This window comes from Methylomonas sp. 2BW1-5-20 (assembly GCF_052474515.1).
Genome location: NZ_CP184127.1, coordinates 3,275,732 through 3,331,077, shown reverse-complemented (window position 1 = coordinate 3,331,077; position 55,346 = coordinate 3,275,732). Strand labels below are relative to the sequence as shown.

General features: G+C 52.3%; 60 protein-coding genes, 1 other RNA gene and 2 pseudogenes (1 of these 63 cut by a window edge). 41 read left to right on the top strand and 22 right to left on the bottom strand.

The annotated features are described in order from the left end of the window. Window positions 1-40: 40 nt before the first annotated feature. Window positions 41-442, bottom strand: coding sequence for a hypothetical protein (locus tag ACH50O_RS15405; RefSeq protein WP_446808650.1), 402 nt, complete (start codon window positions 440-442; stop codon window positions 41-43). A gap of 99 nt (window positions 443-541) precedes the next feature. Next, window positions 542-934, bottom strand: a complete 393-nt coding sequence (locus tag ACH50O_RS15400; RefSeq protein WP_446808649.1) for a glycine zipper family protein — start codon at window positions 932-934, stop codon at window positions 542-544. 160 nt (window positions 935-1,094) lie between these two features. Here ACH50O_RS15400 and rpmH point away from each other — a divergent pair, with 160 nt between their 5' ends. From rpmH to ACH50O_RS15335, 13 genes are all read left to right on the top strand, one after another. Continuing rightward, a complete protein-coding gene (gene rpmH / locus ACH50O_RS15395) occupies window positions 1,095-1,229 on the top strand; it encodes a 50S ribosomal protein L34 (protein ID WP_020483365.1) in 135 nt (44 codons plus the stop codon). Further along, on the top strand, window positions 1,230-1,598 hold the full coding sequence (gene rnpA / locus ACH50O_RS15390) for a ribonuclease P protein component (RefSeq protein WP_446808648.1): 369 nt from the start codon (window positions 1,230-1,232) through the stop codon (window positions 1,596-1,598). Beyond that, entirely contained in the window at window positions 1,580-1,804 is a 225-nt protein-coding gene (yidD, locus tag ACH50O_RS15385; RefSeq protein WP_082410012.1) for a membrane protein insertion efficiency factor YidD, read from the top strand. Before rnpA ends, yidD begins: the two co-directional genes overlap by 19 nt. 2 nt (window positions 1,805-1,806) lie before the next feature. Next, window positions 1,807-3,513: a membrane protein insertase YidC gene (yidC, locus tag ACH50O_RS15380; RefSeq protein ID WP_446808647.1), complete on the top strand. Its 1,707-nt coding sequence runs from the start codon at window positions 1,807-1,809 to the stop codon at window positions 3,511-3,513. 5 nt (window positions 3,514-3,518) lie between these two features. Next, on the top strand, window positions 3,519-4,859 hold the full coding sequence (mnmE, locus tag ACH50O_RS15375; RefSeq protein ID WP_446808646.1) for a tRNA uridine-5-carboxymethylaminomethyl(34) synthesis GTPase MnmE: 1,341 nt from the start codon (window positions 3,519-3,521) through the stop codon (window positions 4,857-4,859). Between the two features lie 162 nt (window positions 4,860-5,021). Next, on the top strand, window positions 5,022-6,158 hold the full coding sequence (locus ACH50O_RS15370; protein ID WP_446808645.1) for a site-specific integrase: 1,137 nt from the start codon (window positions 5,022-5,024) through the stop codon (window positions 6,156-6,158). A gap of 101 nt (window positions 6,159-6,259) precedes the next feature. Then, window positions 6,260-6,904: a hypothetical protein gene (locus ACH50O_RS15365; RefSeq protein ID WP_446808644.1), complete on the top strand. Its 645-nt coding sequence runs from the start codon at window positions 6,260-6,262 to the stop codon at window positions 6,902-6,904. Between the two features lie 94 nt (window positions 6,905-6,998). Beyond that, on the top strand, window positions 6,999-7,304 hold the full coding sequence (locus tag ACH50O_RS15360; protein WP_446808643.1) for a helix-turn-helix domain-containing protein: 306 nt from the start codon (window positions 6,999-7,001) through the stop codon (window positions 7,302-7,304). After that, window positions 7,304-7,567: a hypothetical protein gene (locus tag ACH50O_RS15355; protein WP_446808642.1), complete on the top strand. Its 264-nt coding sequence runs from the start codon at window positions 7,304-7,306 to the stop codon at window positions 7,565-7,567. The genes ACH50O_RS15360 and ACH50O_RS15355 overlap by 1 nt, the downstream gene beginning before the upstream one ends. A gap of 209 nt (window positions 7,568-7,776) precedes the next feature. Next, window positions 7,777-8,508, top strand: a complete 732-nt coding sequence (locus ACH50O_RS15350; protein WP_446808641.1) for a toprim domain-containing protein — start codon at window positions 7,777-7,779, stop codon at window positions 8,506-8,508. Beyond that, entirely contained in the window at window positions 8,495-9,301 is an 807-nt protein-coding gene (locus ACH50O_RS15345; RefSeq protein WP_446808640.1) for a hypothetical protein, read from the top strand. Before ACH50O_RS15350 ends, ACH50O_RS15345 begins: the two co-directional genes overlap by 14 nt. Then, entirely contained in the window at window positions 9,259-10,482 is a 1,224-nt protein-coding gene (locus ACH50O_RS15340) for a hypothetical protein (RefSeq protein WP_446808639.1), read from the top strand. The genes ACH50O_RS15345 and ACH50O_RS15340 overlap by 43 nt, the downstream gene beginning before the upstream one ends. A gap of 116 nt (window positions 10,483-10,598) precedes the next feature. Next, a complete protein-coding gene (locus tag ACH50O_RS15335) occupies window positions 10,599-11,150 on the top strand; it encodes a hypothetical protein (RefSeq protein WP_446808638.1) in 552 nt (183 codons plus the stop codon). 788 nt (window positions 11,151-11,938) lie between these two features. Here ACH50O_RS15335 and ACH50O_RS15330 read toward each other — a convergent pair. Then, window positions 11,939-12,496 (bottom strand): hypothetical protein, encoded by a 558-nt coding sequence (locus ACH50O_RS15330; protein WP_446808637.1) that lies wholly within the window; start codon window positions 12,494-12,496, stop codon window positions 11,939-11,941. 442 nt (window positions 12,497-12,938) lie between these two features. Between ACH50O_RS15330 and ACH50O_RS15325 the strand changes: the two genes are divergently transcribed. The 4 genes from ACH50O_RS15325 (at window position 12,939) to ACH50O_RS15310 (ending at window position 14,486) form a co-directional block, all read left to right on the top strand. After that, window positions 12,939-13,163 (top strand): hypothetical protein, encoded by a 225-nt coding sequence (locus ACH50O_RS15325; RefSeq protein WP_446808636.1) that lies wholly within the window; start codon window positions 12,939-12,941, stop codon window positions 13,161-13,163. Next, window positions 13,160-13,684: a RadC family protein gene (gene radC / locus ACH50O_RS15320; protein WP_446808635.1), complete on the top strand. Its 525-nt coding sequence runs from the start codon at window positions 13,160-13,162 to the stop codon at window positions 13,682-13,684. Before ACH50O_RS15325 ends, radC begins: the two co-directional genes overlap by 4 nt. Before the next feature lie 115 nt (window positions 13,685-13,799). Beyond that, entirely contained in the window at window positions 13,800-14,054 is a 255-nt protein-coding gene (locus ACH50O_RS15315) for a hypothetical protein (RefSeq protein ID WP_446808634.1), read from the top strand. Between the two features lie 108 nt (window positions 14,055-14,162). Then, complete coding sequence (locus ACH50O_RS15310) at window positions 14,163-14,486, top strand: helix-turn-helix domain-containing protein (RefSeq protein WP_446808633.1); 324 nt, start codon at window positions 14,163-14,165, stop codon at window positions 14,484-14,486. A 61-nt stretch (window positions 14,487-14,547) separates the two neighbouring features. Here ACH50O_RS15310 and ACH50O_RS15305 read toward each other — a convergent pair whose 3' ends face one another. After that, window positions 14,548-14,952 carry a recombinase family protein gene (locus ACH50O_RS15305; RefSeq protein ID WP_446808632.1) on the bottom strand — a complete coding sequence of 135 codons (405 nt, stop codon included), beginning with the start codon at window positions 14,950-14,952 and terminating at the stop codon, window positions 14,548-14,550. A gap of 44 nt (window positions 14,953-14,996) precedes the next feature. Here ACH50O_RS15305 and ACH50O_RS15300 point away from each other — a divergent pair, with 44 nt between their 5' ends. Continuing rightward, on the top strand, window positions 14,997-15,053 hold the full coding sequence (locus ACH50O_RS15300) for a hypothetical protein (protein WP_446812158.1): 57 nt from the start codon (window positions 14,997-14,999) through the stop codon (window positions 15,051-15,053). 245 nt (window positions 15,054-15,298) lie between these two features. After that, entirely contained in the window at window positions 15,299-16,657 is a 1,359-nt protein-coding gene (locus ACH50O_RS15295) for a Fic family protein (protein WP_446808631.1), read from the top strand. A 275-nt stretch (window positions 16,658-16,932) separates the two neighbouring features. Here ACH50O_RS15295 and ACH50O_RS15290 read toward each other — a convergent pair whose 3' ends face one another. The 3 genes from ACH50O_RS15290 to ACH50O_RS15280 all read right to left on the bottom strand — a co-directional run bounded on the left by ACH50O_RS15290 (window position 16,933) and on the right by ACH50O_RS15280 (window position 19,570). After that, the gene (locus tag ACH50O_RS15290; protein WP_446808630.1) at window positions 16,933-17,328 is read right to left on the bottom strand and encodes a hypothetical protein; all 396 of its coding nucleotides are present in this window, start codon (window positions 17,326-17,328) and stop codon (window positions 16,933-16,935) included. A gap of 129 nt (window positions 17,329-17,457) precedes the next feature. Beyond that, window positions 17,458-19,047, bottom strand: a complete 1,590-nt coding sequence (locus tag ACH50O_RS15285) for a SagB/ThcOx family dehydrogenase (RefSeq protein WP_446808629.1) — start codon at window positions 19,045-19,047, stop codon at window positions 17,458-17,460. 253 nt (window positions 19,048-19,300) lie between these two features. Next, entirely contained in the window at window positions 19,301-19,570 is a 270-nt protein-coding gene (locus ACH50O_RS15280; RefSeq protein ID WP_446808628.1) for a nitrogen fixation protein NifZ, read from the bottom strand. Between the two features lie 195 nt (window positions 19,571-19,765). Here ACH50O_RS15280 and ACH50O_RS15275 point away from each other — a divergent pair, with 195 nt between their 5' ends. From ACH50O_RS15275 to nifS, 3 genes are read left to right on the top strand one after another with little or no spacing between them, the layout of a single operon-like run. After that, the gene (locus tag ACH50O_RS15275; RefSeq protein WP_446808627.1) at window positions 19,766-20,122 is read left to right on the top strand and encodes a HesB/IscA family protein; all 357 of its coding nucleotides are present in this window, start codon (window positions 19,766-19,768) and stop codon (window positions 20,120-20,122) included. 18 nt (window positions 20,123-20,140) lie between these two features. Beyond that, complete coding sequence (gene nifU / locus ACH50O_RS15270) at window positions 20,141-21,055, top strand: Fe-S cluster assembly protein NifU (RefSeq protein ID WP_446808626.1); 915 nt, start codon at window positions 20,141-20,143, stop codon at window positions 21,053-21,055. Further along, the gene (gene nifS, locus ACH50O_RS15265; protein WP_446808625.1) at window positions 21,048-22,262 is read left to right on the top strand and encodes a cysteine desulfurase NifS; all 1,215 of its coding nucleotides are present in this window, start codon (window positions 21,048-21,050) and stop codon (window positions 22,260-22,262) included. Before nifU ends, nifS begins: the two co-directional genes overlap by 8 nt. 93 nt (window positions 22,263-22,355) lie before the next feature. On the opposite strand, the gene ACH50O_RS15260 is transcribed toward nifS, so the two are convergent. Together ACH50O_RS15260 and ACH50O_RS15255 are read right to left on the bottom strand one after the other, a co-directional pair. Continuing rightward, window positions 22,356-22,706: a hypothetical protein gene (locus ACH50O_RS15260; protein ID WP_446808624.1), complete on the bottom strand. Its 351-nt coding sequence runs from the start codon at window positions 22,704-22,706 to the stop codon at window positions 22,356-22,358. A 228-nt stretch (window positions 22,707-22,934) separates the two neighbouring features. Then, window positions 22,935-23,366, bottom strand: coding sequence for a hypothetical protein (locus ACH50O_RS15255; protein WP_446808623.1), 432 nt, complete (start codon window positions 23,364-23,366; stop codon window positions 22,935-22,937). 151 nt (window positions 23,367-23,517) lie between these two features. Here ACH50O_RS15255 and ACH50O_RS15250 point away from each other — a divergent pair. The 3 genes and pseudogenes from ACH50O_RS15250 to ACH50O_RS15240 form a co-directional block, all read left to right on the top strand. Continuing rightward, window positions 23,518-23,741, top strand: a pseudogene (locus ACH50O_RS15250) (IS1595 family transposase); the annotation flags it as partial. 525 nt (window positions 23,742-24,266) lie between these two features. Continuing rightward, window positions 24,267-25,298 carry an agmatine deiminase family protein gene (locus ACH50O_RS15245; protein ID WP_446808622.1) on the top strand — a complete coding sequence of 344 codons (1,032 nt, stop codon included), beginning with the start codon at window positions 24,267-24,269 and terminating at the stop codon, window positions 25,296-25,298. Window positions 25,299-25,373: 75 nt separating this feature from the next. Then, window positions 25,374-26,258: a carbon-nitrogen hydrolase gene (locus ACH50O_RS15240; RefSeq protein ID WP_446808621.1), complete on the top strand. Its 885-nt coding sequence runs from the start codon at window positions 25,374-25,376 to the stop codon at window positions 26,256-26,258. Between the two features lie 63 nt (window positions 26,259-26,321). Here ACH50O_RS15240 and ACH50O_RS15235 read toward each other — a convergent pair whose 3' ends face one another. Continuing rightward, window positions 26,322-28,547 (bottom strand): Rne/Rng family ribonuclease, encoded by a 2,226-nt coding sequence (locus tag ACH50O_RS15235; protein WP_446808620.1) that lies wholly within the window; start codon window positions 28,545-28,547, stop codon window positions 26,322-26,324. Window positions 28,548-28,966: 419 nt separating this feature from the next. Between ACH50O_RS15235 and rluC the strand changes: the two are divergent. From rluC to ACH50O_RS15195, 8 genes and pseudogenes are all read left to right on the top strand, one after another. Continuing rightward, a pseudogene (rluC, locus tag ACH50O_RS15230) lies at window positions 28,967-29,925 on the top strand (23S rRNA pseudouridine(955/2504/2580) synthase RluC). Then, window positions 29,909-30,556 (top strand): HAD family hydrolase, encoded by a 648-nt coding sequence (locus ACH50O_RS15225; RefSeq protein ID WP_446808619.1) that lies wholly within the window; start codon window positions 29,909-29,911, stop codon window positions 30,554-30,556. The pseudogene rluC and the gene ACH50O_RS15225 overlap by 17 nt, the downstream one beginning before the upstream one ends. A 7-nt stretch (window positions 30,557-30,563) precedes the next feature. After that, complete coding sequence (gene sppA, locus ACH50O_RS15220) at window positions 30,564-31,547, top strand: signal peptide peptidase SppA (protein WP_446808618.1); 984 nt, start codon at window positions 30,564-30,566, stop codon at window positions 31,545-31,547. A 117-nt stretch (window positions 31,548-31,664) separates the two neighbouring features. Beyond that, window positions 31,665-31,761, top strand: an RNA gene (gene ffs, locus ACH50O_RS15215) — signal recognition particle sRNA small type. A gap of 33 nt (window positions 31,762-31,794) precedes the next feature. Then, window positions 31,795-33,393, top strand: coding sequence for a DNA polymerase III subunit gamma/tau (gene dnaX, locus ACH50O_RS15210; RefSeq protein WP_446808617.1), 1,599 nt, complete (start codon window positions 31,795-31,797; stop codon window positions 33,391-33,393). A 17-nt stretch (window positions 33,394-33,410) separates the two neighbouring features. Beyond that, a complete protein-coding gene (locus tag ACH50O_RS15205) occupies window positions 33,411-33,734 on the top strand; it encodes a YbaB/EbfC family nucleoid-associated protein (protein WP_446812157.1) in 324 nt (107 codons plus the stop codon). Between the two features lie 2 nt (window positions 33,735-33,736). Next, window positions 33,737-34,333: a recombination mediator RecR gene (gene recR / locus ACH50O_RS15200; protein WP_446808616.1), complete on the top strand. Its 597-nt coding sequence runs from the start codon at window positions 33,737-33,739 to the stop codon at window positions 34,331-34,333. An 8-nt stretch (window positions 34,334-34,341) separates the two neighbouring features. After that, on the top strand, window positions 34,342-34,680 hold the full coding sequence (locus tag ACH50O_RS15195; protein WP_446808615.1) for a histidine triad nucleotide-binding protein: 339 nt from the start codon (window positions 34,342-34,344) through the stop codon (window positions 34,678-34,680). Between the two features lie 56 nt (window positions 34,681-34,736). Here ACH50O_RS15195 and ACH50O_RS15190 read toward each other — a convergent pair whose 3' ends face one another. The 7 genes from ACH50O_RS15190 to ACH50O_RS15160 all read right to left on the bottom strand — a co-directional run bounded on the left by ACH50O_RS15190 (window position 34,737) and on the right by ACH50O_RS15160 (window position 42,361). Then, window positions 34,737-35,729, bottom strand: a complete 993-nt coding sequence (locus ACH50O_RS15190) for a polysaccharide deacetylase family protein (protein ID WP_446808614.1) — start codon at window positions 35,727-35,729, stop codon at window positions 34,737-34,739. After that, window positions 35,726-36,583, bottom strand: coding sequence for a hypothetical protein (locus ACH50O_RS15185; RefSeq protein ID WP_446808613.1), 858 nt, complete (start codon window positions 36,581-36,583; stop codon window positions 35,726-35,728). The genes ACH50O_RS15190 and ACH50O_RS15185 overlap by 4 nt, the downstream gene beginning before the upstream one ends. Before the next feature lie 54 nt (window positions 36,584-36,637). Then, window positions 36,638-36,904, bottom strand: coding sequence for an acyl carrier protein (locus tag ACH50O_RS15180; protein ID WP_446808612.1), 267 nt, complete (start codon window positions 36,902-36,904; stop codon window positions 36,638-36,640). A 31-nt stretch (window positions 36,905-36,935) separates the two neighbouring features. Then, window positions 36,936-38,039: a 2-oxo acid dehydrogenase subunit E2 gene (locus ACH50O_RS15175; RefSeq protein WP_446808611.1), complete on the bottom strand. Its 1,104-nt coding sequence runs from the start codon at window positions 38,037-38,039 to the stop codon at window positions 36,936-36,938. 9 nt (window positions 38,040-38,048) lie between these two features. Next, a complete protein-coding gene (locus ACH50O_RS15170; protein ID WP_446808610.1) occupies window positions 38,049-40,076 on the bottom strand; it encodes an alpha-ketoacid dehydrogenase subunit alpha/beta in 2,028 nt (675 codons plus the stop codon). A gap of 123 nt (window positions 40,077-40,199) precedes the next feature. Beyond that, window positions 40,200-41,111 carry a ribosome small subunit-dependent GTPase A gene (gene rsgA, locus ACH50O_RS15165; RefSeq protein ID WP_446808609.1) on the bottom strand — a complete coding sequence of 304 codons (912 nt, stop codon included), beginning with the start codon at window positions 41,109-41,111 and terminating at the stop codon, window positions 40,200-40,202. Continuing rightward, on the bottom strand, window positions 41,111-42,361 hold the full coding sequence (locus ACH50O_RS15160; protein ID WP_446808608.1) for a M48 family metallopeptidase: 1,251 nt from the start codon (window positions 42,359-42,361) through the stop codon (window positions 41,111-41,113). The genes rsgA and ACH50O_RS15160 overlap by 1 nt, the downstream gene beginning before the upstream one ends. Before the next feature lie 89 nt (window positions 42,362-42,450). Here ACH50O_RS15160 and orn point away from each other — a divergent pair, with 89 nt between their 5' ends. The 4 genes from orn (at window position 42,451) to ACH50O_RS15140 (ending at window position 45,565) form a co-directional block, all read left to right on the top strand. Continuing rightward, a complete protein-coding gene (gene orn, locus ACH50O_RS15155; protein WP_446808607.1) occupies window positions 42,451-42,996 on the top strand; it encodes an oligoribonuclease in 546 nt (181 codons plus the stop codon). Beyond that, the gene (gene crcB, locus ACH50O_RS15150; RefSeq protein WP_446808606.1) at window positions 42,996-43,703 is read left to right on the top strand and encodes a fluoride efflux transporter CrcB; all 708 of its coding nucleotides are present in this window, start codon (window positions 42,996-42,998) and stop codon (window positions 43,701-43,703) included. Before orn ends, crcB begins: the two co-directional genes overlap by 1 nt. 42 nt (window positions 43,704-43,745) lie before the next feature. Further along, window positions 43,746-45,017 carry a serine--tRNA ligase gene (gene serS, locus ACH50O_RS15145; protein WP_446808605.1) on the top strand — a complete coding sequence of 424 codons (1,272 nt, stop codon included), beginning with the start codon at window positions 43,746-43,748 and terminating at the stop codon, window positions 45,015-45,017. 158 nt (window positions 45,018-45,175) lie between these two features. Beyond that, window positions 45,176-45,565: a group I truncated hemoglobin gene (locus ACH50O_RS15140; protein ID WP_036279150.1), complete on the top strand. Its 390-nt coding sequence runs from the start codon at window positions 45,176-45,178 to the stop codon at window positions 45,563-45,565. A 60-nt stretch (window positions 45,566-45,625) separates the two neighbouring features. Here the strand turns inward: ACH50O_RS15140 and ACH50O_RS15135 are convergent, their stop codons facing one another. Both ACH50O_RS15135 and ACH50O_RS15130 read right to left on the bottom strand, forming a co-directional pair. Continuing rightward, window positions 45,626-47,656: a methyl-accepting chemotaxis protein gene (locus ACH50O_RS15135; protein ID WP_446808604.1), complete on the bottom strand. Its 2,031-nt coding sequence runs from the start codon at window positions 47,654-47,656 to the stop codon at window positions 45,626-45,628. A 126-nt stretch (window positions 47,657-47,782) separates the two neighbouring features. Then, a complete protein-coding gene (locus tag ACH50O_RS15130) occupies window positions 47,783-48,052 on the bottom strand; it encodes a hypothetical protein (RefSeq protein ID WP_446808603.1) in 270 nt (89 codons plus the stop codon). 206 nt (window positions 48,053-48,258) lie between these two features. On the opposite strand from ACH50O_RS15130, the gene ACH50O_RS15125 reads away from it, so the two are divergent. Further along, complete coding sequence (locus ACH50O_RS15125) at window positions 48,259-48,984, top strand: pentapeptide repeat-containing protein (protein WP_446808602.1); 726 nt, start codon at window positions 48,259-48,261, stop codon at window positions 48,982-48,984. A 23-nt stretch (window positions 48,985-49,007) separates the two neighbouring features. Here ACH50O_RS15125 and ACH50O_RS15120 read toward each other — a convergent pair whose 3' ends face one another. Together ACH50O_RS15120 and ACH50O_RS15115 are read right to left on the bottom strand one after the other, a co-directional pair. Then, window positions 49,008-49,799, bottom strand: a complete 792-nt coding sequence (locus tag ACH50O_RS15120) for a symmetrical bis(5'-nucleosyl)-tetraphosphatase (RefSeq protein ID WP_446808601.1) — start codon at window positions 49,797-49,799, stop codon at window positions 49,008-49,010. Window positions 49,800-50,152: 353 nt separating this feature from the next. Continuing rightward, a complete protein-coding gene (locus ACH50O_RS15115) occupies window positions 50,153-50,560 on the bottom strand; it encodes a DUF805 domain-containing protein (protein ID WP_446808600.1) in 408 nt (135 codons plus the stop codon). A 267-nt stretch (window positions 50,561-50,827) separates the two neighbouring features. Between ACH50O_RS15115 and ACH50O_RS15110 the strand changes: the two genes are divergently transcribed. The 3 genes from ACH50O_RS15110 (at window position 50,828) to ACH50O_RS15100 (ending at window position 53,700) form a co-directional block, all read left to right on the top strand. Then, window positions 50,828-52,036, top strand: coding sequence for an HD-GYP domain-containing protein (locus ACH50O_RS15110; protein WP_446808599.1), 1,209 nt, complete (start codon window positions 50,828-50,830; stop codon window positions 52,034-52,036). A 267-nt stretch (window positions 52,037-52,303) separates the two neighbouring features. After that, complete coding sequence (locus ACH50O_RS15105; RefSeq protein WP_446808598.1) at window positions 52,304-52,579, top strand: hypothetical protein; 276 nt, start codon at window positions 52,304-52,306, stop codon at window positions 52,577-52,579. A 275-nt stretch (window positions 52,580-52,854) separates the two neighbouring features. After that, window positions 52,855-53,700 carry an acid phosphatase gene (locus ACH50O_RS15100; RefSeq protein WP_446808597.1) on the top strand — a complete coding sequence of 282 codons (846 nt, stop codon included), beginning with the start codon at window positions 52,855-52,857 and terminating at the stop codon, window positions 53,698-53,700. 178 nt (window positions 53,701-53,878) lie between these two features. On the opposite strand, the gene ACH50O_RS15095 is transcribed toward ACH50O_RS15100, so the two are convergent. After that, window positions 53,879-55,346, bottom strand: partial view of a DUF945 family protein gene (locus ACH50O_RS15095; protein ID WP_446808596.1) — the 3' portion only. The gene runs 170 nt beyond the window's last position; the window shows 1,468 of its 1,638 coding nt (coding positions 171-1,638); the start codon falls outside the window, past its right edge; it ends in the stop codon at window positions 53,879-53,881.

Sequence of the window (55,346 nt, the reverse complement as noted above, 5' to 3'; positions counted from 1 at the left end):
TGCATTCGCCCGTTGAAAATAACGGCCTGAACCGGGCTTTTTAAGCGGCTTGCCGCCGGATTTTACCGAGTTTGACGATGATGTCTTCCAGTGCGTTGGCGGTGGCGCGAACCCTGTCGGCGGCATTGGATAAATCCCGGTAAAGTTCGCGTTGTTTGAACGTATTCAGATTGCCGTCTCCCTGAAACAGCTCGGCAATGGCTTTAAGATGCCGCTTTTCGATGCTTCGCTTGGAATGTTTGGCGGCAAATACGTGTTTTTGCCATAGGTAGCTCATCTGCTTCGGGGCGGTCGAGAAGTCGATTAAAGTGTCGATTGTGTTGGCGACGGCATTGCCGCCCGCAGTAACGGCCCCAAAAATTCGAAGCTCGTCACGACCAAGGCGGCTTGAATAGGCGTCATTGCCCGTGGGGCTATGGTGCAGGCGATGTGTTGGAGGCATCGTTAAAGCCATTGGTGTAATCGAATACAAGTACAATGGCGATTGCAATGCCGATAAACGACGGAAATGCCTCCAAAAGCGCGGTGTTGCTAACGCGGTTTAATTGACAACATTGTGACCGCGTTGCCTCAGGCAATTGCGGTAGGCGTTTTTGTAGCTGTCGTTGGAATGAATGCCTTGTTGCGCGCCGCCGCCGATGCCGCCCGCTGCGGCGCCGATAGCCGCGCCCTTGCCGGCGTTGCCAGTTACTGCGCCGATAGCTGCGCCGCCGGCCGCGCCGATCAGGCCGCCTACAGCAGCGCCGGTTGCCGTGTCTTTATAAGTGCTGGCCGATTGAGACGCCAGTTGTTGGCATTCCTGCATGTCTTGGTTTAAGCGGTAGGCATTGCGGTCGTTATAAGTGTCTACTGTAGGCGTCCAGCCGGTGGTAGTGGCGCAGCCCGCTGCCAGTAGGCAGGTTAACAAAATCGTTTTAAGTGGTAATTTATGCATGACAAATCTCCTTCAGTGATGCTCAATGCAACAAAAGTGTTCAAGAGATTAGCCGATTTCGCGGGATTAGGGAAATAGTCAAGTCAAATTGACAGTGGCAAGGCTGTCACGTATGATTCGCAGCCTTTTTTATCCGTTTTATCACCATAGGTAGTAGCAAATGAAAAGAACATATCAACCCAGCAAAATCAAACGTGCCAGAACTCACGGTTTTCGTGCCAGAATGGCTACTGTTGGTGGTCGTAAAGTGATCAATGCGCGCAGAGCGAAAGGCCGCGCATCGCTGACGGTTTAATTGTCGGCGGAAGATTTCGGCTTTCCCGATCAGTATCGGCTAGGGACGCCCGCTGAGTATAAAAAGGTATTTACCAATCCCGTAAAATCGACAGATAAATATTTTACGGTGTTGGCGACGAGCAATGTCCTGCCGCATCCCCGGTTGGGACTGGCTATCGCAAAAAAAACTATAAAAAAAGCAGTCGCAAGGAATCGCATAAAGAGGGCTGTCAGGGAAAGTTTTAGATTACAGCGTCAACATATCGTCGGCATTGATATTGTTGTTTTGGCAAGAGGCGATGCAGCAAATGCAGCCTCGCCGATATTGAGGAAGTCATTGGAAAGGCATTGGCTTAAACTGGTAGATCGATGCGATTCCTGCTCATAACCCTGATCAAGGTTTACAAATACTTCATAAGTCCTTTGCTGGGACCCAGATGTCGTTTTTATCCCAGCTGTTCAAGTTATGGCTTAGAGGCAATCCAGCTTCATGGTGCTTTCAAAGGCTCTTACCTCACGCTTCGACGATTATTGAAATGCCACCCGTTCCACGAGGGTGGCATCGATCCCGTTCCGGAAAAATTGAGTAAATAACAATGGATAACATAAGATTTGTACTTGTCATGGCGATGTTGATGATCTCCTACATGTTGTGGGAATCATGGCAGATTGATTACGGTCCCAAGCCGCAGGCCATCATCTCCGACAAGCCCATTGTAGCTGGCGACGCCGGTGTCGTGGCTAACGCGGATCCGGCACAGCCAGGCGCGCAACAAACCGCTAGTCAGGCCGTTGCCGCGCAAGTAGGCGCCGACAAAGTCATCAAAGTTCAAACCGACGTGTTTGCGTTGGAAATCGATACCGAGGGCGGCACGCTGCGCAATCTTGATCTGTTGCAGTATCCGCACGAAAAAGAAAACTCCGCCGTGACCAAAGCTTATGCGCTGATTGGTCTGGAAGCGCCCGCGAAAGATTTGTCACCGATTCGTTTGTTCGATAGCCGTCCGGAAAACCTGTTTTTGGCGCAAACCGGCTTGGTAGCCAGCCAAAATTCAGCGTCTGCGCCGGATCACCATGCCGAATTTACCGCCGAACAAACCTCCTACGTTCTGCAAGATGGTCAAGAACAAATCAGCATTCCGTTGAGTTGGACCGATCAGCAAGGCTTGAAAGTCACCAAGACCTTTACCTTCAAACGCGGCAGTTATGTCGTGCAAGTCGAACAAAAAGTCGCCAACCAATCCGCCAACCCTTGGGTGGGCAAACAGTACGACCAGTTACTACGGGTTCAGCATAGCGACAAGAGCAATAACAATTTCATCAGAACTTATTCCGGCGGTGTGGTTTACACCGAGAAAGACAAATACAAAAAAATCAAATACGACGATATGGCCGACGACACGTTAAACGTGGTCAGCCAAGGTGGTTGGAGTGCGTTTATCCAGCATTATTTCGCCGCCGCCTGGATTCCGCCGGCCGACCAGGAAAACCATTTTTACACCAAAGCGCTGAACGACGCCCGTTATGTCATCGGGTCTTACTCGCCTGACGTCAGCGTTCCGGCCAATAGCGAAGCGGTACTTAAGTCGCAATTGTTTGTCGGTCCAAAAATTCAACCGGTGATGGAAGCAGTTGCGCCAGGTTTGGAATTGACGGTCGACTACAGTTGGCTGACCGTGGTTGCCAAACCGATTTATTGGCTGTTGAACCAAATTTACGGCTACGTGAATAATTGGGGTATCGCGATTTTGGGTGTCACCCTGTGCATCAAATTGCTGTTTTTTAAATTATCTAAAACCAGCTTCCAGTCCATGGCGAAAATGCGCAAAATTCAGCCGCGCCTGAAAGAGTTGCAAGAACGTTATGCCGACGACCGCCAGAAGTTCAACACCGAAATGATGGCAATGTACAAAAAGGAAAAAGTGAATCCGCTCGGCGGCTGTTTACCGATCATGGTGCAGATTCCTGTGTTCATTTCCCTATACTGGGTGCTGATCGAAACCGTGGAATTGCGTCAGGCCGAGTTTGCGCTTTGGATACACGATTTGTCCGCGCAGGATCCTTTCTATCTGCTGCCTATCCTGTACGGTATCACGATGAAGATTCAGCAAAGCCTGAATCCGGCGCCGATTGATCCACTGCAAGCGCAGGTGATGAAAATGTTCCCTATCGTTTTCACCGTGTTCTTCCTGTTCTTCCCATCCGGTTTGGTACTGTACTGGATTTGCAACAACAGCTTGTCGATCATTCAGCAGTGGTACATCACTAAGCACGTGCTTGCCGAAGACAATCACGCGCACTAAAACGCATGCTTGACGGCGACACCATAGCCGCCATTGCCACGCCGCCCGGTAACGGCGGCGTTGGCGTCATTCGCATCTCCGGGCCATCCGCGCCCGGAATCGCGCAAAGCCTCACCGGCAAAACGCTTCCCAAGCCTCGTTACGCACAATTTACCAACTTCCTTGATGTCGATGGCCGGGTGATAGACAGCGGCTTGCTGTTGTATTTTGTCGCGCCGGCTTCGTTTACCGGTGAACATATAGTGGAACTGCAAGGCCACGGCGGCAGCGTGGTGTTGGATATGCTACTGCGGCGGGTGTTGGAACTAGGTGCGCGTCTGGCCAACCCCGGCGAATTTAGTCAAAGAGCTTTTCTAAACAACAAAATCGATTTGGCTCAAGCCGAAGCGATTGCCGATCTGATCAGCAGCGGCACCGAACAAGCCGTGCGCTCCGCCCAGCAATCCATGCAGGGTGTGTTTTCCGAACAAATCAACGAACTGATCGACGAATTGATCGAACTGCGGGTATTTATCGAAGCGGCCATTGATTTTGTCGACGAAGAAATTGATTTTCTTGGTGATGGTGTAGTGGCCGGACGGATCCAGCGCTTGCAAAGCAAACTTGCCGAAATCTGTAAAACCGCTCAGCAGGGCAGGCTTTTGCACGACGGCATGACCGTGGTGCTGGCCGGTAAACCTAATGCCGGTAAATCCAGTTTATTAAACGCCTTGGCCGGACACGATGCCGCCATCGTCACCGACATTGCAGGTACCACCCGCGACGTATTGCGCGAACGCATTCAACTGGATGGTATGCCCTTGCATATCATCGACACTGCCGGCTTGCACGACAGCGACAACCCGGTCGAGCAAGAAGGCATCCGCCGCGCCCGCCAGGAAATCGCCAAGGCTGACCGGATTTTATTGCTGATAGACAGCACCGACCCGGACAGCGCCAGCCTAGATGCCAGTCTGCCGGCCAATATAGCGGTTACCAAAGTCTTCAATAAAATCGATTTGGTCGGCGGCCAGCCCCACGTCTTGGAAACCGCGCAAGGCACCGAAATCCATTTGTCCATCAAACACCGGCTGGGTCTGGACTCGCTGCGCCAACACTTGAAGCAAAGCATGGGCTTTACGGAAAGTGCCGATAACGTATATGTCGCCAGAACTCGTCATATCCAGGCCTTACAACTGGCGGCGCAAGCCGTGGATCGCGCCGTCGAACAATTGCTGCATCAAGCCCACGAACTGGTCGCGGAAGAGTTGCGTCAGGCGCAAACCAGTCTGTCCACCATTACTGGGGAATTTACCTCCGACGACCTGCTGGGCGAGATTTTTTCCAGTTTTTGTATAGGAAAGTGAAGCGGTAAAGCAACGTAAAATAACCGGCAATCAAAGTCAAATATAACAAAGGTTTATCGAAAAATTTAGCCTTTTTGCTTTCCGATTTCTTCCTTTACTTTGCTTATCTTTACCCCTATATTACACCTCAGGCTTTCTAGGGTGTAAAAAGGTGTAAAAAAATTGAAGATAACAATCGAGAAACGCGCCAACAAAGATGGCGACAAGCAGAGCCTCAGGCTTGTCTATTGGTACGGCAGTCACACCGACGAAAACGGCAAGATCAAGCACAAGCGAAAGCTGGAGCAGCTAGACCAATTTTTTTACATCGATCCCAAAACCAAGCCGGAAAAGCAGCACAACAAAGAAACCATGCAATTGGTGGAGGCGATAAAGGCCAAACGATTGGCCGAAGCCGCTGCCGGCAAACATGGCTTTGTGGATTCCACCAAAGCCGCCGCTTCGTTCTGGCGTTTCTTCGATGACGTCATGGAAACCAAAAACACGGCCACCGGCAAAAGCAATTATTCCGTTTGGCAAGGTTGCCGCATTCATCTGAAACGCTACCATCCGGACGAAAATTTAACTTTCGAACAACTGACGCCGGAATGGTTGGATGGTGCTAGGCATTTCTTCGAGAACAAAGCCAAAACCAAAAGCGCCAATGCCATCAGCAAGGCCACAGCATCCAGCTACTTCAACAAATTGCGCGCCGTGGTCAATGCCGCCTATGCGAAAGGGATCATCAACCGCAACCCATTGGCGCAAGTCAAAAGCATTAAATCGGAATCGACCGAACGGACATACTTAACCATTGAAGAGGTGCGGGAACTGGTTAAAGCAGACTGCCGCTATGATGTCTTGAAGCGGACTTTCCTGTTCTCTTGTTTGACCGGGCTACGCTGGAGCGACATTAACAAACTGGATTGGTCGGACGTGAGCCAATTGGATGGGGTGCAGCGGATCACATTCAACCAGCAAAAAACCAAAACTTTGCAATACCTGGATATTACCGAACAGGCATTCAAATTGATGGGCGAACCGGAAAATCAGGGGCGGGTGTTCCAAGGGCTGAAATACTCCAGTTGGATGAATGTCGAGCTGTTGCGCTGGTGCATGGCTGCCGGGATTAGCAAACACGTTACCTTTCATTCTGGCCGGCATACCTTCGCCGTTTCCCTGCTATCCCGTGGCGTTGATATTTACACCGTTTCCAAGTTGCTGGGGCATAGCGAGGTGAAAACTACCCAGATTTACGCCGACATCATCGACGCGGTTCGCAAAGAGGCTATGCATAAAATACCGGACATCGGGCTGTAGTTATTCGATTTAGCCGTGCCTAGCTTTAGCGGGCGAACGCCGGAAACCTTCACCGGCTGGCGCGGCTACCATTTGGAAGGATGCGCTTTGAAGGAGGCGTTTTGATAAAGCCAGATTATTACCCTTTGAAAAAGGCTGCCGAGCTGCTTGATTGCACCGAAGACGATCTTATTCACTTCGCGGCAAAGGGCATTATCGGTATAGCGGTTCCAGTAGGTAATGCGGTCTTCATAAAAGAAGTAATTGATGCCAAATCCGGTTGCACAATATCAACAGAGTTTGGGGGCGGTATCCAAGGAGGTGCAATAAAGTTATCTGCGTGGTGCGTTAGAGATTATGAAGCCGGAACGGAAGGAATGGAGGCGATTCTTGCAATCTATTTTGAGGGTCGGGAAGACGGAAACACAGAGGTTTTGAAGCTGGTGAATAAAGATACTGGCAAGCCGCTGCTTATTAAGGAGGCAAAGCTTGTTGTATTTAACGAAGATATAGATTTTCTAAAGGCGTCTGAATCTCAGCTGACCATAAATGAACGCTCTAAGCTGTTAAAGCAAATTGCCGCACTTGCGTTATTGCTTGCGGAAAAATTGCCAAAGTATAAAAAAGGCGAAAAACCAAACGCTTTACAAATTGCTGAGGATGTCCAATCTATTGTTTCTATCAATGACTTTTTGGGTAAAAAAGGAACCGGAAATACTGCAATCAGAGATAGTACCGCCGAAGGCTTGAAGCTTTTGAACAAGTAGCTTTTGCCGCCGGCAATTGGTTTTGCCGGGCGGCAAAGTCAATTGTTTTTGGTCATTATTCTTTGACTTCGTTTTTTTAACCGGAGTCAAAGAAATGGAAACACCAGTATTAACCCTCCATGACATCAACGCAAAGTTAGAGCTGTTGCTTGCGTCGATGCTCGTATCCAAAAGCGTGTTGTCTTTTGAAGAGGCGGCGCTTTATTTGGGATTCGCCGAATCCTATCTTTATAAGCTGACATCTTCGCAGCAAATCCCCTTCTATAAGCCGCTAGGTAAAAAGCTGTTTTTCAAACGCGAAGAGCTGGACACCTGGCGTCTGCAAAACCGTACCAAAACAATCGAAGAAATAAACACCGCCGCATCTGATCACGTTGTTAGTGTGAAGGGTGGTGTGTAATGCCTGTCAAAAAAGCCCCTCAAACCGAACTTACCAAGATACGGAGTGCTATTGCGGCGGTTGAGGCTGAAACCGCCACGGAATGCCGGATTAAGACAGCCATCGCAGCCGAAGCGGCGAAGATTCCCGGTTCATCACGCAACCAGTGCCGCAAGTTAATTGCTGCTTTGGGTGGTCTGTTTCTGGAATTGGAAATAGAAATGCTGGAACCGGTAGAGTGCCCGTGTTGCGGCCACCAGATCGAAGAAAAAGGCGGTGCTTAATGTCCTGGCAAAATATCGAAGATGCATGTCGCGCCGCATGTGCTCAAGTTGGCGTTGATTATCAAACGGTTCCCCATGATGGGCGCTTTCATACCGCAAACATTACCGACGATCCACGCGGTAAAAACGACGGTCGGATTCAGATTACCCCGGACGGCCAACGGGTGCAGGTGTTTAACAATAAATCCGGAGCCCGCGCCCGGCTGTTTTTGAATAGCGATAAATCGCGGACCATGTCGGCAGCCGATAAGGCGCGCATTACCAAAGAACAGCAACGTCGCGACGCCAAACGGCGGCGAATGCAAGACATTAAAGCCGCTGAGGCTGTTACGGAATATGAGCGTGCGCAGCGTTGGCCGTTTACTCCGTCTGCATACATGGTGCGAAAAGAATTATCGGTGCCGGTTGGCGCTAGATTGGGCCGATTTGATCGTTCGGCAAGGTGTGTTGATGGCGAGGTTCGCCGGATCGTGGTCGATGATGTTCTGTTGATTCCGATTCGAAACCGCGCTGGATACATCCGCAATCTTCAATACATTTTCCCGGAAGTCATTGCTGATCTTGGCCGCGATAAAACATTTATTGCGGGTGCTGAACTGGCCGGCTGCTTTTCATGTATCGGTAAATGTAGCGCCCCGATGTTCCTGGCAGAAGGGTGGGCAACGGCTGTTAGTCTGTTTGAAGATACGGGTTGCCGTGTTTTTATCTGCTTCTCGGCAACAAATCTCATGGCCGTTGGGAAAACCGTTAGAGAGTTGCACCAAGACGCCGAGTTGATTTTTTGCGCCGATAACGATGAGAAAACAGCCGGCAATCCTGGCGTCACCAAGGCCAACGAAGCCGCTGCCGCCATTGATGCCACGGTATATGTCCCGCCCATTGCCGGCGATTACAACGACTTCAAAATTCGGCAACGGAGGCTAGAAAGTGAGCGAGGATAAGAAATCCAAAGTCGTTGATATTACTAACGCAGCGAAGAAGCCAGCCACCAAAAAGCCGGCAGGTAACGGTGGCGGTAGTGGTGGCGGACGCGGATCGGATCGTCCGGAACGGTTTGGCGAATACGGAGTTGTCGGCGGAGCATTTGTTCAGTACCGCATGATGCGCGTCGAGGGATCGAGTGACCGTGCCGAGAGTTCGTTCCAGTTGTGCGATTTTACGTGTTCGATCAAGGAGGAAGTCACCGCCGAAGACGGTTTAAACGATGCATCATTCTTGCGGATTGAAGGCCGGCGCGCCGATGGTTTGCCGCTGCCGGCGGTCGATGTGCCTGCAAAATCTTTCTTTTCGTCGCAAGCCTGTTGGCCCAACGAGGCGTGGGGTTCGCGGGTGTTTGTTTATCCTGGCACCGCTAAGCGTGACAACCTCCGCGCCGCAACGCATCAATACAGCCGCTTGTCTGGCGACATACCGCGCCGCGTGATCTATCGCTTCACCGGATGGAAGAAAATCGACGGCGCTTGGCATTATTTGACCGGATCGGGGGCTGTCACTGCCGCCGGTTTGATCGATGGCGTTCAAGTCGATTTAGGGCCTGGCAATATGGGCCGCTATGCACTGCCGGCACCGTTGGCGGGCGATGAATTAAAACAGGCGGTAGCTGATTCCCTGCTGTTGCTGGACGTGGCACCCAGTAGGCCGCATATCGGCGCGGCCTTGTTGGCTGCGGTGGCGCGGGCGCCGCTGGGTGAATGCCAGCAAACCGACTTTGCTATCTGGTTGCATGGTCTCTGACGGGTTCTCGTAAGTCCGCCCTGGCCGCCATCGCTCAAGCCTATTATGGCGATTTCACCGCCCGCAGCTTTCCGGCGAACTGGTCTGATTCCGCCAATGACGCGGAAGCCAAAGCCCACCAGGCCAAAGATAGCGTGTATTCAGTCGATGATTTTAAGCCTAGTGTTAACCGGGTCGAGGCTGAGAAACAGCATGCAATGGCTGAGCGGATTATTCGCGGTACTGGCAACGGGGCCGGACGTGGCCGCCGCACCGCCAATATGCAGGCACAAGCCGCGCCGTTCAATCGCTCCATGCTACTGGTCACCGCCGAAGATTTGCCACGGGGTGTGTCGTTGCTGGGCCGTCTGCTGGTGCTGGAATTAGGCCGCGCCGACGTTGATAACGCCACGCTCAGCAAACTACAGCATGCCGCACAGGCGCGACGGTTTGCCGGCCTTATGTCTGCCTATCTACAGTGGTTAGCGCCGCGCATGGATCGGTTAAAGGCGGAATTTCCCAAGGCGGTTGAACAGCTTCGCAATGCCGCCATCCGTGACGGCTTCGCCAGCAGTCACCCGCGAGCACCGGAGATATACAGCAACCTGCTGGCCGGTGCTGAAACCTGGCTGGAGTTTCTCGAAGAAGCCGGCACCCTGACCAGCGAACAGACCAACATCGTGTTGGCGGAGTTCGAGAGCTGTTTAAAGCAGGCGTTCATCGAGCAAGGCGTGTATCAAACCGAGCAAGACGAAGTCGAACGCTTCCTGCAACTGTTGCGGGCCGCGTTCAGCTCGGGCAATGGTCACATTTCCACCGTTATCAAGCAAGGGCCACCCATCACCCGGCCATTCAGTTGGGGCTGGCGCAGCTCCGGTAAAGATTTGAACGGCGAGGATATGTATAAACCGATGGGCGATTGTTGCGGCTGGTATGCCGAGCCTAGAGACGGACAGCCCGCCGAGGTATGGCTAGAGCCCAACACCGCCTTCAAGATCACCCAAGAATTTGCCCGCCATCAAGGTGATAGTTTTCTGATTTCTGCCGGCTCTCTATGGCGCCGAATGGCTGAGCGGGGCTTGTTGTTGAAGGTAGAGCAGGATGGCAAAAACGGCAAGCCGCGTACAACGGTTAAGCGCATAGTTGCGGGCCGGTCGGTGCGGGTGCTGGTTCTGGATGCTGGCCTTGTTGAATCCGGTTAAGCCCCTTCCCGCAAACGATGAAGGTTTAGCCAAATTTTAAAATTGATATTCGCCGATGATTTCGGCATTAACCGTGAAGGAGTATTCACATGAAGACAGTAAGACTTTTTGGAGATTTGGAAAAATATAAACCCGTATGGGCTTTGGACGTTACGACGCCAGCGGAAGCATTGCGGGCCATTGCCGTGCAGCGCAAGGGATTTCTAGCGGCTTGTGATGCCGGGGAATATGTCGCGATTTTATACGATGCTAATAAGCAGGACTTAACTCGCCAAGTCACTGTCGGCAATGCGTTAGACCCTTGGGCCGCCGAAGAGCTGTGGATTTTGCCTAGAATGAGCGGTGAAACCGGCATAGAAGAAGGAGTGTGGGCGGCGGTGGCGATAGCAGCGACGGAAGCTGGTGCTTCTGCTGGCGTTGCTGTGGCGCTCATTAATATTGGTACGGCTATGGCATTATCGGCGATTGCCAACATCATCACGAGCCACAAAAAAAACACCTCACCAGGCGCTCAAGAACGGCCGGAAAGTAAGCCGTCATTTATTTCAAACGGCGCGGTAAATGTTACCGCAGCCGGCCATCCTCACCCAATTGTCGTTGGTCATGTCCGGGATTGCGGCTCGGTCGTGCTGTCTTCCAATTACTGGGTAGAGGATATACCCGTATAAGAAAACTACTCTTTGATCTATTCCCCGCTCCCCTCAACTGGTACGCCAATGGGTAGCGGGTCTGTGGGCGGCTAATGATTTAGTCGGTGCCGTTGCTGAAAAAATATAAGGGTATGTATAAAAAATCCGGGGAATCTGGGGAGATAAGCCTGTAAGCCTTGATACATAAGGCTTTCAAGCTCCCCAAGTGCTTTTTGCTGAGTGAGGAGTTCCGCAGTTTATCTGGGGAAGGAATTAGCCGCGATCAAAGTGAGGCAACAATCTAAATCGGTCTATTAGCGGATTGTTTCCCCGGATTTTGCTTGTTCTACGTGGGGAGATCCCCGTTTTATTAAATGGCGTGGGGAGCCTGAAAGCCTAGCGGCACATGGTCTTGAGGGTTATCTACCCAGATTCCCCAGATTTTTTGCATAGGGTATAGAAGGAATATTTTTTAGTGCCCACTGTCGTTGGATGCATGGCCGGGCGGAAGCCGCCCAATTTATGCGCAGTCATGCCCCCCAGGGGCGGGTCAAAAGTCTAGGGGTTGCCCCGTCCTTTGCGTCGCCCTAGCTAAATTTTCGCTGGGGGACTTTTTATAAATAGAAAAAACCCATGGGGATAAAGTAGGCCAAGACATTGGACTTACTCACACCCCCTACTAAACACCCGGCAAAGACCGCCGCCGCCCCTATGGCGTATTGAACCGGGGCTGGGGGAGAGAAAGCCTTAGTAGTTGCCTGATTTAGCCACGGCCACCCGCATGGCGACACCAGTACGGGCGCGGGGTGTGGTTGAAAGGGTGCTATCTACCCCGGAATTGCATTAACTTCTATGGCTAATTTGCTTAATGCAACCAGCAAAACGATAACCTCTGATGTTGCAAGCAAGCCCTGAAACAATGTGAGGCGAATGAATAATTTCCCGACGGCGGCAAAATCACCATTTTCTACAGCATTCAGCAGGCCAGAGGCGATTAGCCGTAACAGATACGGTATTCCCGCTTTCATCTGTGCAATCAATTCAACTGGGTCGATACGAGCTAACTTCTCAATTAGTTCTCTACTTTCCTTCGCCGAAGCGGCGCCGCAACCAATTACCGTTGCGACATAACGTTGTGCGAAACAAAGAACACTCGCCCAGAAAAATAGGGTAGATACGCACGCTATAACGGGGATAGGAATGAACTCCGAAATATCTTTTAGGTTCGACAATATGAGAGCGATTCCAGCCCCAAACGCTACTAAAAACCAAGTAGCAAGCTTGTCGAGAGAGCTTGAAGCCACTCCGGCCGATATTGTTAGCAAGTTACTGGCCGCGAACTTAGCGAGCAGTTTGCCGTCTACAATTCCTGGAACTTCTGACATTCCTCCCCCTTCTCTTTAGATCAACAGTAAATTTCGCAGCAATATTAGCGCTTGTATTCATTTTTGATAGCGATGGTGCAAGGAACGGCGGCGGCCGTGGTTTGGAAAAGCGCCGATTCGAAGGCCTGGCCGCGCCATAACATCAACAAACCATTGACACAGCTAACCGTTGTCGCACAGAATCATCTCCGTCAGTCCGAAGACTGGCCGGGCGTAGGAACCCGTGTAACAAAGGCGAAAAAATCGCCGCAGCTCTTCGCGGCTTTTTTATGTCTGTCATTCGGCACAGCGCTTTGCTGTGCCTGTTTATTATGGCGGGCTTGTTTGGGCAGCCGTAAGGCTGGCCGGTCCCTTTGTCCGGTATTCCTACCCCACTCAAGTCCGTCGCCTATGCTGTAGGAAGCAAGGTGGCGGTTATCCATACAGCAAAGGAGAAACCACCATGCCTAGCGCATCCAATCCCGCTCGAATAGAGCAACAGCAAACCCTTACCAATCCACTGCACCCGATATTTGCCGGCCTGGCTCTAAGCTATGGCATGGTCATGCAAGACGCCAAGTATGGCGAGCTGAGTCTCAACGTGTTGGAATGTCTTGTAACGGACTGCGAAGAACTCCTGGCGTTGTCCTTGTCGCTACGTGCCCAATTCAGGGAGGTGCAGCCATGAGCACCCGCGCCAACACCACCCAATCGATCAAGCTACCTTACTTTGTCGCCGATTCTTCCGGCAAATACCGCGCCCGCCGGGCACTGACCGAAGAGCAAATCATCAAGGCGGCTACTCTGCTGCTGAATCAAAGGGTAGAGCGCGGTGAGCTTATGAACGATCTTTATGTGGTTGGCCCTTATCTAAAAACCCGATTGCAAGGCCTGGAGCATGAAGTATTTGTCTGCTTGTTTCTGGATAATCAACACCGCCTGATTGAATACGAAGAACTGTTTAGGGGGACGATAGACGGTGCTTCGGTCTTTCCGCGCGAAGTGGTCAAGCGTTGTCTGCAACTGAATGCAGCGGCGGTCATATTCGCCCATAATCACCCGAGCGGTATAAACGAACCTAGCCCAGCGGATCGGAAAATAACCGATAAGTTGAAAGCGGCGCTAGGGATGATAGATGTTCGGGTGCTGGATCATTTTATCGTGGGTGATGGCGAGCCGTATTCGTTTGCCGAGCATCGCTTGATTTGATCGGAATTGCTGCGCTGCATAGGTCGGGCCATCCGTTTGGAGCTGGAAGACGCCATCGATTAACTGAATTGTTATGTCGAAAGAGAAACTAAAACGAACAAGGGAGTAAACAGCCATGAGTAACCAAGAAACCAACAGCACGAATAACACTATCGATTTTAACCACCGTATCAACAGCGATTTCTATGAAAGCATGCTGGATATTATGAACCGCGTCGCGGGCATTGCTGATGTAATGGGGGTTGCCAGTCAGTTGGATGACGGCGGCCTGTCGTCAGACAGTATCCCGGCTGTGGCTCAGGCCATCCGCATGGAAATGGGCGACGCCAAAAGCATCTTGGATGCTTGGTTTAGAGGGGATTTTAAATAGTTCAATCGATGAAATCGAAGGCGAGCCGCGTTTATAGCTAAGCGCGGCTTGATTTGGTCCGAATCGCTCGACCTGTGCAGTTGTATCTACATTTATGAAGGTGAAAGCATGCAAACCCTAAATCTTGAAGAGGCTGCACGGTTACTTAAATTGCATCCCAGCACAGTGCTGGCCAAGGCACGTGCCGGGGATATTCCCGCAGCCAAGCCCGGTAAGTGCTGGGTGTTTATTGATGAAGATTTGATAGCCTGGCTGCGTGGCATGTACGCCAAACCACCGCAAGGCACAATCGAAGGTAGCGCAGAAACCCAAGCAAGGCCAAAATCTTTAAAAAAACTGGACATGGCAATTGGCGTTACAAATTTACCATCCATGGAAAAACTGTATACAGATCTACTGGCACCTAGGACAAAAGCAAGGCGGAACAAATAGCTGAACGCGCCGGCTGTCATGATTGGCTTGCCGGCTTTTTGTGTCCTGATCGGTCAAAAACTCAGGCAGCAATCAATTTGTAGAGCGTTGGCCGGCTGATACCGTATTCCTTCGCCAGTTTGCTTTTATCGTCACCCTGTTCAACCCGTGCTTTGATTTCGGCGGCTTGTTCTGCTGTCAGTTTGGCCGGTGCGCCTAGCTTTTTGCCTTGGGCCTTGGCCGCTTCGATACCTTCCCTTTGGCGTTTCTTAATCAATGTCCGCTCGAACTCGGCGAACGCGCCAAGCATTTGCAGCATTAGGGTTTGCATGGGCGACGTATTGGCCGCTTCGAAGGTCAAATGCTCTTTGTAGAATTTAACCGTGACGCCTTTCCGAGTTAGGTTCTCGATAATGGTTTGCAGGTCTTTCAAATTGCGCGCCAGACGATCTATAGAATGGACGTGTAAAACGTCGCCTTCCCGCAAATGCTCCAGACAGTTAGGTAGTTAAGCGTTGCTTGCAACTCAATGTGGCGGCGGTCATTTTTGCCCATAACCACCCTAGAGAGGGTGTCGTCGTAAGTTAGGCCGATATCACGATAACCAAACGACTAAAAGAGTTAAGTGTCAATGTATTGGACCACTTTAATATCGGCGACGGTAAGCCGCACTCGATTGTCAGCTGCAAGTTGATTGACTTTAAACGGCCAACAAAAAGCCGGCGGCCTTGATTGATTGGTTGGCCGGCTTTCTTTTTTCATACTTGTTTTTAAAAACCAAGTATGAAAAACTAGTTCATCTTATAACTTGATGACTCTTAAAGAAAAACACCATGAAAATACCAGCAATACCGCCAAATATTCAGGATATTTTGGAGGCTTCATTTGAGCAAGACCATGGCAAAGCTTTTCAAATTATGAGTACTTTTCAGCCAGTTGACGAAAAAGGCCGCTATTTGCACTGGGATAAGTTGCGTCATTTACCAAATCCTGATGGGTTCAGTAGTGAGCAATGGTGGTGTGGCATCAAATTCGCTCGTAGTAAATTGTATCAAGCATTGCCATTAGTTGATAAATATCAACGGCCATTTCAATACTGTATAACCGATAGCGTACAGAGGGAGCTACATTGGCTGGATCGTTATGCATCAGGAAGTATTCAGACTGAGAATGCCATTACCAATCCTCAAACGCGCACCACGTATTTAGTTAGATCGCTTATTGAAGAGGCAATTAATTCTAGTCAATTGGAAGGCGCCTCGACGACGCGAAATGTTGCTAAGGAAATGATCAGACAACAACGTAAGCCGTCTGATAAAAGCGAGCAGATGATCTTTAATAACTACCGGGCTATGCAGTTTATTCGTGAAATTAAAGATGAACAGCTTACTCCCTCAATAGTGTTCGAGTTACAGCGCATCGTGACAGAGAATACCCTTGACGACCAGACTATGGCTGGAAGACTAAGAACTAATCGTGATGATATTCATGTCGTTGATAATGCCTCGCAGCAGATTTTGCACACACCGCCCGATGCCGGCGAATTGGAAGCAAGAATTAAAAGGTTATGTGATTTTGCCAATAGCATTGATGACGGAGGAGACAATCCGTTTCTACATCCGGTAATAAAAGCCATTACTCTGCATTTTATGCTGGGGTATGACCATCCTTTTTGCGATGGAAATGGTCGTACTGCACGTGCCTTGTTTTATTGGGCGATGGCTAGGCATGGTTACTGGTTGATCGAATTTGTATCGATTTCGCGCATTATTAAGGAAGCGCCCGTTCAATACGGTAAGGCTTTTTTGCACACTGAAACCGATGACAACGATGTAACTTACTTCTTGCTTCATCAGCTCACTGTATTACATCGATCAATAGAAGCTTTACACTCGTATTTGGATACGAAATCGAAAGAGCTAAGTGTTACGGAAAAGCTATTCCAGAATAATAAACGCTTGCGGGGTAAATTGAATTTCCGCCAGATTGCTCTTATAAGGCATGCACTAAAACACCCCAGGTTTGCTTATATCGTACAAGAGCATCAAAACTCACACGGGATTTCCTACGATGTCGCTAGGAAAGATTTATTGGAACTTTCGGATGACCTTAAATTGTTGATTAAGACCAAAGAAGGTAAGCGTTATCTTTTTGTGGTGCCGCCTGATTTTGAGCAACGAATTAGCAAATGATCATGAGCACTCGCAAAATAAATTCAGATCCATCCCGTAGAGTCGCTCCAAGTAAAAGATGCCGCGTAAATCGCGGCTTTAAAGCCAGCAGACTTGGGAGGTTTGCCAGCTTTTTGTGTCGAAATTCACCGGCAAAATCTTGGTGTTAAAATTCTCGGATACCGGGAAAAATTCAATTTTTACCCCTATATTACACCTTTGTGTTTGTAACTTATTGTTTTACATATTGTCTTCACTTAATGTATAGGCAAATAATCCGCTTGGCGCGGCCCGGATCAATGGATTTTTTCCAATACCGCCGGTTTGGCGCTAAATACTTCGGCAACCAGTTCCAGTTGCGCGGCAAACAACGGCAGCGTCGGAATTTTCCAAGCTTTACCGGTAAATTTGGCCAGGATGTTGTTAAGCCAAAGCCGGTCCGAATTAGCGTGGTGAATGATAAATCGGTAGGACTCGCCGTCGTTGAACACCGCAAAATCTTCCAAAGTGACTTCTATGGTGTGTTCCTCGCCGTATAACCGGGTCTGCACGTATACTTTGCGGGCATCGAGATCGAAATTAAATTGGGTCAACTCCGCGATACCTTTCATGATGATGTTGGCGCCCCATATGATCAGGGCATTGGGGGTCAATTTGATGACGAAGCGGATCAAGCTGGATTTAAAACTCATGGTGGGCCTTTAAGTGTTGGCAGGGATAAAGTCATGATTTTAAACATTATTGGTGGGATTGTTTCGTAAATATTTCAAGGCGTTTTACTCGCCCGCCAAACCCCTGGTCTGGCGGGCGCTCGCGGCCGACTAGCCTAAATGCGCATAAGCCGGGAAGGTTTGCAGGCGGCTGTCGTCCAGCGGTTCTCCAATAGTAAAGTGATACAGGCTTTGCCAGCCGTTGTCCTTTAAGCCCAACACGCCATGTACCGCATCGTCGAAGAAGCAGCCGATACCGGTGCCGCGCACGCCGGCGGTTTCCGCTTCCAGGTACAAAATCTGGCCTAGCAGGCCGCATTCCCAAAATAGCCGGCGATAACGCCAGGCTTCGGCTTCGACGTTGTCGGCAAAACGCGCCAACATCCCCAGGCTAAAGGCGCTGTCGCTGGCGATGGGTTGATGGCAGGACAGGGTTTTCGCGGCTTGTCTGACGTTGCCGGCGGTAAGCCGATAAAATTCGAACGGCGCCTCGACTGCTTGCCATTCGTAATCGGCGGAGCAGACTGGTTTTAGTTCCGCCGCCGCTGCCGCAGTGCGCGGCAGCAAATACAAGCCCGGTTCCAGACCGTCTACCCGATGCACGAATAGCACGATATTAACTTGCGCCGGCCAATTCCAGGCGGTGAACGGCGGTTTGGCATTGGGCAGCAGTGCTGCCAGCATTCGGTGAAAATCCGCCAATGGCAGATCCGGCGATTTGCCGTTGAAATGCTGGGCGCTACGGCGCTGGCGAATCAGGCTGCCGGCGGGGAGATCCCGGCTGGGCAGCGGCAAATCCAGACTCGGCAGCGTTACACGTTCGACAGTCGTGGTTGGCTTTATGGCCTGAGCGGAGACTTCGTCGATAATCGGCCAGCGGTAAAAATGCCGGCCACATAAGCGTTCGGCTTTCCCAAACCATTCTGCGGTTTGCGCAATAGCTAACAAATGTGCGGTGGAAAATTCGCCGTCGGCGGTTTGGCTTGCGTGCAGCCGACAGAACAAATCCGGCGCTTCGTGTTCGGTCGCGACAAAATCGTCGTGACGGTCCAATCCCAGCCAGGCGGCGATGTCTGTATCCGCGGTTTCGCCGAGCAGTTCGATCGACCAACCCAGGCAGGCGGCGGCGTAACTCAAGGCCGCCAGCGCATGACCGATGTCGTGCTGGCAATAACGGAATGCCCGTTCGCCGTATTTCCAGGCTTCCCGCCAGTGTACGGATGACAGACCTATATAGACTTCTTTAGTATCGGTATCGGCGGTAAACCGGCTGCGCCGTTCCAGATGATGATCGTGACTGACGTAATGATATACGCCGGGTTGTAACAGATCGGGGTCGGTGCACAGCAAATAGGCCTCGGTCGGATGCAGGTTGCCGCTGGACGGGTTGCAGCGCAAGGCCCAGCGGTCCGGGCCGAATTGCTTCCAGGCCGACAAACCGAAAGACAGTTCCAATAACAGGCCCAGATTAGCCGGGTTTAGAGGCTGGGGGGCTAAACGCTGCGGTTTGTCCAAGTCGGCAAACCTACAATCTGGCTCGGCTCCGGGCCGCGGCAGTTTTACCGTTTCGCAGCCGTTAAAGCGGCGGAACGGATTGGGCTGGTCGTCCCAATCCAAGGATTCCGGGCCTTTGGCGTAGGCGTTCAATTGGTGTTTGGTGCGTTGGTGGTATTGGATTACGGACTCGGAAGCAGTTGGCATTGGCAGGCCTTAAGTGATGAACAGGGGCATTTAAGCATTCAAGCACACCTTAGCCTATGTGCATAGAATCCTTGGTGTGCCCATGCCTTCTATAAAAAGTGTAGGCATTCGGATAAGCGAGACATTGACGCGTCAGGGCCCTAGGTGGCAGCAACGTCTGGGCGGCAAGACGCTCTTCGTCCTTCGCTGTTAGCGGACATTTCGTCCGGGCTTGGCGGCAAAGCCGCTATGCAAGCTTGACCGAAACCTTGATTTAATGAGACACCAGTTCTTGCTCCGGAGCCATTAAGTCTTCGCTCCAGCAGCCGATAGGCCGGCCCAGATTCAACTCCTGGTCTTCGAAGCGCACCAAAAACACGGTGAGTGCCGGATCTTCCTCGATGTGGCCCTTCATCACGATTACGCCGCGAGTGCCTTCCACGGCCAACACCTCGCCTTCCTCGCTGTCCGGCATGCTGCCGTCGTCAACTATGGTATGCGCCGCATACACCACGTCGCCCAAATCCAAATCTTCTACGTTCATTCTGTGCTCCTGTGAGAGTTTTGTAGCAAAGCCGACAAAAACGCCGGGTTTGTTGTGAAACGGCTTGCCGATAAAGGTTGGCCGGCTGCCTTCGGCGTAGCAATTTCAGCGGTTTAGCCGAAATTTTCGCGTATGGCATGCTGGTTGCTTTAACTGTTTACAAGATCAATGCCAAACCGTTCAGGAGACTTAAAGATGATTACATTAACCGAAAGCGCCATTAAAGCCGTGGGTCGTTTTATTAGCAGTTCCGACAAACCGACCGGTGGGCTGCGCATCGAAGTTACCGATGGCGGTTGTTCAGGTTTGTCATATGGAATGAAACTGGAAGCGAAGGAAAATCAAGACGACACCGTTATCGATTGCGGCGAAGTCAAAGTATTTGTGGATCCGCTCAGTTTGCCAAGTCTGGACGGTATGTCCATCGATTTTGTCGATAGTCTGGAAGGCTCCGGATTTAAATTCACCAATCCCAACGCGGTTAAAAGCTGTGCCTGCGGATCATCGTTTACCACCGGCGAGAGCGGCGGCGCCCCAAAAACCTGTTCTTAAGAATTCGAGGAAATAGCTATGTGGGATTATTCAGATAAAGTAAAAGATCATTTTTTCAACCCTAAAAATGCCGGCGCGGTAGTCGATGCGAACGCCATTGGCGAAGTGGGTTCCATTAGTTGCGGCGACGCCTTGCGTTTGACTTTAAAAGTCAACGACGATACCGAAGTGATCGAAGATGCCGGCTTCCAGACCTTTGGCTGCGGTTCGGCGATTGCCTCGTCTTCGGTGTTGACCGAGATTATCAAAGGCCTGACTTTGGACGAAGCGTTGAAAGTCACGAACCAGGACATCGCTGCCGAACTGGACGGCCTGCCGCCGGAAAAAATGCACTGCTCGGTGATGGGTCGTGAAGCTTTGCAAGCGGCGGTCGCCAACTATCGCGGCGAAGAGTGGAAAGACGATCACGAAGAAGGCGCGCTGGTCTGCAAATGTTTTGCGATCGATGCCGTAATGATCGAAGAGATGGTATGGGCCAACAAGCTGCGTACCGTTGAAGACGTGACTAACTACACCAAAGCCGGCGGCGGTTGCGCGGCTTGCCATGAAGATATCGAAGCCATCCTGGAAAAAGTCCTGAAAGAACGCGGGGAAACTTTCGATCCGAATGCGGCGCCGGTCGCTAAACCCGCGCCGGTGGTTGCCGAAAAAGGTCCGATGACCAATCTGCAGCGCATCAAGAAGATTGAGGAAGTGATCATGTCCTTCCGCCCGCAATTGATGGCCGATGGTGGCGACGTCGAGTTGGTGGAAGTGGTGGATAAAACCGCTTACGTGAATATGACCGGCGCTTGCAACGGTTGCCAAATGTCGGCGATGACGATTGCCGGTATCCAACAGCGTCTGATGGAAGTGATGGGCGAATTCATCAAGGTCGTACCGGCTTCGCAAATGCCGAAACTGGTGACCATAGAGGAGGCAAGTCATGCCTGATATTTATCTGGATAACAACGCGACCACGAAAGTGGATAGCGCGGTGGTCGATGTGATGATTCCGTATTTTACGGAGCAGTTCGGCAACCCATCCTCTATCCATCGTTTCGCCGACGGCGTGGCCAAGGGTATCAAGAAAGCCCGGGCCCAGGTGCAAGAGTTGATCGGCGCCGAGCACGACTCGGAGATTATTTTTACCTCTTGCGGCACCGAGTCAGATTCCACCGCGATTTTGTCGGCCATTAAGGCGCAACCCAATCGCAAGGAAATTATCACTACGGCTGTCGAGCATCCGGCGATTTTAAATTTGTGCGAAAACCTGGAGAAAGAAGGCTACACCATTCATCGGATGCCGGTGGACAAATGCGGCCGCTTGAACCTGGAAGCTTACAAAAACCTGTTATCCGATGAAGTGGCGATTGTGTCCGTGATGTGGGCAAACAATGAGACCGGGACCATCTTTCCGGTCATAGAAATGGCCGAAATGGCCAACGCCGCCGGCGTGATGTTCCATACTGATGCGGTGCAGGCCGTCGGTAAGATTCCGATGATGTTGCAAGACACCAAGATCGATATGTTGTCGATTTCCGGTCACAAATTGCATGCGCCGAAAGGCATCGGCGTATTGTATCTACGCCGTGGTACTCGCTATCGCCCTTTGTTGCGCGGTGGTCATCAGGAACGCGGTCGCCGTGCCGGCACCGAAAACACCGCATCCATCGTCGGTTTGGGTAAAGCTTGCGAATTGGCACTGGAGCACATGGAATATGAAAACGTGCAGGTTAAAGCCATGCGTGATCGTCTGGAACAAGGTATTACCGCAGCGGTTCCCCATTGCTTCATTACCGGCGATATGAACAATCGTCTGCCCAATACCACCGATATTGCGTTCGAATATATCGAGGGCGAAGCGATTTTGATGTTGCTGAACAAAGCCGGTATCGCGGCATCCAGCGGTTCGGCGTGTACTTCGGGTTCCTTGGAGCCTTCGCACGTGATGCGGGCGATGGATATTCCATACACGGCCGCGCACGGCACTATCCGCTTCTCGTTCTCCCGCTATAACACGATGAGTGAGGTTGACGAAGTGTTGAAAGTGATGCCTGGTATCGTCGCAACTTTACGGAAACTGTCGCCTTACTGGGATAGCGTCAATAACTGCCCGGTTGCCGACCCGGAACAAGCATTTCAACCTACTTACGCTTAACAGAAGGGAAGTCGGGTTTTCGCTGTTGCGTGAGCCCGATGCGCCCGGCTTTCAAACATTGGTGTAGGCGCGGCTTAAACCAAACCTCCGAAATCACTCAATCTGATAAATCCTCGTCACCAATTGGTAAAACCACTGCGGCCTGCTTAGAATAATCCCAAGGGCAATAACCGGCGTCACCGGTACTGGTGCGATGTCGACGATGAACAATCCCAACAGGCTGAAAAAACACCTGATTCTGCTTCGCCTGCTTTGTTCGGCTGAATAGCTCGGGAATGTCAGTGCGCTCGAGTTGGCGTACATGCTATCAATCAAGGTTTTAAACCAGCGCGGCCGTGTCACCACTATATACATGCCGATCAAGCAACCAGGCGAAACCGGGCCGAATCCAATGATGGCAAACAGGGAAAATACGGCAAGGCATTTGATTTGGGAGGCGTTCATGCGGCGGGTTAACTCTCAAATCGGCCGATTATATTTCAAGATTGACGGACACAGTGTTCAGAACAAACACACCTGCTTGTTTATTGGCTGCGGATGCCGTCATTAGCGCACGGTTATGGCGAAAGTGTGTTGGAAATCGATACAAAGAAGGGCCGGGGTCGGCAAATTGGTGTAGGTTGCAAAAGAAAGCCCCGTTAACCAGGCGCATTGCCCGTGGCGGAATTCTGACTATTTACGGGGCGCAGTAGAAACTTTTTTGGTTTTGCCGCGAGTACCCAGCAGATAGTCAAACCCCGGCCAAGTGACGCACCAGTTACCGGAGTCAGGAATGGTGTGATGCTGGTAATGCCAAGGCAAATGCTGTTTTGCCCAATCCGGATCGAGATGGGCCCGGCGATGCCGAGCGTAATAAAGTAGCAGAGAGCCATACAAGCCTATGAGGAAGGCGGGCAAATGCCAAAGTAGCGGTAGATGCACTATCACAATCGCGGCCAAAACCGCCAATTCCTTGGTCTGAGCGTTCCATACAGATAAATTTACGCGGCGATAGCCGGGATCGAGCATCGCGTTCTTCGCGCATATTGCATGGTGCTCGTACCAGTGATATGCCCAGATGCTGCCGGGTTGTTTGCCGAGTCCGTGCAAAATGAATTTGTGCATCAGCCATTCGCCTAAATTGGCGTAAAGCAAGGCTAGTAAAAGTTGTAGTGTCGCGGAGAGCATGGATTGGTTTGACCGATGGATTGCAAATTGGGTTTATCTTCGCCGGTTTGCCGTATCCGGCATAGTAGTTTTAATTGCGCGGATCTGTTCCGCCTCGGCGCAAAGCAATTTTGATGCTGACTGTAAGATTAACTTCTGACGGCTTAGCGTGTTTCGCCGGTACCAGTGCGGGTGCGGCCGGCTGTATCATCCTATCGTAGCCGATGGCCGTAAACTCAGTGAGTTACCCGAGTTTCGCTGGATCAACTAGGTACTGGGTAGTAAACTCAGTTTGAGTGGCGCCTATCAGTGCTTGATTTCAGCAAATATGCGCAAGTGGTCGATGTCGAGTGGAACAAATGACCGGCAGAGAATTGAACGTTAGATACCACGTAAAGAGTGGGTACGGAAAGATTCAAATTGGTGCATAGTGGCGTCGAATCCCTCGAGCAGTCGTGGTTTCGTATTGTGTTCATGATTGGCTGAAATGATGGCAGATGTCTTGGTTAGCGTGGCCCCACGGTGAATTTCGGGATTTCTGACTGACTACAGACCTCGAGTCTGACCTCGTCAACGGCATCGGCGGTAGGCTGGCGGGCTGGAAACTACAGTTTCGGCTGTGGCATCCCGCCAGCGGACTCATCGGTCATTGCAACCCCGGCGACTCTCTTCCTTCTGGTTTGGCGAACGGCCTATCGACCGCTTTGCGGTACCGACAACAATCCCGCTGTAACAGGGTTTTCATATCCGAATATGTGCCGCAATAACATTTAAAACTCCGTGGAATAGGCCTTAACCGGTCAGCATTGATACAATAAAGCATTATTTCTCAAAGCCACATTATCCAGGGAGTACTTCATGATTCGCTTTCCAGCAGAATGGGAAACACAATCAGCCGTTATCATCGCTTGGCCGCACCACAGCGGCGACTTTACCAATCTGTCCGCTGTCGAAGACACCTATCATTTTGTCGCCACCACTGTCAGCCGGTTTCAACCCCTGGTAATTATTTGCAAGGACGGTGAGCATCAGCAGCATATTCAGACGCAACTGGGCCACAACGAAAAGATTCATATGGTGCAGGCCGATTACAACGATATTTGGCTGCGGGATACGGTGTTTTTGACGATGGAATGGCTGCATCCCAAAGCCAGCGTGCAGTTGCTCAACTTCCGTTTCAACGGCTGGGGCAAGAAATATCCGCATGCGGCCGATGATGCCTTGAATCTGGCGCTGTTTGCGCATCCGATTTTTAAAGGCCATCCCACCGCGACGCTGGATCTGGTGCTGGAAGGCGGCAGCGTGGAATCGGACGGTCAAGGTACCGTGATGACTACCAAAAATTGTCTGCTCAACCCAAACCGCAATCCGGGTTTATCGGAAGCGGCGATTGCCGGCCAGTTGCAAAACTATTTGGGCGCGAAGCGCATTCTGTGGGTCGAGCAAAGCAATCTGGCCGGCGATGACACCGATGCGCACATCGACACGCTGGCGCGGTTTTGCGATGTCAACACCATTGCTTATACGGCTTGCGAAGATAGCGAAGATCCGCATTTCCAAAGTTTGAAAAACATGGAAGCGCAGTTAAAAACCTTTAAAACCGCGAGCGGAGATGCTTATCGTTTGGTGGCGCTGCCCTTGCCGAAACCGATATTTGACGAACAAGGCCAGCAATTGCCGGCCAATTACTCGAATTTCCTGATTATCAACGGCGCGGTATTGGTGCCGGTGTATGACGATGTGATGGATTCAGTAGCGCTGGAACGGCTGAAAAGCTGCTTCCCGAACCATGAAATCATTGCCACACCTTGCCGGCCGTTAGTGCATCAATACGGTAGTTTGCATTGCGCTAGCATGCAGGTGCCGGCATTTGTTAAATTGAATTTCTAATTTTTCATCTAATGTTTCGGTGCAATACGCCGCGGCTATTGCACCGCACCCTATTGCCTTTAAAAATCTCAACTCATGAAAAAATCGATTATCGCCTGTGCCGTGCAGCAACCTTGCAATCGCGGCCGGGAAATCAATCTGGCTTATTCGATCAGCCAAATAGAAAATGCCGGCAAACAGCACGCCGACCTGGTGGTGTTGCCGGAGCTGCATCTCGATCATTATTTCTGCCAAAGCGAAGATACCGCGTGTTTCGATTTGGCGCAGCCGATCCCAGGCCCGGCTTGTGAAACGCTGGCTGAAGTGGCCAAGGCCAATAAAGTGGTGATCGTTTCGACGATCTTTGAGAAACGGGCGCCGGGGTTGTACCACAACACTGCCGTAGTGTTTGACAAGGACGGCAGTATTGCCGGTACTTTTCGGAAAATGCATATTCCCGACGATCCGGGGTTTTACGAGAAATTTTATTTTACGCCCGGAGACTTGGGCTTCACGCCGATAGAGACGTCGATAGGCAAGCTTGGTGTGCTGATTTGCTGGGATCAATGGTATCCGGAAGCTGCGCGCCTGATGGCTTTAGCCGGCGCCGAGCTGCTGATTTATCCCACCGCGATTGGTTGGGATCCTGTTGACGATGCCGCGGAGAAGCTACGTCAGCGCGACGCCTGGATTACCGTGCAACGCGCGCATGCGGTAGCGAACGGCATTCCGGTGGTTTCCTGTAATCGGATTGGGTACGAAGCCGCGCCGGATGATGCCGGCGGTATTCAATTCTGGGGCAATAGCTTTATCGCCGGCCCACAAGGCGAGATATTGACTAGCGCGGATGACAATCAGGATGTGCTGTTGTTTGCAAACCTCGATTTGCAGCGGAGCGAGGATGTCAGACGAATCTGGCCGTTTCTGCGGGATCGCAGGATAGATGGCTATGCGGATTTAACGAGACGGTTTATCGATTAAACGCCGATGCCTGCAAAAATAGAGTAAGCCGGGCAACAGTTTTAGCGGTTGCCCGGCTTTTCATCACTCTTCGCTGGCGCTACCGGGGCTAGGCTCTTGATGCGAATCGGTATTGCGGTTGCTGCTGCGCTCGGCAAAATCCCTGTCGTAAGAGCGTGGCTGGCTCGCGGCTTCGCCGTCGGAAAAGCTGGGTGCGGGCGGTACCGGACGTTCGCCGCCCTGATTATTGCCTTGGTTATTCTCGCCAGCTTCGCCGCCGGCATTTTGCTCAGGACGTTTCTCGCCACCATTGCGTGGCCCGCGTCTGCGGCTACGGCTGCGGCGGCTGCGCTCTTGGCCACCGTTTTCTTTTTTAGCGGCTGCTGCGTCGCCGGCATTTTCCTGGTCAATCACCACGGCTTGCTTCGGCTCGGCTGGTGCGTTGCCCGTCGCTTCAGTGTTTGCCGGGCTGTTGGGCGGACGACGGTTATTGTTGCGGCGGTTGTTGTTACGGCCTGACGCTGAACGTTCGCCTCTTTCTCCTCGGTCGCCTCGATCACCCCTGTCTCGACGATTATTTCTGCCGGATCTGGGTTTGTCTTCACTGCTTTTTTCTGAGGCTTCCCCGTTTTCGGCGGCTTTGCTATTGCCGATCAGGCGCTGCCAGAAGCGTTGAATCAAACCGGCAGAGGTTTTTTTGCTTTGTACGGGGGCGGGTGAGTCCGGCAGAAATTCCTTGATCGCGGCTTTTTCGGCTTTGGGGCCTGCCTGTTTGGCAAATTCCGGCACTGTGATGTCTTCTTCCTTGATATGCAAATGGCTGGCTTTTTCTTCGCTGCCTTCACCGGCGGATTTGATGCGTTCGATGTCGTAGGCCGGGGTTTCCAGATGCTTGCTGGGCAGCACGATAATGCCGACTTGCAGTCTGGTTTCGATTTCCTGAATCGCCGCACGTTTTTCGTTGAGAAGGAAAGTCGCACAATCGATAGGCAGATGCGCAATGACGCGCTCGGTGCCTTTTTTCATCGCTTCTTCTTCGATCAAACGCAATACGGCGAGCGTGACTGATTCGACATTACGGATGGTGCCTTGGCCCTTGCAGCGTGGGCAGGTCAGTTGCGTGGAGTCGCCCAGCGAGGGACGCAGACGTTGTCTGGACATTTCCATCAAACCAAACCGGGAGATGCGGCCGGTTTGGATGCGAGCGCGGTCGATTTTTAACGCATCGCGCAGACGGTTTTCCACTTCGCGTTGATTTTTGTTGGACATCATGTCGATAAAATCGATCACGAACAAGCCGCCCAAGTCGCGCAAGCGTAGCTGGCGGGCGATTTCGTCGGCGGCTTCCAGGTTAGTGTTCAGCGCGGTTTCTTCGATGTCGCTGCCTTTGGTGGCGCGTGCAGAGTTGATGTCTACCGAGGTCAAGGCTTCGGTGTGATCGATGACGATGGAGCCACCGGACGGCAGCGACACTTCGCGCCGGTAGGCCATTTCGATCTGGGTTTCGATCTGGTAGCGGCTGAACAGCGGCACGCTGTCCTGATAAAGTTTGGCCTTGTGCAGATTATGCGGCATCACCTGTTTCAGGAAGTTATGCACCAGTTTGAAGGCGCCTTCCTGGTCGATCAGGATTTCGTCGATGTCGCCGCGCAAGTGATCGCGCAAGGCGCGGATGATCACGTTGCTTTCCTGGAAAATTAGAAAGGGCGCGACTTGTTCGCTGCTGGAACGGTCGATGGCTTCCCAGAGTTGCAGCAGGTAGTTCAAGTCCCATTGCAGTTCTTCGACGTTTTTGTCGGAGCCGGCGGTGCGGATTATCAAACCCATGCTGTCCGGGATTTCCAGCGCGGCCATGGTTTCGCGCAATTCGCTGCGGTTATCGCCTTCAATACGGCGCGAGATGCCGCCGGCCTTGGGGTTGTTCGGCATCAGCACCAAGTAGGTGCCGGCCAGACTGATGTAGGTCGTTAGCGCCGCGCCTTTGTTGCCGCGTTCTTCTTTTTCAATCTGAACGACGATTTCCTGGCCTTCGCGAATATTGGATTTGGAGGATTTACCTTCTTCATTATCGCCGGTTCTATATTCGGGGGCGATTTCCTTGAACGGCAGGAAACCGTGTTTTTCAGCGCCATAATTAACGAAGGCGGCTTCGAGGCTGGGTTCTACCCGGGTGATGATACCTTTATAAATGTTGGATTTTTTTTGTTCTTTTGACGGAACTTCGATGTCGAAATCGTAAAGTTTCTGACCATCTACCAAAGCCACCCGCAGCTCTTCGGGCTGCGTGGCGTTGATAAGCATTCTTTTCATTAAATTATCCTTATTGTTATTTGTATCCTACTTAGAGCTTAAACAGGTTTGGTTGTCGCGGATAAAGGCGGCGTATTTCCCAATATGTACTAAGTGAGCGGCCAGACTGACTGAAAACTGCAATGGATTGTAGTAATTGTCGCAGTAGGTTATCGGCAATGCCGAGGGTGGCGCTTGAAAAGTGGGAGATCTGTTATACCGAACTCTATTCTAAGGATGCAGCTCGCTCATCATGGGTTGAGCGATAAAACCCGAAAAAAATTCTTTTAGGCTGGCGCGAAGATACAACGCTAAAACCCTGTCTTTAAATTTTTATAGTTAAAGTCTATCCAAAGATAAACTAGCCTAATATAGCAATGTTTATAGGCAGCAGCAATTTTAAACATGGTTAGCGGATATGTTGTTATTATTTGCGCCATATGAATACCGCATCAAATCAGACTAATCCGCAAGTGCAATGGCTGGAAATTACCGAGGCAAACAGTGAACAAAGGCTCGATAATTTTTTGATCACATATCTTAAAGGTGTCCCCAAAACCCGTATCTACCGTATGGTCAGAAAGGGCGAAGTTCGGGTTAATAAAGGCCGTATCGACGTCAGTTATAAATTGCAGTTAGGCGACATCGTGCGGATTCCGCCGGTCAGAGTCGCGGAAAAAAAAGACGAAATCATCGTCCAACCCACCTTGAAGTTCAGTCTGGAAAACCACATTCTCTACGAAGACGATGGCTTTATCGTGTTGAACAAGCCTGCGGCTTTGCGGTGCATGGCGGCAGTGGTATCAGTTCGGGAGTGATCGAAGGGCTCAGGCAGATCAGGCCGCAACAGAAGTTTCTGGAGTTGGTGCATAGGCTGGACAAGGAAACCTCCGGTTGCCTGTTAATTGCCAAGAAGCGTTCGATATTGAAGCTGTTACATGATTTGTTTCGTGGTGAAGGCATTCAAAAGACTTATCTGGCCTTGCTGGTCGGACAGTTTCAGCGCAAGAAACAGCTGGTAGAGGTACCCTTATTGAAAAATGTCGCCCAGGGCGGTGAGCGGATGGTGGTGGTCAGTCAGGCCGGCAAATCCGCGGAAACTTTATTCACCCGCTTGAAACAGTTTCAGGATGTAACCTTGGTGCATGCCGCGCCGAAGACGGGACGGACCCATCAGATCCGCGTGCATGCCGCCTGGTTGGGGCATCCGATAGTGGCCGACGATCGTTATGGCGATGACGACACGAATAAAGCCTTTAAAAAACGCGGTCACAAACGTTTGTTTTTGCACGCCGAGCAATTGCAATTTGCCCATCCGGTAAGCGGAGCCTTGCTGCACTTCACGGCGCCCTTACCCGAGGATTTACAAGAATTACTGAATCATGAAAAACCGCTTTGATTTAATCATTTTCGATTGGGACGGCACTTTGATGGACTCGGTGGACTGGATCGTACATTGCATCCGGCAGGCTGCGATGCGTTGCGGCTGTGCGGTGCCGACGGTTCAGGCGGTCAGGGACATCGTCGGTTTGAGCATCGAGAACGCGATGAAGCAGTTGTTTCCGGATGAAGATGGCGAAAGCCGGCAAAAGATAGCCGCCGATTACGCGAAAACATTTTTTACCAAGCAAATCGGTCCGGCCGACTTATTTCCAGGTGTGCATGACATGCTGGAGCAGTTTCGTAACCAAGGTTACCGGCTGGCAGTCGCTACCGGCAAGAAAAGCGCGGGTTTGCATGCGGCGATCAATGCTACCGGTGTAGCGGATTTATTTTCTACCACGCGCTGTGCGGATCAAACCGCTTCCAAGCCCAATCCGCTGATGCTGGATGAAATCATTATCGAATTGGGCGTGGATAAACAGCGTACCTTGATGGTCGGCGATTCTGTGCATGATTTGCAAATGGCTTTAAACGCGCAAGTGGCGTCGGTCGGCGTGACTTGCGGCGCGCATTCCGCGGCGACCTTGCAAAAGTACAATCCCTTGTTGTGTTTGAACTACCCCACCGACTTAATCGGAATCATATAGGAGACAAATGGTGGAGAATAATCACGATCTTCCCAAAGATATTGCTGAAAACAATCCCGGTTGGGAGAAGTCGGTACTGGAAAAATTGGCGTTTGCCGCGATTGACGAACAGAAAGCCGCGCGGCGTTGGGGAATATTTTTTAAGCTGCTGACATTCGCGTATCTGACAGTTGCGTTGGGCATAGTGATTTATCCGAAATTTAAGGATGGCATCGATTCCACTACAGCCGAGCATGTGGCCATCGTCGATGTATTGGGGCAGATTGTCGAGGGCGAGGCGGCTAGTGCCGATACGGTGATCGAGGGCTTGCGCGATGCGGCGAAAGATAAAAATACCAAGGGTATCATCCTCAATATCAACTCGCCCGGCGGTAGTCCAGTACAGTCGGCATACATTTACGACGAGATCAGACGCTTGAAAGCCCAGCATCCGCAGTTGCCGATTTATGCGGTGGTTGGCGATATGTGCGCCTCCGGTGGTTATTATGTTGCCTCGGCCACCGACAAAATATTCGTAAATCAGGCCAGCATCATCGGCTCCATCGGCGTGATTATGAACGGTTTCGGTTTTACGAGCGTGTTGGACAAGCTGGGCGTGGAGCGGCGTTTGTTGACCGCCGGCGCACACAAAGCCATGCTCGATCCGTTTTCACCGGTCAATCAGCAAGAAAGTAAGCATATGCAGTCTTTACTGGATCAAGTGCATCAGCAGTTCATTGGTGCGGTACGGGAAGGGCGCGGCAAACGTTTGAAGGAAACCGATGCGCCGGAAATGTTCTCCGGGTTGATTTGGACTGGCACCGAAGGCGTCAGGCTGGGCTTGGCGGACGATTTTGGTAGCGTGGATAGCGTGGCCCGCGACCAGCTCGGCACCGAGGAGAAGGTCAACTTTACCCCGCAGGAACGCTTGATCGACCGCCTTGCCGGCAAGTTCGGCGCCTCGTTCGGTCACGCTATCGCCAGCAGTTTACCTATCCCGGCGATTCAGTAGTCGGGCGGCGTATTGTCGGAGCTATTTACTTATTTTTGGCAAGACAGTTGCTTATCGATTGGCTTTTAAGGATAATGCGCCTCTCTTCAGCGTCTCGCTGATGTTTTATGGTTACTGTGTCGGTCCTCTCGCAACGATACGCTGTAAACCCCGCCAGGTCCGGAAGGAAGCAACGGTAGCAGCAGACTCGTGTGCCGGGATGTGGCTGGCACAGTAGCCGCCCAATTCTTGCCTTTCCGCGTTGCTAATGGCTTATCAGGTTCTTGCCAGAAAATGGCGTCCCAGCAACTTTACTCAGCTTGTCGGTCAGGAGCATGTCAGCCAATCGCTGATGCACGCCTTGCAGCATGATAGATTGCATCACGCCTATCTGTTCACCGGTACGCGCGGCGTCGGTAAAACCACGGTGGCGCGGATTCTTGCCAAAGCCATCAACTGCGAAAATCTGAAAGATTTCAATCCCTGCGGCGAATGTTCGGTGTGTCGAGCGTTTGAGCAAGGCCGGTTCATGGACTTAATCGAAGTCGACGCAGCCTCCCGCACCAAAGTCGAAGATACTCGCGATCTGCTCGACAATGCGCAATACGCGCCCAATCAAGGTCGGTATAAAGTCTATCTGATCGACGAAGTGCACATGCTGTCCGGCCATAGCTTTAACGCCTTGTTAAAGACCCTGGAAGAGCCGCCGCCGCACGTCAAATTTCTGCTGGCCACCACCGATCCGCATAAAATTCCGGTCACGGTGCTGTCGCGCTGTCTGCAATTCAATCTAAAACGACTGTTGCCGGAGCAAATTGACGCGCAAATGCAGTTTATCCTGGGCCAGGAGCAAATCGCTTTCGAGCCGGCGGCGCTAAAAATGCTTGGCCGAGCCGCCGACGGCAGTCTGCGCGATGGCTTGAGTCTGCTGGATCAGGCCATTGTTTACGGTAGCGGCAGTGTCACGACGGAAGCGGTGATCGGCATGCTGGGTACCGTCGCTCAGCAGCCTATCGACGACATATTGCTGTCGTTGGCGACTGGGGATGCGCGAGCCTTGCTGGCAAAAATTGCCGATGTCGCGGAACTAACACCGGATTTTGCCGATATTCTGCAACAAATACTGAGGGTATTGCATCGGGTCGCGCTGTTACAGCAAATGCCGGACTTCGTTGATCAGGAGTTCGACAAGCAATTGCTGGAAACCCTGGCCAAGACTTTATTGCCGGAAGACGTGCAACTGTATTATCAGATCGGCTTGATCGGCCAACGCGATCTGCCGCTGGCACCCGATCCGCGCAGTGGTTTTGAAATGGTGATGCTTAGGATGCTGACTTTCCGGCCACAAGCCACGGAACCGCAACTGGTTGAGTCCGTCAAACCTGCAGCGACTAAGCCTGCAGCAGGTGTTTCGATGCAGGCGCCGCAGGCAGTAGCCGAGGCCAAAGCTATCGAAGAACCTCGCCCGTTACCTACAGTACAAGCCGCCAAGCCTGGTAATTGGACGGAAATTATCGCGGCGTTGAATATCAGCGGCCGTACCCGTGAGTTGGCAAATAATTGCGTACTTGACGGTATCGACGACAGCAGCTGCCGCTTGCTGCTCGACCCGAGCTTCCAGCAGGTCGGTACTAAAGCCGAAGAAAACTTAAGGGCCGCATTGCAAAATTATTACGGCAAAACCTTGAAATTGGTGATTACTCAGCAAGCGGTTCAGCAAATGACGCCGGCGCTGGAAATTCAAAAAGCCCGCGAAGATCGGCAGCAAGCCGCAGTCGATAGCATTAATACCGATGAAAATGTGCAGGCTTTGAAAGATACGTTTGGCGCCAGAATCATGCCAGGTAGTATCGAACCGCTGAATTAAATATTGGAGAAACGATGATGAAAAATGCGCTAGCGGGCATCATGCAACAAGCCCAAAAAATGCAGGACAACTTAAAAAAAGCCCAGGAAGAACTGGGAGCGATGGAAGTGCGAGGTGAATCCGGCGGCGGCCTAGTGACAATTGTGATGACCGGCAAGCGCGAAGTGCGCAAGGTCAGCATCGATCCATCCCTGGTCGGCGACGACAAGGATATGCTGGAAGATTTGGTGGCAGCTGCGATCAACGACGCGGTGCATAAAGTCGGCAAAATGAAAAAAGAAAAAATGGCCGACGTCACTGCAGGCATCCCGATTCCACCCGGTTTCCAAATGCCGTTCTAAACATGCAAAACCAGGGTTTGCTGAAAGAGTTGATTCAAAGCTTATGCTGCCTGCCGGGCGTCGGGCCGAAATCGGCGCAACGCATGGCTTTTCATCTGTTGCAGCGCAATCGCGACGGCGGCATGCAGTTAAGCAAAATGCTGGCTAGGGCCGTCAACGAAATCGGCCATTGCCGCGAATGCCGGACCTTGACCGAAGCCGAGTTATGCGAGGTCTGCGCCAACCCTCTACGAGACGCGGACACTATCTGCGTGGTCGAAAGCCCGGCCGACGTTTGGGTGATCGACCAAGCCACCACCTTTAAAGGTAAATATTTTGTGCTGCACGGCCGCTTGTCGCCGTTGGATGGTATCGGTCCCGATCAGCTTGGCTTCGAGTTACTTGAGCAGCGAATGGCTGCCGGGCAAATCAAGGAAATCATTCTGGCAACCAATTCCACCGTCGAAGGTCAGGCCACAGCCCATTTCATCGGCGAAGTCGCCAGTAAGTTCAATATCCGAGCCACGCGCATCGCGCATGGCGTACCGATGGGCGGCGAGTTGGAATTTATCGACAGCGGCACCTTGGCGCATGCCTTTAACGGTCGCCGGGAATTTTAGGAGGAAACATGACTGATTGTTTGTTTTGCAAGATGGCCAGTGGAGAAATCAAGCCGGATGTGGTTTACGAAGATGAGCAACTACTGGCGTTCAGGGATATTCATCCGCAAGCGCCTTTGCATGTGTTGATTATTCCGAAACGCCACATTGCCAATTTAAACGAGCTGGACGATGCCTTGTTGGGCGGATTGATGCTACAGACTGCCGCTAAAATTGCTGGGCAGTTTGGTTATGCGGATAGCGGCTATCGAACGGTGTTCAACTGCAACGGCGATGGTGGGCAGACTGTGCATCACTTACATCTGCACCTGCTGGCGGGTAGACAGATGCACTGGCCGCCGGGTTAACGCAAAATATAAAAACAAAAAAGCCGCGTAATTCGCGGCTTTTTTTGTCTGCTCGATTAATGCTGTTCCAGCCAGTCTTTAATCTCAAGTGGGGTCATGGTCGTGCCGCCCAACTCCCGCATAAAAAAGTCGAAATAGCGACGGCATTTTTCTAGAAACCGTTCAAGATCCGCGTCGTTTTTCACGTAAGGCGTACCGCCCGGCATCACCGACGGCGAATGAAAGCTGAACACAAAGATTCGCACGCCATCAGCCAGCAAAGATTGGGTCAGACGGCGCATTTCCGGCTCACTGTAATCCTCGGGCGAGAGTCTAATACGTTCCAACAGCCGCAGCCTGGCGACGGCGCCCGATATTTTTGCCTTGCGCAGCCAAGGATGCATCAGTTGCCGGTAAAGCGGCGTTCCACCCGCTTTCAGCTGCCCCACATAACCGCCGGAGCCTGGTAAACCGAGCAGGCGGCGCCGGCTGCCAAACCAAAATGGGGCACTGGAGTAGTCAGAGTAATCCGGGCCGCCGTCGGCACTGTAATCGATGGAAGCGGCGACACTGATATCGACCTCGTAGCCAAGCTCTTCGAGAATCTCGCCGGTATTGGGGCCAAAGCCGTAACGGCCCGCAAGATAAGTTAATGGCGGGCGGCCAAAGGAGCTTGTGATTTGCTCGGTGAGTATCCTGAGTTTTTTATGCTCCAAAGCGCGCGGCAAGTTGCCGGGGTAGGAGTTGCGCGCATTGATTTCCTCTTCGAACGGCGGCGACACCCACGGATGTAGATGCGCACCGATCAGCGCCCGGCCGGAATCGGCGAAGGCTTTAAGCGGGCCAAACGCTTCCGCTTTGCTGGCGATTGGATAGTCGATGACGTAGTTGGGAATTATGCCGAAACTATCGAAAACACCCTGCGCCCGGTCGATGTAGCGCATGTGCGTGACGCCTGTGGCGTTTCTATCATACGACTTACTCCAGTCGAATTCCTCTTCCGTGTGGATGACCACGCTCAGGATGGGGCGAGTATCAGGATCAACGTGGATTGGTTTTCGCTCGCTCACAGGTCCAGTCCTACGATCTCGGAATAAAAGTTGCTGATGTCGGATTCGGCCAGGGTGTCGCTACGAAATACTTTGTTGCGATAACCGGCCAGTTCGTGAGAAATCAGCGGTAGTCTGGGTAGTAAGCGTGATTCGACCCGGGTGTAAAAACAGCCGTTTTGTAACAGGTGCGAGCCGAGGGTATGGCGGTGAGCCAGGAATAACTCCGGGTCGCTGAATCCAAGTATCATTGCGCCCGGTACCCCCTTTAATTTGTTCGGCTTCCAGGCTATGTGGCAATACGCGCCATGTTTTCCCACTGCAAGATGTCTAAGCCAGGGCAGATGCCGGTGATCATGAAATACCTTGGCATCTGCTGGGGCCAGCGCTTGCTCGATTGCGTCGTAATCGGTAAGCACACGAACGCCGCCGAGTCGGGCAAATGACCAGGGAAGATTGGGCCAGAGTGCGTGGCGTTCGTTCATGGGCTTGAACTTCAGAAATTGTAGTGTCTTCGATACGACTTCGGTCGGTGTCAGGTCTGTGAAATGGAAACCGGGCTGCGACACGACTGCCATCGCCAGCCGCATGCTTTGTGCGCGAAAGGCTTCCAGCACACACCAACTGGTGATATTACAGAACTGTTCCGCTTGGCCGCGGATGATGCGCTCGGCGTAGATAGCGCCGATGCCGCCGACGATTTTGCCCTCATCGCGAATCAGAAAACCGTTATTGGGTTTGGCGACTCCCCAGTTCTGCTGGAAAGCTTGCGCCCATTGTTCGGCGCTGCGCTCGGAGCTGAGGTGTTCCGTGAGAAATTGGCAGAAAGCGAGCAGGTCGCCGTCTTGAATCGGTTCCAGCGTCGGCATGGCCATGATGATTCCTTCAGCGCAATGGCGTCAAATAGGCGTATGGGATGATTATTCTGGTTAAGCTTGTTTGCCGGAAAGCAGAAAGTTCGTCATCGCATTGATCGAGCCGAGGTTGTCGATATTCATGTCTTCCTGCTTGATCCGAAAGTCGTAGCTAGCCTCGAACCAGACCACCAGTTCCAATATAGCCCCGGAATCCAGCAGGCCGGTGGCGGGCAGGATGTCGTCGTCAGTGACGCCGGACGCGTCCATATCCAACGCTTTGGCAAGTTCTATTACCTTGGTGCGAATCGCGGCTTTAATCTCGTCGGGGTTTAAATTCATCTATCGGTGGCCTCTGGTTTGTGTGTATGGGTTATGCCGGGCGGGACAACGCCAGCAACACCTGTGCGACGTCAAAACCCGTGAGAACGCGATGATCGTAAGTGGCGCCCAGTACAGCCTTGTCCGAATTTTTCGGGGCGGCGTGGGCGATAATCAGCGATGTCTGCGGCGGTAAAATAGGGGTGTGGCGGCTGACATTCCAGCGAGCCATACTCGAAAACGATAAGGTGGCGCCGGAGGCTTCCTGCGGCGGCAGCTTGTGAGCCATCGCGTGGCGTTGTACCTCGCCAAGAGCGCTGATGAATTGCGCCGCGTCCATGTCTTGAGTGTCGCGGACCACGGTCAGATAAAGCATCGCGCCGGCCTGCACGGTAAAGCCGATATTCACCGGCGTATATTGGAAACGCTGGCCGTTGACTATCGTGGAATTAATCAGCGGACGCTCGCGGCCCAATTCGGCCAGACGAAAGGCCATCAACGGCAGCAAGGGCGAAAGCATCAGCTTATGTTCCGCCGCATAGGCGGCGGCCCGCTCTTCCCAAGGTTTGGGGTCGTATTCGACTTCCAGATAGGCTGACGCCGCAAAATCCCGATGCCAAGCGACTGTATGCAGCATGCCGGCGGTTTCCGGCGATAGCTCCTGCAATTCGCCGGCAACGTTTGGCGCGTCTTCCCGGCGGATTGCCGCCTGGGCCGATACGGCGGCTTTGCCGGGCTTGCCGCCCTTGCTCAACCAAGCTTCGATATCGGCTACCGATAGGCGCTCGCCGCTGATGGGGACTCGGGCCGGATCGATGTCCAGCTCCTTCAACATGGCTCTGGCTTTTGCGGTGGGTTGGCGCACAGCGCTTGCTGTTGACGAAGTGTCCTTGGTTTCTTCCGGGATCGTTTCGTCGCGCGTGGCGCCCAGCCAGAACATCACGGCGCCGACGCGGATTTTTTGGCCTGGTTCGCAGTCGATCCTCAGCACGTAGCCGTCCTGTTCCGCTACCACGTCTATCATGGATTTGTCGGTTTCGACGGTGGCGACTACGTCACCGCTATTGACGAACTCTCCTTGCTTGATGTCGATGCTGACGACGTCCACGAACTCGTCGTTGATGTTCACGCAGGGGACGGTTTGGAAAGTGGGCATGGCGGTCCTTTAAAAAAGGTCGAGAATTTGCTCGATTATCGATTGTTCGTCGGGAATAATGCTGCGCTCCAGGCTGCGGGCGGAGGCGATGGGCACCGGTGGCGTACCGATGCGGAGAAACTGGCCTTTGAATCCGGATTCGAGCAAAGCGGCGGCGATTTCGGCGCTGACGCCGAAGTCGTGGTGAGATTCCTCGATCACGACTACGCACTCCCGCGTTGCCAGATGCTTGATCAACGATTCGCGCGGCAGCGGCGACAGCAGCGACGGCGAGACGATTTCAACTTCCAGCTCTTCTTCGTTTTCCAGCCTGTTTGCCACGGCTTCCGTCATCGTCAGCATGCCGCCGTAGCTTACTAAGGTTAGATCAGGTTCGTTCGCACCGCGACGTAATGTAGGGAACAGGTGGGTAGCGACATCATCCGTTGCCGGCAGCGTGACATAATCCGCCGGATCCATTTTTTCGCCGTAAAGCAGTTTGTGCTCAAGAAACAGCACCGGGTAATGCCAGCGCAATACGGCGTCGATCAGGAGTTCGGCAGCATTGTGTCTGTGGCTGCCGTAAACCACCGTCAGGCCCGGCACCGAGGTAAACAGGTGTTCCGGGCTTTGGCTGTGCGTGGGGCCGTAGCCACGCCGGCCACCGCAAGGCGTGCGGATGACGATAGGTACCGAGGTATCCGCGAACATGCCGGGAAACTTCACTGCGTGGTTGAGTAGTTGATCCAGGCATAGCGACAGGAAATCGGCAAACATGATTTCCACAATAGGCAGGTAGCCGTCAAGTGACAAGCCTATAGCCGAGCCGGTGATGCCGGCCTCGCTGATCGGGGTGGAGATGACTCGGCCGGGAAATTCGCTGGACAGACCTTGCGTCACTTTGAAGGCGCCACCGTAAGGGTCGTGCAAGTCTTCGCCGATTAATAGTGTGCGCTGATCGGACTTGAGCAGGAATTGCAAGGCGGTGTTAAGCGCTTGCCGTACATTACTGCCGGCCGCGACAGGCGGATAATCGGGCAAAGGGTGTTCAAGTTGGGCAGTGAAGATGTGTGTTGGGGGTTCGGCGAGTGTGGCTTCCGGCGAGGCGTTGGCGGCCTGGCGTACCGTTTCCACAAACTCGCGATTTCGGGCCTCGATAGTTGCCAGCGTATCGGCTGGCAACTGCCTGGCTAATGCCGCCAAGGGATCTCGGGCGCGAATTTCGTCAAGTTCGTTTGGATCGCGCAGATCGTCGCCTTTGCTGTGAGGACCCATCCTCCGGGTGTCAATCACCAGGAAACCGGGGCCGCGACTCGCGCGTACTGCGCTGACGGCTTCCGCTACTTTACGGCAAAATGCGGGATCATTATCTGCAAGGCGCCAAGTGGGTAGTCCGAATGCCGAGCCGCGAGCTTCGATGTCGCCGCCCAGGTTATCGCGGCTGACGGTGGTCTGAGAAATACCGTTGTTCTCGACCACGACCAGCAGCGGCGCTTTCCAGACAGACGCCAAATTCATCGCTTCGTAGACCAAGCCCTGGCCGAGCGTGCCGTCGCCGATGATGGCAGCCACAATTCCGGCTCTGCCGTGCAGCTTGCGCGCCAAGGCCAAGCCGGCGCCAATGCCCAACATGCCGCCCTGAACGCCGTTGCTGTGAAAATTTCGGTGGACCAAATGTTGGCTACCGCCCCAGCCGCCGCACGCGCCGGCTTCGCGGCCCATAATTTCGCCAACCAGCCCGACAAAATCACCCGAGTACGACAGGAAATGACCGTGATTGCGATGATTGGAAAGCACTGCGTCATCCGGATGATCCAAGGCGCGCACTACCGATAATGCGGTGAGTTCTTGGCCGATGCAGGTGTGGGTGGTGCCCGACACCAGACCTCGGGAAAATTGATCGAGCACCAGTTCTTCGGTAAGACGAATCAGGTGACCGTAAGCATAAAGACTTTCCGGTTCAAGCCCGATTTGCGGTTTGCCATGCTCGTCGCGCGTGAAACCGGGTACTTCCCAAGTTTTTTCCTCCGGAAAGCGCGCTACTTTGTATGTGTCCATGTATTGATTCCGGCGGTCTTGGATAGTGCTTTAGTCATAAGAATATAATTTACGCGAACCGGCAGTGCCGCGCAAGAACCGATTGAGCCGATCCGGGATGCGAAATCATCTGCAAGGCGGACCTTAATTGCGATTGCCCGGCGGCATCTTTTCTCTGAGTTTTAAGAAGCGCTGATAACGCTCGGTAGCGATTTTGCCTGCTTCTACCGCCAGTCGCACCGCACAATCCTTGTCGTTGACATGCCGGCAGTCGTTGAAGCGGCATTTGGAAATGTGCGGCTGAAACTCTCTATAACCCCAAGCCAGTTGCGCTTCCGATAAACCGGCCAAGCCAAATATCGCGACGCCGGGGCTGTCGATTAGATTGCCGCCGCCCGGTAAATGGTAAAGTGTCGCGGCCGTGGTGGTGTGGCGGCCGTGGCGGGTGATTTCCGAGACGCTGTTGATTTTTAAATTGCGCTCCGGCAATAGCGCGTTGGTCAAGGACGATTTGCCGACCCCGGATTGGCCGGCGAACATGCTGGTTCGTTGCGACAAAGCCTGTTGCAAGTCGCCGATGCCGATTTTTTGATTGGCGCTGACTCTATGCAGGCTGTAGCCCAAGTTTTGGTAATACGCCAGCCCTTCTTCAACCGCAGGTGACAGCGGCAGATCGACTTTATTCAGCACCAGCGCCGCATCGATATTGCAGTTTTCGCAGATTGCCAGATATTGATCCAGCAGCAAAAAATCGCATTCAGGTTCGGCGGCGAAGACGATGAAAATGGTATCCAGATTGGCCGCTACCGGCCGGGTGTCGTTACCTCGGCTGGGACGCTGCAACACTGAGCGCCTGGGCAGTATCTGCTCGATGCGGCCTTGCTCGGGGGAGGACATGGAAAGCATCACCCGGTCGCCGACGACCACGGTGTCCAGTTTGCGTAAAGTCTGGCAAAGCACGAGTTGCTCGGCAGCTAAACCGGCATCGTCGCTCACCTCGACGGCGATGCCTTTGCCGAGATGGGCGACCACCAAGCCCTGGTGTAGGTCTGCCATCAGGCGGACTGCATCTTTTCTTCGATATGCGCTATGCGGATCGCGGCGGGCGGATGACTGTAATGGAACGCCGAGTAAAGCGGATCGGGCGTCAGGGTGCTGGCGTTTTCTTCGTAAAGTTTCACCAAACCGCTGATCATTTTGCTGCCTTGGGCGTTACGGGTAGCAAAGTCGTCGGCTTCAAACTCGAATTTACGCTGAAAGTAGGCGCTGATGGGTTGCATGAAGGTAGTAAACACCGGCGACACCAGCATAAACAGCAACAACGCGGCGGCGTTGGAATGGGTGCTGACGCCCAAACCGTCGAAAAACCAGTCCTGAGTGATCAACCAGCCTAAAACAGCGAAGCTGATCAAGGTCATGATCGACGACGCCACCAGCATTTTGATGGTGTGTTTGCATTTGAAGTGGCCTAACTCGTGAGCCAGAACCGCTTCCAGTTCTTCCTCGTCCAGCGAATTGACCAGGGTGTCGAAGAACACGATGCGCTTGTTATTGCCCAAGCCGGTGAAATAAGCGTTGCCGTGGCCGGAGCGACGCGAGCCGTCCATGATGAAAATGCCTTGGCTGTTAAAGCCACACCGTTCCAGCAAACCCTGAATGCGTTGCTTCAACGAGCCATCCTGCATAGGTTCGAATTTGTTGAACAGCGGGGCGATCACGGTCGGGAACAGCCAGCTCATCAACAGCGAAAAGCTCATGATGATGGCCCAGGCATACAACCACCACAGGCCGCCAATGCTGTCCATGATCCACAGGATCAGCGCCAGAATCGGCAGGCCGATCACCAGCGTCAAGCCCATCGACATGATTTGATCTTTGGCAAATTGCGGTAGCGTATTTTTATTGAAGCCGTATTTTTCTTCGATGACAAAGGTTTGGTACAAGCTGAAGGGGATTTCGACGACTGTCATCAACAGAAAAATGCTGGCCATGGATAGCAAACTGGCTATCAGCTGTGACAACTCGAAGGTCGACCAGAAATCGAATACCAGGCTGATCCCGCCTCCCAGGGTTAGCGCCAGCAGAAATACCATGCCCACCACGCTGTCGATGTCGCCCAGTTTGCTTTTCTCTATGGTGTAATCCGCTGCCTTTTGATGCGCGCTGAGCGATACCCGGTCTTGGAAGGCGGTAGGCACCTGCTCGCGGTGCTGTAGAACGTAGGATTTCTGGCGTATCGCCAGCCAGAATTGGATGCCGTAGGAAAGAACTAAAGCCGCTAAAAAAATGCCAGTAAACGTGTTCATCAAGCCTATGTAGTTGGGGTTAACAATTAGCGGTACAGATTAGCTAATGCTACAATTTGCCGCAACATTATTAATACCATGGAATGAAAATGGCTCAAGATGCCGATAATCTTATCTGGATCGATCTGGAAATGACAGGCTTGGATCCTGATAACGATCTGATCATCGAAATCGCCACGGTAGTCACCGATAAACATTTGAATATTCTCGCCGAAGGTCCGGTGATGGCGGTGCATCAAGCCGATGCTGCGTTGGCGGCTATGGACGACTGGAATCAGAAACATCATGGGCAGTCCGGTTTGATTCAGCGGGTCAAGGATTCAAAAATCGATGCAGCCGAAGCAGAAGCGCTTACGCTTGAGTTTTTGCAGAACTGGGTGCCAGCCAGAACGTCGCCGATATGCGGCAACAGCATTTGCCAGGATAGGCGGTTTTTGTATCGCTATATGCCTAAGTTGGAAGCGTTTTTCCATTACCGCAACCTGGATGTGTCTACCGTGAAGGAACTGGCCGCGCGCTGGGCGCCGCAGCTAAAGGATGGCTTTAACAAGCAGGCCTCGCACAAAGCGCTGGACGACATCATCGAGTCCATCGAAGAATTGCGTTACTACCGGGAAACGTTCTTTAAATTCTGATGTTGCAATTGTTCGCGGTCGCTTTGGGCGGCGCCATCGGCTCTATGTTGCGCTACCTGGCCTCCAGCGGCGTGTATCTGTGGCTGGGCAGGGGCTATCCTTACGGCACTTTAACCGTCAATTTGCTGGGCTCTTTTTTGATCGGGCTGATGACCGAAGCGCTGATTCTGCAGCGCCTGACCATAGCTTTGGAGTACCGTACTGCGATTATTGCTGGCGTGATGGGCGGCTTTACCACCTTTTCCAGCTTTTCCCTGGAAACGTTTTATTTGTTGGAGCAGGGTCAAATCGGTAAGGCCGGTCTAAATATTGTAGCCAGCGTGTTCGGTTGCCTGCTGGCGGTGTGGGCCGGTCTGGCGTTGGGGAAAGGGCTGTTTTTCTATTCGCAAGGCACGTTACGTCTGTTCGATTGGCCGTTTCCTTATGCATTGACACTGGTTAATGGCATCGGAGCGTTTTTGATTGGCCTCGTCGCTACCGTTTTGATGCACAAACTCAATATATCAATAGAGCACCGAGCGATTTTGGTGACCGTTTTGATTGGCGTATTCATCACGCTGTCGGGCTTATATTTAATCCTCTATTTGCTGGAAAGCGGCCATTCCTTCGAATCGCATATCGGGGCGATGCTGACCGTTTTTATAAGCAATACCGTTTTTTGTGGCGCTACGCTGTGGTTGGGTTTGTGGCTGGGCAAGCAGGTATAGCCGCCGTATTATCTCTTTTTTTAATTCAGGATATTCATCACCATGCTAGACCCCCGTTTATTCAGAAGCGACCTGGAACTGGTCCTGCAACAATTGCAAAGACGCGGCTTTCAATTCGACGCCGACGCCTATCAAGGACTTGAAGACCGGCGTAAAGACGTTCAGGTCAAAACTCAGGAATTGCAGAACGAACGCAACACCCGCTCCAAAGCCATTGGTCAAGCCAAGGCCAAGGGAGAGGATATTCAGCCCCTGCTGGATCAAGTAGCGGATTTGGGCGATCAGCTGAAAGCAGCGGAATCCGAACTGAATGACATTCAAAATCAGTTGAATACCTTGCTGGAAGGCATTCCCAATATTCTCGACGAAGCGGTGCCGGCCGGTAAAAGCGATGCGGACAATCAGGAAGTCAGCCGCTGGGGCGAGCAACGCCAGTTCGATTTTACCCCGAAAGATCATGTTGACTTGGGTGAGCCCTTGGGGATGAATTTCGAACTGGGCGCAAAAATCGCCAGCGCCCGTTTCGTGGTGCTGGCAGGCAAACTGGCTACTTTGCAACGCGCGATTATTCAACTGATGCTGAATACCCATATCAATGAGCACGGTTATCAGGAAACCTATGTGCCGTTCCTGGCCAATGCCGATAGTTTGCGCGGTACCGGGCAATTGCCCAAGTTCGAGGCCGATCTGTTCACGGTCAAGAATGATCCGACGTTTTATCTGATCCCTACCGCCGAAGTGCCGGTCACCAACATCGTCCGCGATGTGATCGTAGAAGCCAAGCAGATGCCGTTGAAATTCGTTTGTCATTCGCCGTGTTTCCGTAGTGAAGCGGGGGCGTATGGCAGCGATGTGCGCGGCATGATACGGCAGCATCAATTCGAAAAAGTCGAGTTGGTACAAATCGTCACCCCGGAAACCTCTGCTCAGGCCCATGAAGAACTGACCGTGCATGCCGAAGTCATTTTACAAAAGCTGAACTTGCCGTATCGCAAAGTGTTGCTGTGCGCGGGGGACACTGGTTTTTCATCGTCTAAAACCTACGATCTGGAAGTGTGGTTGCCCGGTCAGCAGAAATACCGCGAGATTTCCTCCTGCAGTAACTTCAAGGATTTTCAGGCGAGGCGCTTGCAGGCGCGTTGGCGCAATCCGGAAACCGGTAAACCGGAATTGGTACATACCTTAAATGGCTCCGGATTGGCGGCCGGCCGGACTTTGATTGCGATAATGGAAAATTATCAAAACGAAGACGGCTCAATTACGGTACCGGAAGCGTTGCGACCATATTTGGGCGGTCTTGAGAAGATTCAATAACTTACAAATCATCGGGTCTTTGGCGGTGCGTAAATAGTTTGGATGCGAAACTATCATCGGGTATCATCGCCGCCGAGGCCGCTAAATCAGTCAAAAATCAATAGTTTGCCGATTTAGCAGACGCCTCGTAAATTAGAAAATTATAACGAGGGGGTAATATGAGTGAAGCAAACGAAGTTCAAGGACCATCTTTGTACGAGCGTATCGGTGGCGAAGCGGCGGTGAATGCCGCAGTTGATGTGTTCTACGGCAAAGTGCTGGAGGATTATCGGATCAACCGCTTTTTCGAAAGAACCGACATGGCTAAACAAGCCGAGCATTTAAAAACCTTTATGACGGTGGCTTTTGGTGGCCCCAATAACTACACCGGACGGTCCTTGCGCGATGGCCATGCACGCCTGGTAAAAATGGGTTTGAACGACTCGCATTACGATGCCGTGATGGAGCACCTGGGCGCGACCATGCAAGAATTGAACGTTCCAGCGGATCTGATTGCGGAAGCCGCCGCACTGGTGGAAAGCGTTAGAGGCGAAGTACTGGGTAAATAGAACCGGTTCCGCTACCCTGTTAGTGCGATGCAGACCTAACAAGGTAGTGGATTCTCGTGGCTAGAGCTTGAGTTTAAACTGCTTGGTCAGTTTCTGTAAGTTTTCCGCCAGCTGTTTTAGCTGGCGGGCTTCGGCGGTAGTCTGATTCGCTCCGCTGCTTGTGTGTTCCCAGAGGCTGGTTATGTGGACGATATTCCGATTAATTTCCTCAGTCACTGCCGTTTGTTCTTCGGCCGCGCTGGCGATTTGCAGATTCATCGCATCGATGGTTTCCACCGATTGGCTAATCGCTTCGAGCGATTGCATCGCTTCCCGAGATTTTTCCACGCCTATGTGAGCTTGTGTGCGGCTGCGCTGCATTACGGCGACAGCTTCGCGCGAACCGTTCTGCAACTTCATTATCATGTTTTCGATTACCGCAGTCGATTCTTGCGTACGGCTTGCCAGGTTGCGAACTTCATCCGCCACTACCGCAAATCCGCGGCCTTGTTCGCCGGCTCGGGCCGCTTCAATCGCCGCGTTCAATGCCAATAAATTGGTTTGCTCGGCGATACTTTTAATCACGTCAACTAAGGAACCTATCGATTCGCTGCTTTTCTCCAGGCTTTGCATCACGTTAGCCGCGTCTTCGATGTCTTTAGCCAATTGGCTGATCGATACGGTGGCACTTGCCACGACGTTTTTACCGTTTTTTGTTTGTTCGTTGGCATTGCTGGCGGCATGTGCGGCGGTGCTGGTGGTGGTGGCAACATCCTGAATGGTGGCGCTCATTTCGTTCACTGCGGTCGCCACCGAGGTCGTCTCATCCCGCTGCCGATCGAGATGAACGGCGCTTTGGCCGGCAACTGTGTAAACTCTCTGCGCCGAAGTGTGCAATTCGCTGCTGGTATGGATGATTTCTTTGAGTAAGGCCGAACAGGTTTCTATCATGGTATTGAAGTTTTCGGCAATTTCCCGCATTTCATCGTTCGAATCGATGCTGACTCGGGCGCTCAGATCGTTTTGGGCAACGAGTTTAGTTGCGGAATTAATCGCGGTTATGTTGCGGCTGACCGACCGAGTTAAACCCAGCAACAGTACAATCACCACCAATAAAACTCCCAGCAATCCTGCCAACGTCAGTTGCAGAAATCGGTCGGCCGCCGCGCTGCGGGCTTGGAAAATGAGGTCAAGTTCCTGTGTCAGCCCGCTGTAAAGCTGGTAAGACTGTGTGATTGCCTGAGTAGCTGTGTCGAACACTGTGTTGCTGTCAACGGAAATGTTTTCGCTTTCGATCAATTGCTGCCGTAATAAATCGAGCATGGTTTGCAAGGCTTTTTGGTAGTTTTCGTTGGTGCCGCGCAGATTTCGGGCAACCTCCGGATTTTCCGTAAAAGTCACGTTAAGGCCGTCATCGACTTTGTGGGCATGCGTCTCTATATTGGCGATCAAGATCAGCAATTTCGTCAATAATTGCGGAGTGTAGCTGCCTTTGGCGGCGATTCCCGACGCCAGGGCTCGCGTTTGTCCCATTACTTCGATTAACTCCGGTAAATCGGATGTCAGCGCGAAGCCCATATGAAAACTGTCGAGCTGCGGGTCGAGAATAATGCCGGATGTATTTGAAATATGGTCCAGCAGCTTTAAGCCATCGGCAATTAACTGATTGTGAGCGGCTATCGTCTGGCTTAACTCTTGTTCCATAGAGTGGGTTTTGATGTCGTTCCATTGCTGGTTGAGCTTGGCGAGCATGCTGTCGGTTTGCAATGTGTCCCGCAGCTCGCCGTCCACTTTTTCAAGCGCCGCAAAATAGCCGTCGATCTCGGCGCGTTTGTTAAAAATGCGTTCCTTAAATTGAGTTGCGCCGTTGCGAAAGGCGTTGGTCATGCCCCGGTGTTGTTGAATATGTTCGATAGGCTGTCTCAGGGCGGCGATGTAGCGTAAGCCGAGGCGTTCTTGTTGCAACGAGCTGGTCTCCGCCTGAAATTGCTTTATCAAGGCGCCGGCCATGAGCAGCATGGGAATCAGCACGACAGTGAACAGTAGCGCGAATTTGGCCGGATAGCGTAGTCTATCCATCAAAGCGATTGCAGGCGAAATTAGAAAATCCATGGCTAAGATCCTGGCGATGTTGTTGAGGCGAGCGTATCGGCAACTATAGTTGCATTATGTTGTTTGGTGTAAGCCATTCTAGTAAATTTAATCGGTTGCATTACGGTCGCTAATCATTGGGATGAGCTAAAGGCGTGCGATCAGCAGGATTGCCGCCGATACAATTAAACAGCTTCCTGCCAGCCACGATCCCAGGCGCGATGTTTTTTTGGATACCCGTAACGCTATGATGGCGGCCAGGGAAATCAGTAATGCCGGATAGGCCAAGAGGATTGCTAGCGCCGGCAGCGTGGTGCTGGGGTCGGCGTCTTCTGCCGTGTAATAGCTGAAGCAGCCTAAGCTCGGTAGCGCTACTATCAGGGCCAACATTAATAATTTGTGACTAAGGTCGTTCATAGCTAAAATCCTGGGTATGTTCTCGGGAAGAATAGCCTTTAACTCGATATTAATGCAGTTTGACGCGCAAACCGCATGATCGGCGGCCAAGTGCGGCGTTTTTATGTTGGGGTAATTGTGCCTAAATCTAACCAGTTGGATTGCGATTTGCTAAAATCCACAAATAGCTGTTGTTTTGACAGCCTAGCCCGCTTTGGGGAGTAGTTATGCAAGACGATTCCGGTAGTTGCCGAGCATTGATAGGTTTCAGTCTGTGTTTTTGGCTATTGCCTTGCTCATCCGCTGAGCTTACTCGCCAGGATGTTATCGGCATTATTGCCAAAGCCGGCATTGAACAGCCCAAATTGGCTAAAAAAGACTTATCGGGATTGGACTTATCCGGAATCGCGTTTAACAAAGCCGATTTATTCTCCGCCAATCTCGATGGCGCCAATCTGAAACAGGCCGGGTTGACCGGTGTGAATCTAAATCTTGCGCGTATCCGGCACGCGAATTTGCAGAACGCCGATCTGTCGGGTGCCAGTCTGTACGGGGTGACGATGGATAATTCCGATTTGTCCGGCGCGGATCTTAGTGGTAGCCGTATCACCGGCTCATTGAACAATGTCAATTTAACCGGCGCCAAACTCCATCGGGCCAATCTTGGCGCGAATTCCGAGAGTCCTCGCAAAGGATTGGCTTTGTTGGAAATGCAAAATGCCGTTTTGAACAACGCCAATTTGAGCGGAGCCAATTTGAATTACGCGCTAATGGCCAATACCTCATTTCGCAACGCCGATTTGCATGGCGCTCAGCTTATCTGGGTTGATTTGACGGACGCCAATTTAAACGGCGCCAATATTACCGACGCCGATTTCAGAAGCGCCAAGCTCGACGGCGCGAATTTGGACAATATACTCGGTGCGGATACCGCGTTGGGTTTTAGACAATAAATAGGACCGGCTGCTGCGTGGCGTTAAGTAGCAACGCTGATAGTTTCAGGTTGCGCCGATAATTTCAAGCCCGATATTGTGCCTTGCGTAGGCAATGGATAAATACCCGGATAGGGTGTGTCGGCAAAAGCGGCCGTGTCGGCAAACACCACGTTCAATTGCGTTGTCGAACGATTGGGCAGGCGATACCAGGGTAGTAATCCGGCGGCTTGCGAATCCGCGGCGCCGGTCGCGTTAAAGTCCAGTTTGCCTTGTTCGTTGCAATACTTCATCAGGGTATAGGCGTTGGCGATAAAATTCAGCCGTTTCCAGCCCCGCAATTTGGCGTGCCAACGCGATTGATCTTGTTTCCGATTTTCCAGAAAAGCCGCGTAATTGCTGCCCGAAAGTACCGATTCCACTTCATAGCCAAAGGTCAAGGCCTGGCTAAATGTCCATTCGCCGGGAATGCCGGCATGCACCAATGTGAAATTCAGTTTAGAGTCGTGATGAATCAAGCTGCGCCGACGCAGCCAGTTTAACAATTCCTCTCGATCCGGAGCATTGAGCAATTCTTCCAGCCTATCGCCGGTATCCGGCGGGCAAAAGTCCTGTGCCAGCGCCAACAAGCGCAGTTCCTGCGAGCCTAAAACCGTAACTGCTGATTTGCCCAAATTTTTGACATAACGGAGGACTTGTAAAGAATCGGCTCCCTCATTTACCAGATTGCCGGGAAACCATAGACGATCTTGTTCCGGATCGAAGCGGATTGCTTCCAATAACTTCATCAGGGACTCAAAATCGCCTTTTACATTGCCGATGGCATAGGTAGTCATAGAGATTTGGTTTCCCAGTCATGTTGGATTCAAAGAAATCGGGCGGCGCTAATCCGTAGTCTTGAGCCGGCTTAGACAATCCTTTCCCGACAGTCTTTCAATTATGATGCCATGAACCAAAGTAATGGTTCCGCAGCATGGATTTGGCCGGGAATCTTGTTGTTTTGGCGGATAACCTTTTGATTTAGCTTTGGTGTTTTGCCGTCGATTGGCCCCGGCTCATCGACAGGACGGATAGATCATCTCTTCGGAGCGAGCGGGCTATTTGTCGGAAAACCCTGGCTGTTGCGCGTTAAATGTCGTTTAGACGACAGGCGCGACCCATGTGTTTTCGGTTCGCATACCGGTATCGCCTACCAAATCCGCAGGATCAACACCGGTAACCAGGGTAATAACAGCAGTATCAAGCCAGTGAGCCATGTATCCCATGAAGGCGCCGAGGACGGGGCTTCAAGTTGGTCCGCCGCAGGATTGCTAGGCACAAAGATCAGGACCAATGCGACTAAGGCCATCAGCGGCGGTGCGAACAGAAAGCCTAATAAAATGCCCCAAGCTGAAGAGCCTATGTCGCGCGCCCGTTTAATCATGGCGGTTGCGCCGAGCAGCGCGCATACCATTGCAATAGCCAGATAAAAAGGTGCGGCGTATTCGTCGTGCGAGCCGCCGGTGTTAATCTTGAGCGCGTATAACGGCAGTAATATGGCATTGATGATGCCAGGCAGTCCCATGGCCAGATATCGGGATCGGTTATAGCGCAACATGCTTAATCACTCCACATTGGGTGGTTGGTCGAAAAAGGCGGCTAGCCTAGCCCAAGTGCCGGCAAATGCCAATGGTGTTGACCTTTGCCGGCTCTCGGCAGTGAGATATGTGTCGGCCTCCTCCGGTAAATGCAGCTTAGGCGTAAGATAAATTAAAACTCGTGGTCAACGCATTGCCGATAGCGGGTAAGCTGAAGTAAATTAACCGGCCGGACTTCTCTTGCGTCGGAGACAATCCTGGCGCTATCACCATCGGCAAACCAAGCGATGATCAAAAAAATCGATGTGACCGATCTTAAGCCCAGGATGTTTATTCACGACATCAATTGCCCGTGGATAGACCATCCCTTCTTGCGCGACAGTTTTCTGGTCGAGTCGGTTCGTGACATCGAAAAAATCGCTGCCTACGGTATTCGGCAGGTCTACATCGATACCGAGCGCGGGCCGGATATGCCGCACGCGCCCACAGTCCATGAGGTGCATCGGCAGCTTGACGACCATCTGCAGCATTTGGGACGAACCCTCAAGCGCGCGCCTCCGCCGCCGGTCGGTGTCGAAAAGGAACGTGTCAAAGCCAAACAAATCTGCCGCGAAGCGGGTCGCATCGTACAAAATATTCTGCTGGATTGCCGGCTGGGCAAGCAGGTTGAGCTGGAGCAAGTGGAGCCGGTTGTTTCCGATATCGTCGATTCGATTTTCCGCAACCCCGATGCCATCGTCAGTTTGCTCAGAATCAAGCAGGCCGACAAATACACCTTTCAGCATTCGGTGGCTGTCGGCACCCTGTTGATCAGTTTTTGCCGAGCGATGGAGATCGAGCGTAAAACTATTGAATTGGTTGGCCTGGGCGGTTTGTTGCACGACATCGGCAAAATGCAGGTGCCCAATAACATTCTTAACAAGCCCGGCAAACTGACCGAAAGCGAATTCGAGATTATGAAAAACCATGTGCGCTATGGTTGTCTAACCTTGGAAAAAACACCGGGCATGTCGACGATCGCGCTGAATGTGGCCGCCGAACATCATGAATGCTACGACGGCAGCGGCTATCCGCGCGGCTTGAAAGGCGACGAAATCAGTCTTTACGGGCAAATGGCATCGGTGGTGGATGTCTACGATGCGCTAACCTCGACGCGTATCTATCACGTCGGTATAGAACCCACCGAAGTATTAAGAAAATTACTGGAGTGGGGCAATCACCATTTCAAATTGACGCTGGTACACCAATTTATCCGTACCATCGGTATTTATCCGGTCGGCACCCTGGTGCGGCTGGATAGCGGCTATTTGGCCGTCGTGGTTGAGCAGCATCATGAAAACCTACTGCATCCCAGGGTCCGCGCGATTTTTAATAGCCGATCCCGCAGTTACATGCCGCCACGTGATTATGATTTGTCCAGCCCGGGTTGCCATGACCGGATTGCTTCGTTTGAAGTGCCGTCGCGTTGGGGCATCGACCCGGGCCGGTATCTTTAGCGGGAAGCCGACATAAGCCGGCAGACGGATTTGAATAGTTAAGTTTGCTGGAAAACCATACGCAAAGTTCGGTGCTTGTATCCGATGCGATAAGGCAAAAGCAGCGGGATAAATCTGCAATCTATAAATATAAAAAACCTATAGATTTAATAAAAACAATCAATTTTATTTATTGAAAGAGGTTCTTCACAATAGTCTCCAAGCCGGAAAGGTCGCAATCTCAAGCGCATCGCCGGCGGTTTAACAACAATTACCAGGAGACTGATCATGAAAACTCAAGCAAACATTCAAACTATCGTTGCCATTGTATCCGTCATCGTATCGGGCGCGGTTAGTGCCCACGGCGATCAACTCACTGCTGTCAATTTGGCGAAAACCCAGGTGATGGAGGTGGTCTACGACGACCCGGCTTATAATCGCGGCATCCACGGTTATCCCAGCCTCGTACCTTCGGTGCCGGTGGAGCGGGGAAATATCCTTTACGTTGACAAAGCGGTCGGGCAGGCGATTTACAGCTATCCGCGCAACGCCGGTTCGCGGTAATTTCGTGCTGGTTGGCATGGCTTGGGACGAGGCATTATCTCGCCCCAAGTTTTTGCCGGGTAGAGCGGGCTTTGGCCGAATTTCTCTGGCCGTAACGATGCACCCCCATGACGCTGCGCTAATTCCTGTAACCAAACACAGCATTGCAAACTGCGAGGTTCCCAATCGATAGCTGATAGTTTCGCCCCGTGTCAATTTATTTAGCCTCCTGCAATAGCGATAACAATTCGATGCATAATGCACCGGTCGTTCATTCGCTTACAGGGAGCAAATCCATGCAAAATAAGTTAAACACTCAATTTGGCCGGCTGTGCGGTTTATTGTTGTTAAGCAGCGCGTTGCACGGCGCGCTGGCGGACAGCGCGGCAGTGCTGATGCCGCCGGAAATCGGCGGCAATAAAGAACGCGGCTATTTGCCCGCCGACGATGTGCCGGACAGTCTAAGCTTGCTACCGCCCCCGCCAGCCGAAGGTTCGGCGAACTTTGCGCTGGATCTGACCTATAGCCAAAAAAGCTTTAGCCTGCGCAATACGCCGGCTTGGGCATTGGCGATTCAGGATGCCGACCTGAGTTTTCCGAATGCGGCCGGGGCTTATTCCTGCGCAATCGGCTTACCGTTGGACGAGAAACATACCCCGCATCTTTACGCCTTGTTGAAGAAAGTTAAACAAGATGCCGGCGCGGCTACAGGCGCGGCGAAGGATCGCTATAAGCGGCCGCGACCCTTCATGGTCAACGATGCCCAGTTTTGCACCCCGGATGACCGCGCGCGACTGGCAGCCGGCGGCTCTTACCCGTCCGGACACAATGCCATTGGAATGGCCTGGGGGTTGATCCTGGCCGAACTCGTCCCGGCACGGGCCAACGCGATACTGGCTCGCGCCCAGACATTCGGCCTTAGCCGCGTCGTTTGTAACGTGCATTGGTACAGCGATACGGTTTGGGGGCGCTACCTGGGTGCTTACACGGTCGCTAAACTACACGCCGATTCGCAGTTCCAGGACGATTTGAGTGACGCGAAAGAAGAATTGGAGGATTTGAATGAGAAGGGTTTTAAACCGGTCCGAGATTGCGATGCGGAGCAGGCTGGAATCGATGCGCAGAAAGTGCTGGCTCAGTGAGCCGTATATGGAATTTTGTCGCCAGGCTATCGCCCAAAATAGAAGAAGCCCGGGAAAGACGGGCTTCTTCAGCCCGGTGAAAAACGCTTACCTCGGCAATCGGTCGATTCAGGTTCGATAAGCCAACGGTCAAATACGGTACAGCGAGACGGTATTGCGCGCGGTTTTGAAGAAGTAATCAACGGATTGGCGCGGCTGGCACCACGGAAATTGTCTTTAATTGTTGTAAGGCTTTAATTTCACGGCTGCCATCCGTCAACGCTATCAGCGCGCAAGTATCGCCTTCCGCACATTGGCTTGCGATTAATCGGCCAATATCGGAGTCGGGCATGAAATGAAGCGTTTGGCCGGTTTGGTCTTCGATTACCGCATCGGTATCCGAGTAGCTCACCCGGCCGGTCATGCTAACGCTCAGAAGGTCTTGGGCCGGAGCGGATTCCGGTGTAGAGGCGTTTTGTGCCGGATCGGCATCGTCTTCGGTCGGGCTCGTCATCACATGTTCCAGTCCCGGTTCCGGGGCCGCGCCGGCCCGCGGCTCGTTCAGAAAGTTATTGATTTCCGAATCGGCGCTCATCAGCGTTTGTTGTATCTGCGGCTCGTCAATAATCCGGTCGTTGGCTTTCAGGATGCCGGCCGAATAATCGTAAGCAGCCTGCAAACCTTCAGGCGTCGCCTTGGCAAAACCCATTTGCACCAGTTGGGTCAATTGCGTTTGATCCAGGGCATTGCCGGTGAAGGAGACTTGACCGGATGACCGAAGCATTTTGGCCAGTTCGATATTTCCCTGCGGATTGCCGTTGGGTTTAAGGTCGATCACAATTTGGCCATTGAGAGCGCTTTTCGCCGCCGCATTGCCGATAGTGCCGCTCAACTTGGTGATGCCGGTGGAAAAGCCTTGATTGAGAACCTGCTTCAATGCCGTGCGATAACGTTTGTTATCCTCCAGGGTTAAATTTTGCAGGGACTTGGTTTGCTTGGCGATAGCGGCCAGGGTGCGCACGCCTTCGGCATATAAACCATTTATGGCGATTTCCAAGGCCAGATCCTGGGCAGAATATCCCATCGAATTCAGGCCGCCCAATGCATACAGCATTTTGGCGTCGATACGGTCGCCATTTTGCACGGTCTCGCTGCTGAATCTCAGGTTTTCGCCGCTGCCCGTGCCGGTGCCGACTTTATCGATAGTGAACGCGGATTTGCCCAAGCCCAGCTCAAGATCGGACAGGCTCACCTGCAGCCCGATGCCTTGCAGGTCTATGGCCTTGCCGCCACCGCGCGAGGTGAAACGCGATCCCTTCAGGTACAGTTCCAAGGTATCACCCTTGGTTTCGAAACGGCCGGCGATAGGCTCCAAATGCCAACTCTCATCCTCGGCCTGCCCGGAAATATCCTGAGAGTTAATGTCCGAATACACGGCGCCGGAAAATGCCGTGCCCCCGGATCCATGCAATTGCAGGGTCGGCCCGGCGGTATTTGGTGCCGGCGGTTGCTTTAAAGTCCAGTTAAACCGCATCAGCGTGTTCGGCAGAATCAGATGGTTGATGTTGTATTCCACGTCCGCCACCACCCAGTATTTGCCGGATTGCTCGCTATTGCACAGATCGCCGACATGCAATTCCAACTTGCCGCTACCCGACAGAAGTCCG

Coding starts and splice junctions, on each gene's coding strand:
- ACH50O_RS15205 (WP_446812157.1), top strand. CDS start 33,411: ATGAAAAATGCGCTAGCGGGCATCATGCAACAAGCCCAAAAAATGCAG.
- ACH50O_RS15170 (WP_446808610.1), bottom strand. CDS start 40,076: ATGGACACATACAAAGTAGCGCGCTTTCCGGAGGAAAAAACTTGGGAA.
- ACH50O_RS15110 (WP_446808599.1), top strand. CDS start 50,828: ATGATCAAAAAAATCGATGTGACCGATCTTAAGCCCAGGATGTTTATT.
- ACH50O_RS15355 (WP_446808642.1), top strand. CDS start 7,304: ATGCCTGTCAAAAAAGCCCCTCAAACCGAACTTACCAAGATACGGAGT.
- orn (WP_446808607.1), top strand. CDS start 42,451: ATGGCTCAAGATGCCGATAATCTTATCTGGATCGATCTGGAAATGACA.
- nifU (WP_446808626.1), top strand. CDS start 20,141: ATGTGGGATTATTCAGATAAAGTAAAAGATCATTTTTTCAACCCTAAA.
- rpmH (WP_020483365.1), top strand. CDS start 1,095: ATGAAAAGAACATATCAACCCAGCAAAATCAAACGTGCCAGAACTCAC.
- ACH50O_RS15330 (WP_446808637.1), bottom strand. CDS start 12,496: ATGTCAGAAGTTCCAGGAATTGTAGACGGCAAACTGCTCGCTAAGTTC.
- mnmE (WP_446808646.1), top strand. CDS start 3,519: ATGCTTGACGGCGACACCATAGCCGCCATTGCCACGCCGCCCGGTAAC.
- ACH50O_RS15315 (WP_446808634.1), top strand. CDS start 13,800: ATGAGTAACCAAGAAACCAACAGCACGAATAACACTATCGATTTTAAC.
- serS (WP_446808605.1), top strand. CDS start 43,746: ATGCTAGACCCCCGTTTATTCAGAAGCGACCTGGAACTGGTCCTGCAA.
- ACH50O_RS15275 (WP_446808627.1), top strand. CDS start 19,766: ATGATTACATTAACCGAAAGCGCCATTAAAGCCGTGGGTCGTTTTATT.
- ACH50O_RS15185 (WP_446808613.1), bottom strand. CDS start 36,583: ATGGCCATGCCGACGCTGGAACCGATTCAAGACGGCGACCTGCTCGCT.
- radC (WP_446808635.1), top strand. CDS start 13,160: ATGAGCACCCGCGCCAACACCACCCAATCGATCAAGCTACCTTACTTT.
- ACH50O_RS15225 (WP_446808619.1), top strand. CDS start 29,909: ATGAAAAACCGCTTTGATTTAATCATTTTCGATTGGGACGGCACTTTG.
- ACH50O_RS15240 (WP_446808621.1), top strand. CDS start 25,374: ATGAAAAAATCGATTATCGCCTGTGCCGTGCAGCAACCTTGCAATCGC.
- ACH50O_RS15280 (WP_446808628.1), bottom strand. CDS start 19,570: ATGAACGTAGAAGATTTGGATTTGGGCGACGTGGTGTATGCGGCGCAT.
- ACH50O_RS15290 (WP_446808630.1), bottom strand. CDS start 17,328: ATGAGTTTTAAATCCAGCTTGATCCGCTTCGTCATCAAATTGACCCCC.
- ACH50O_RS15405 (WP_446808650.1), bottom strand. CDS start 442: ATGCCTCCAACACATCGCCTGCACCATAGCCCCACGGGCAATGACGCC.
- ACH50O_RS15140 (WP_036279150.1), top strand. CDS start 45,176: ATGAGTGAAGCAAACGAAGTTCAAGGACCATCTTTGTACGAGCGTATC.
- ACH50O_RS15180 (WP_446808612.1), bottom strand. CDS start 36,904: ATGAATTTAAACCCCGACGAGATTAAAGCCGCGATTCGCACCAAGGTA.
- ACH50O_RS15295 (WP_446808631.1), top strand. CDS start 15,299: ATGAAAATACCAGCAATACCGCCAAATATTCAGGATATTTTGGAGGCT.
- ACH50O_RS15310 (WP_446808633.1), top strand. CDS start 14,163: ATGCAAACCCTAAATCTTGAAGAGGCTGCACGGTTACTTAAATTGCAT.
- ACH50O_RS15160 (WP_446808608.1), bottom strand. CDS start 42,361: ATGAACACGTTTACTGGCATTTTTTTAGCGGCTTTAGTTCTTTCCTAC.
- ACH50O_RS15255 (WP_446808623.1), bottom strand. CDS start 23,366: ATGCACAAATTCATTTTGCACGGACTCGGCAAACAACCCGGCAGCATC.
- ACH50O_RS15325 (WP_446808636.1), top strand. CDS start 12,939: ATGCCTAGCGCATCCAATCCCGCTCGAATAGAGCAACAGCAAACCCTT.
- ACH50O_RS15400 (WP_446808649.1), bottom strand. CDS start 934: ATGCATAAATTACCACTTAAAACGATTTTGTTAACCTGCCTACTGGCA.
- ACH50O_RS15125 (WP_446808602.1), top strand. CDS start 48,259: ATGCAAGACGATTCCGGTAGTTGCCGAGCATTGATAGGTTTCAGTCTG.
- yidC (WP_446808647.1), top strand. CDS start 1,807: ATGGATAACATAAGATTTGTACTTGTCATGGCGATGTTGATGATCTCC.
- ACH50O_RS15120 (WP_446808601.1), bottom strand. CDS start 49,799: ATGACTACCTATGCCATCGGCAATGTAAAAGGCGATTTTGAGTCCCTG.
- ACH50O_RS15235 (WP_446808620.1), bottom strand. CDS start 28,547: ATGAAAAGAATGCTTATCAACGCCACGCAGCCCGAAGAGCTGCGGGTG.
- sppA (WP_446808618.1), top strand. CDS start 30,564: ATGGTGGAGAATAATCACGATCTTCCCAAAGATATTGCTGAAAACAAT.
- recR (WP_446808616.1), top strand. CDS start 33,737: ATGCAAAACCAGGGTTTGCTGAAAGAGTTGATTCAAAGCTTATGCTGC.
- ACH50O_RS15135 (WP_446808604.1), bottom strand. CDS start 47,656: ATGGATTTTCTAATTTCGCCTGCAATCGCTTTGATGGATAGACTACGC.
- ACH50O_RS15245 (WP_446808622.1), top strand. CDS start 24,267: ATGATTCGCTTTCCAGCAGAATGGGAAACACAATCAGCCGTTATCATC.
- nifS (WP_446808625.1), top strand. CDS start 21,048: ATGCCTGATATTTATCTGGATAACAACGCGACCACGAAAGTGGATAGC.
- ACH50O_RS15340 (WP_446808639.1), top strand. CDS start 9,259: ATGCCAGCAAACCGACTTTGCTATCTGGTTGCATGGTCTCTGACGGGT.
- ACH50O_RS15130 (WP_446808603.1), bottom strand. CDS start 48,052: ATGAACGACCTTAGTCACAAATTATTAATGTTGGCCCTGATAGTAGCG.
- ACH50O_RS15260 (WP_446808624.1), bottom strand. CDS start 22,706: ATGAACGCCTCCCAAATCAAATGCCTTGCCGTATTTTCCCTGTTTGCC.
- ACH50O_RS15100 (WP_446808597.1), top strand. CDS start 52,855: ATGCAAAATAAGTTAAACACTCAATTTGGCCGGCTGTGCGGTTTATTG.
- ACH50O_RS15285 (WP_446808629.1), bottom strand. CDS start 19,047: ATGCCAACTGCTTCCGAGTCCGTAATCCAATACCACCAACGCACCAAA.
- dnaX (WP_446808617.1), top strand. CDS start 31,795: ATGGCTTATCAGGTTCTTGCCAGAAAATGGCGTCCCAGCAACTTTACT.
- ACH50O_RS15115 (WP_446808600.1), bottom strand. CDS start 50,560: ATGTTGCGCTATAACCGATCCCGATATCTGGCCATGGGACTGCCTGGC.
- yidD (WP_082410012.1), top strand. CDS start 1,580: ATGCGATTCCTGCTCATAACCCTGATCAAGGTTTACAAATACTTCATA.
- ACH50O_RS15175 (WP_446808611.1), bottom strand. CDS start 38,039: ATGCCCACTTTCCAAACCGTCCCCTGCGTGAACATCAACGACGAGTTC.
- ACH50O_RS15105 (WP_446808598.1), top strand. CDS start 52,304: ATGAAAACTCAAGCAAACATTCAAACTATCGTTGCCATTGTATCCGTC.
- crcB (WP_446808606.1), top strand. CDS start 42,996: ATGTTGCAATTGTTCGCGGTCGCTTTGGGCGGCGCCATCGGCTCTATG.
- rsgA (WP_446808609.1), bottom strand. CDS start 41,111: ATGGCAGACCTACACCAGGGCTTGGTGGTCGCCCATCTCGGCAAAGGC.
- ACH50O_RS15360 (WP_446808643.1), top strand. CDS start 6,999: ATGGAAACACCAGTATTAACCCTCCATGACATCAACGCAAAGTTAGAG.
- ACH50O_RS15195 (WP_446808615.1), top strand. CDS start 34,342: ATGACTGATTGTTTGTTTTGCAAGATGGCCAGTGGAGAAATCAAGCCG.